We start from the raw sequence: 53,998 nt of genomic DNA, 5'->3' as shown, positions 1-53,998 counted from the left end.
ACGATCAGCAAGCCGCCTGACCTTCACCCAACGCCATCACATATAGCTCGCCGTGCCCGCGCGCACGCGACAATCAGGCGGCCTTCGTCGTAGGCGTACTTTGCTGCCGGTAAACCGAGCGGAGTGTCTCACATGACCGGCTCGCGCCGAACGTACCACCTCTTCCTTTCCTGCAAGTTCCGGCCCCAGCGTCAGATCTGCCCGTCTGACGTCAAGCTCTATTTGTCGCTTAAGTCTATTTCGGCGTTGGCATCGGTACGGCGCTCGCAGGCCGGTACCGTTCGCCGCTAACCATCAGTTTCCAAGCAATCCGCGCCAGCTTGTTTGCCAACGCTATCGCCACCAGCTTCGGCGGCTTGCGCGCGATCATGTCTCTCAGCCAAGGCCAAGGGCGACTCCCACGTCGTCGCATATCCGCGATCACTGCCGTCGCCCCAGCTACCAAGACGGTTCGCAACATTCCGTCGCCGGCGCGTGTAATCACGCCGAGCCTGTTCTTGCCGGCCGTCGAGTGATTTTTTGGGGTCAGGCCGAGCCACGCGGCAAAGTTTCTTGCCGACTTGAATCCGCGCGCATCCACGACCTTGATTGACAGCAGCGTCGCGCCGATCGGACCAACTCCTGGAATGGTCGCAAGTCTTCGGCTCATCTCGCTGCTTCGATGGAGTTGCATGAGCTTCTTGTCAAGCGTAACGATCTGATCATCGACACGCGCCATTTCTGCGGCCAACGCCTCTATCAACTCCATCGCCAAGTCCGGGACTGTCGCATCAGCCTTAAGATCGATCAGCAATTGCGGAAGCCTTGCAAGCCCCTTGGGCGCGGTGAAGCCGAACTCTGCGGCGTAGCCGCGGATCGAATTGGCGAGCTGGGTGCGCCTGCCAATGAACTGGTTGCGCACACGAGTCAGCATCTGTGCGCCCTGCTGCTCGGGACTTTTGATTGGCACAAAGTTCTTCTGCAATTTCGGTCGACTCGCGGCTTCGCAAATCGCCTCGGCGTCCGCCGCATCGGATTTCCCACGCTGCACGTACGGTTTGACATATTGCGGCGGAATCATCGCCACCTCATGCCCCAGCGAACGCAGCTCCCTCGCCCAATAGTGCGATGCTCCGCAAGCCTCCATCGCGACAAGCGTAGGCGGCAAACGGCCGAAGAACGCCAGAACCTGGCCCCGTCTCAACTTGCGTCGCAAGACCGGCTGCTCCATCCCGTCAACGCCGTGCAGCTGAAATACGCTCTTTGACGTGTCCAAACCGATACGAACAATCGTCTCCACGGGCGGCTCCTTCGTTTGAGGTCGTCGACGACCCCATTCTGCCACGCAGACCGGCGGAAGGGGGCCGTCCACCCCAACACGAGAGCCCGGCCCGCAAGGGCGGCGTCCAATCATAACAACAGATGCTGGACCTTTTGTTTCAGGACCGGGTCATCGACACAAACGGCCCACTCCAGCATCGTCTGTCGAACGGTTGTCGCCAACACGCCATGCTGTGCCAGCCGATCGAGTACCAGAGGCCGATCACCTTCGACACGCGCCAAGGCAATATCAGCGAGGAGCCGGATATCGTAGCCGAGCCTGACACCCTCGAGCGCAGCAACGAAGACCTCTTCCTCGAGCCATGCTCCGCCTAGGAAGACAATGCCGCGCCCCGCCGCCACAAGAGGCTCGGTGGATCGTGAATCGCGCCAAAAGGAAAGACCATCAATATCGACCACGGAGATCGAGCCGGCCAGTTCTTGAGGGATCCTAGCAGGATCATATTCGCCAATCGCGCTCGTGCCCACCTCGAAGATTTGCCGACAGGCTGGTAGTAAGGAAAGACTAGCCCGTCGGCGCGCGGCGACCTCGGACAAAACATCAGCCTGTTCGCCGCGCGCCAGATTAATCAGAACAATTCTGCTATGCCGTGGGTCTGCCAGCATTCGTCAAACTACGTTGCAAGATTTTGGTATCCGCCGGGTCCCAGCGACGACATCTCTTAGGCAACGGCGCGCGCCGGCAGCGGCGCGGCAAGAACAGGTCCCGAGACCTCCGCGAGCCGGTACATCGTGGTCAAGGCCTCATCAGAGGCGTGCAAATAGCCCGCCAATGCCATCGTCTCCCCGATACGTTTCGGAGTGCCGATCCGCTCGAGAGCCCAACCGGCTCGTCGCAGAATGCGCTCCATCCGAACATCGGTGACAGTTACGATGGTATCGGCCCGGGCCGACCGCATTCGTTCGATCATCGCCGCGAACAGCACGAAGGTCGCGCGGCTCAGACCATTTGTGGCAAGCTCGGTGGCGAGCTTGGTGTCGATGCAAAAGCGCGAGCTCTCCAGGATGGAGTCGCTTCGCGGCATCGCTTGTCCGTCGAGCAAGCTGGAGAACGTATCGGCAAGCATGGTCGGCCCCGTGGTCGGAAGGAACCTGACACATCCAACAACCTCTCCCTCATTCGAGGTCACAATCAGATAGGTCGGATTCAAGGCGTCGTAGACGTCAAGCTCAAGGTCGCCCGATACTGACACGGACCAATCCAGGCGGTCCTTGAAGACGCGCCGGCGCAATCGATACATCGCGGTCAGCAAATCGAGATGTTGGCCGAATTGGTGATTACCAAGTGCGATTGCCTGCATGATTGCGGCCTCCCTGTTGAATGGAAAGCCACAGAAACAAAAACCCGCGAAGCGCGCGCCTGTCGATACCTACAGGTTGCATTCCTACAGACGGAAGAGAGAGGTTGTGTCAGCAAGTTAGAATAAGCCCCCGCAGCTTGTGCGCAAGCTCAAGCCAATCACAGCTCAGGGAATTGATATTTGTGATTTCCAGACGCGTCGCGCCGGCTTAGGGTAACAATCCGCGACGCATAGCCTCGGCCACTGCATGTGCAATCGATGATGCATCAAGCTTGCGGCGAGCGTTTGCGAGGTGGAACGTGACCGTTCTCGGGCTGATCCCAATGAGGATGGCAATGTCAGCCATAGTCTTGCCCCGCGCGGCCCAGCTCAGACACTGACGCTCGCGTTGGCTCAGCACCGTTTGGTCGCCGGGCGAAACCGGTTTATCAGAGCGCCGCGTCGAGACATGCGTGTGGAAATACAAGCCGACAAGCTGGAGAACGTCCCTGGACTCGGCCATGAACCGTTCCCCGACAGGTTCTGCCTGATCCGTCGCCAGCGTGAAGGCCGCTGACTGTCCGAAGCCGGCCCGGATCGGTATAGTAATTCCAGATTTTATTCCAAATGTCATCGCCTCCTCAAAGAAGCGGCGCTGCTCACGCGTCCCCGCCGGCGCCGAGCCACCACGGCCCCAACCGAAAAGTCCGTGTTCGCGACTTGCTCTTCGCACCACGGGGTCGAGCTCCTGATACCGAAGGTCAAAATATCGGCTCGTCCATGACTTCGGATATGACGATATCAGCTTCGGCTGATTGGTCGTGATGCGCAGATAGGCAAACCATCTGAAGCCGAGACGCTGAGCCACGCGCGTTCCGACCCTTTCGAAGCCGATTTCATCATCGACGATCTGAAGGGCATCGATAAATTCCTGAAACGACCTGTTGATCGAGCTCATGTTCAGCTTGCTCTTAGCGCGTGAAACGCCGTCAGCCAGTTCTCAAGGTAGTGAATGACCAAGGAACCGGGCACAAAGTCGCCAAGTTCGTCCCTATCGCCACTGCTTCTCCTCATTGATCCATAGCGAACCGGGCAATGTCCCCGGCCTTATGAAGGCATCCACGATATTGGCCAACACGCGCGAACAGGCAAGAGCGCCGGGCGGCAATTGCTTCATTCGTCTCGGCGCTATCGCGACATCGTCTCTGACAAGGGTGCAGCCGCGATGGCAACTCGGAGCGATTGCGGCCGAGAGAGCCAAGGTCAGTGCGCATCATCATTCGACGCACCGGACTCAGCGCGTTGCGCCCTGTTTGAGGACGATTTCAACAGTGCGTGAGCCGTTGCCAGGGCCTCGGCGTCCGACGCGGCGACCAACATCGGATATCCCCAAAACTTCTCGGAAACGATCTGGAATGCTTTCATACCGAGGCGCTTTGCCTTCGATGGCTCGACAAAGATCATGGCTTTCACGAGAGCGCGCAACCGTGGCTTATGGTTCTTTGACCACAGAGCCAATCTTTTGCGCTCCTCCTGGTCGTGCTTATGTTGCACGGTGTGGGCATCCCCCTGCCCTATGATGACGAAAGGCGCCCCACGATCGAGGAGCGTTTCGAACGCTGCAAAAGCCTCGTCGTCCGTTTGGCCGGGCCCTTCGTCGTAGGTCAATCTTACGATCGGAAAAGAGACCACATTCATCAGCATCGAACACTCCTGCTGGTGCGGCCAACGCAGCAGGCCGTTCAACTTGCGCGGGCACCACGAAGGACGATAGTCGGGCTTAGCTTCCAGCTCATTCGTCTGGGTCGCCAAAACGTTGTCCAAAACGGACAAGTTGAAGGCGCATACAGCTTTTTGGATCGATTCTTCGCCGCTGGCCGAATTGAGTAATGGACTGGCCGGATTGCGCGATGCGCTCCGCCACTGGCCTGCTGTAGCCATTGTCCAAGTCACAATCAGTCCTAATTGTCGGAAATACGAATGGCAGCCGGTCCTCGTCAAACAAGCTCTCCCGAGCGAGGATCGGCAGCTTGGGAGAAGCTGTACTCTTCCTTTTCCTTGCCTCGCCCTATTGTCCACATTCGCGCCCAGCGTCTGAACGATAACCAGTTGCGCGACTTGCTCCATCGCAATCATGGAGATGCCGTTCGATGGATAAGGGCTGCGGCACAGGCCGGCATGGCGCCGGCCCAGGTTGTCTGGGGACAGTTGCTGTTGAATGGAAAGGGCATTGGCCGCGCCCCCAAGGCGGCCTTCGCCTGGTTCGAGCGGGCCGCCGCATCCGGCGATCCGGACGGACGGAACATGGTTGGCCGCTGCTACGAGCAGGGCTGGGGCGTCGAGCCCGATTCGCAGCTCGCCATGGAATCGTTCGCGCTAGCGGCGAAAGCTGGCCACGTTTGGGCACAAGTCAATTTGGCACAAATGCTGATGCGCGGCGGCAATCCAGCAGACCGGCCGCGAAGTTTCGTACTATTCCGAGCGGCCGCTGAAGGCGGCACATCAAGGGCGAATGTGAAGGCGATGAATTCGCTCGCCCGCTTCCTCGAAGAAGGCTGGGTTGGTCCAGCCGATCGAAAGACCGCCATGTGTTGGTACGCCCGTGCGGCAAGTCTCGGCGATCACTGGGCCCAGTACAACCTTGCAATGATCCTTCACGGTCAGGGCGTTATCGCCGAGGCCGATCTCTGGCTGCAACGCGCCGTTGCCGGGAGCGACAACGGCTTCCGCCGGCGCATCGCGCCGCTTTTGCTGGCACGAAGCGAGCCCGCCTTGCGGCGAAATGGCATCGAGGCGCTCAAGCGCATTGCGGATGCCGGAAACCCAGAGGACGTCTCCGCATATGCAACCGCGCTCTATCGGGAGACGGCGCACTTTCCCGGCATCGACCAAGCCAGAAGGCCATTCGAGACATCCGCAGCAAAGAGGCAACCGGATTCGACAATGCGCGCTCATGCCCCGATCAGCGGTCGGCTTCTCCGTTACCTCGCTGCCAAGTTCGAAATCATTTCGGGCCGCCTTGCGAGGCGGGCTGGTTCAACGTCGTTATTCTCAAAGGAGGCTTTGTGACCGTCATCGAAACCTTGCGACCTGCTCTTTCCGGCCTTGGTGCCGCAGCGAGCCTTGCCAATGGCTTTCTGTTTGTTGCCGCGGCTAAGGCGGAGGGCCAAACGGGCGAGCCTTCAACGGCACCCACCAGCGGTGCCACAGCACTTCCGGCAATCGAGGTAGAAGCACCCCGCGAAACTACCAGGACGCGGCACCGGGCGACCACCAACGCAGGATCAGGCCCCGCTCCGCGGCCGGTCCGAAATACCAGCGCAGCGAAGCCGACGGAGCAGCAGAAGCAGGCGTCGACGCAAACAAGCTCCTCGGCGAATTCGCTGCAACGCGGCACCGGGCTCAATCGTCTCCCCGATTCCCTGCAAAGCACACCGCAGACCATCACGGTCATACCGCAATTGGTGATCGAGCAGCAGCACGCTGCCACAATAAACCAGGTCCTGCAGTATGTGCCCGGCATTACGGTCGCGACGGGTGAAGGCAATGGCGGCATCAACGGTGACCAGTTTCGAATCCGCGGTTTTGATGCTTCCGGCGATGTGTATGTCGACGGCCTGCGCGACTTCGGTTCGTATGTGCGTGACAGCTTCGCAACCGAAAATGTCCTTGTGTTGAAAGGCCCCTCGTCACAGAGCTTCGGCAACGGCACAACCGGCGGCGTCATCGAGATCGACAGCAAGAAAGCGCATCTCGGCAACCAGTCCTCGTTTGAGGCAACAGCTGGATCGGGCCCCTATGGACGCGGTGTTCTCGACGTCAATCGTCAACTTAATGACACCGTCGCGTTGAGGATCATCGCCATGGGCCATGGTCAGGATGTCGTGGATCGTGACCACGTCTATTCGGATCGCGGTGGTTTCCTCGGCTCGCTTGGGCTCGGTCTGGGCACCGATCAGTCACTGATCTTGAACTATTTGCATCAGGATAGTGTACAGCGCCCCGATTTTGGCGTTCCGATCGTCAACACGCGAGGCGTGATTGGAAAGCCTGTCACGGAATACGGCGTCCCTCGATCGAATTATTTCGGGCGTGAGAGCGATCGCGATCGAGCAAGCGCTGACGTGGGCACCATGCTCTACAAGGGCGAGTTTGGCGATTGGCTGACGATCACAAACGACAGCCGTTTCGGATACTACACGCGCGACCTCAAGTTCACGCCCACGATGTGTACGTCTCCCGGGTTCTTCACGCCGAGCAATTGCGCAACTGATGTGCTCGCGGGCAATCTGGCCACGCCCTACACGATCTGGTCTGTCGGCGGTACACACCAGGTTAGCCATGGCGGGGAGAACGTCACCACGGCGACCATGCGTTTCGACACTGGTCCCTTTCGTCACCGAATGGTGGTAGGGATCGATGCCTATTCCCAACATGCGGCGACAAGCTTCTACCTCCCTTCTGGTACTGAGCCGGCAGGGACGCTGCTCAATCCGATCTTCCAGAACTCGCCCGGCTTCGCTTTGGTGATGTCGCCCAATAGTCGGCTTTCAGCCACGAGCTGGGACATTGGCCCGTTCCTCAGCGATCGGATGTGGCTGACGCCCACTTTGTCCGTGTTGGCAGGCGTTCGCTGGGACCATTACCAGGTCCAGGGCGATATCGGTGGAACGGCTCTTTCGACGACCACGCAATTCGCCAGTCCAAAGGCTTCCCTGATCTATGAACCGACACCGCAGCAGAGCTACTATTTTAGTTATGCGCGTTCCTTCACGCCGCCAGGCAACAACATCACGTCCTTGAGCTCTTCGCTCGGCCTAACCCAGGCGCCTAGTGCGTCGAATCTCAAACCGGAATCCGACACGACATTCGAGATTGGCGCAAAATGGAGCCTCTTCGAGGGTCATCTCGGAGCGACCGCCGCACTGTTTCGAGTGGAGAAGAACAATACCTCGTACACCGACCAGGCGTCGGGAATACAAACCACGACCGACGACAAGGTCCAGGTTCAAGGGGTTGAGCTCGGACTTACCGGCAAGCTCTCTGCCGGCTGGGATGTGCAAGCGTCCTATTCCTACATGGACAGCAAGATCATCGCGTCTTCAATCAGCGCGTTCACTCCAGTTTCTGCTGCCGGAAACAAAGTTCCTTTCGTGTCCGAACATGGCCTTGCAGTCTGGACCACCTACGACATCGCGCCGCTCCTGGCGGGAGTTTCCGGTCACATGCTTGTCGGCGGGGGGATCAATTACAGGTCGGACTACTACGTCAACAATCTCAACTCCATGCAGATTCCGGCTGCCACGACCGTCGATGCAATGCTGTCGTACGATCCCAATGACCGTCATCATGTCGAGCTCAAGGCTTCAAATCTCACTAACAAGCTGACCTACAGCTCGGCTTTCGGAAACGGCTACGCAACACCTGTTGCAGGCCGCACCATCACTCTTACTGCCGCAATCAAATTCTGAACCAAGATGCTGATCGAAATCAAAGAACTTCTCTCTTTAGAAGAAGTCAGGTCTGTGCGCGGCCTAGTCGAAGCCGCAGAGTGGATCGACGGCCGACTAACGGCAGGCGAAATCGCTGCGCGCGCCAAGCGCAACCTCCAGCTTTCTGAAGGCGGCCCGGAGGCACGCCAGGCTGGCGACATCATCCTTCGCGCACTTGGCCGCAACGCCTTGTTCAATACTGCCGCCCTGCCGCTACGCGTTCTCCCTCCCCTGTTCAATCGGTACGACGTGGGGATGCGCTTTGATCCTCATGTTGATGGGGCCGTTCGTTCCGTTCCTGAGATCGGCATCCGCATGCGCGCCGACCTGTCTTCGACGCTCTTCCTTACGCCACCTGAGGACTATGATGGTGGCGAGTTGGTCGTTGAGGACAGCTATGGTGTCCACACGATAAAATTGCCGGCGGGAAGCATGGTTCTTTATCCGGCGGGCAGCCTGCACAGAGTGAACGAGATCACCCGGGGGGCCCGCTGGTCATCCTTCTTCTGGACGCAGTCGATGATCAAGGATGAGGTGCTTCGCACCCTTCTTTACGACCTTGATAGAGGTATCATCGACGTCCGGAGATCTCTCCATGCCGATACTGAAGGGGTACTCGCGCTGACCGGCGTCTATCACAACCTTCTCAGGAGGTTCGCTGAGCTGTAAAGGCCAACGTTGAACCGGAATGGAGCTATGAAGAAGGCTCCATCCCATACAGCTATCTTCGCCTGGCAAATCTGCAAGGCAAACTCCTTTCACTTCCAAAAGGGACTAAAGACGATGACTCTTGTGATGAATGAGCCGGGCCGGCAAGAGGTCGCGTTGCTCTGGTTGACAACCGGCCTTGGCAGCACGGTTTATGGGGCGATCCAATCCTTTACCTTTGTAAATCGACAGATCGATGGCTTGGCTCCGGCGCCCGCATTCGATGCAGCCGCTCTTTGGTTTTTTGCTATCCTTAGCTCGCTGTGGATTGTGGTCAGTCTGTTCGCCCTCGTCGGGCGGCGTCGGGTAACGAAGTGGGGTTCGTTCATTCTCGGAGGCTTCCTGGTGGCTATCAGCACGGCGGGTGGAGTGTTCGATGGGATACGTGACGGCCTCCATATTGCGGCCACGGTCTTGCTCGCCGTCACCCTCCCCGGCTTCTTTGCGATCCGCGCCTCCTGGCGGCTGCTGCGCCTTCCGGGGCACGCCGAACGGCGTCCTAACGGCGTCAGTTCCTGAAGGGGAGACAAAGCGCTTTGTCGTAACCTGCGGATCGAAATGACCTTACAATCATTCAAAACATCCCAGGATCGAGGTGGTTTCCGGCAACATGATTAGCTACTGAACGCAGATTGGCGAAATCGGAAAGAGGCAAACGCGTATCAGTGACCAAATAGGACCTGAGCCCCTTCGTCTCCACGCGTTTGGTCACGTGTGGTTTTTACCGCCTGCTGACGCCGCGATCGCCAAATTCCTCGCCGGCCAATCAAGAAAACAGGACCATGCCAAACAGCGCGATGATTTATCCAGCTCTCGATCCCGAGATCGACCGAGTGCCTCGCGCCGTGGCGGCACGAAGCGGCACGACGTCGAAGCATTGGAGCTATGGTCGACACCAACACCGCAAAGCGCAGCTACTTTATTCTCAACGGGGTATTCTGTGCTGCGAGACGGCCAACACTGTCTGGCTCGTCCCGCCGGAATGTGCGCTATGGATACCTGGGCAATTGGCACACTCCGCTCACGGAGCGGGCGTCGTTGAGTGCCATTGCCTCTATATCGAGCCGAGTGTCATTCACGAGCTTCCCACGTCATGCTGCACGATATCGATATCACCCCTGGTTCGCGAATTGATCCTCCGAGTTGCCAAACTTCCGGATTGTTACCCGCTCGGAGGCCGGGAGGATCGCTTGGTGACGACGTTGCTGGACGAACTATCCGACGCTCCGATCGGCGATCTGAATTTGCCGATGCCACGAGACCGCCGCCTTCGGCGCCTTGCGGAGACGTTGATTGCGGAGCCGAATGCGAAAAGCTCCTTCGCGCGCTGGGCGGACTCGCTCGGCATGAGCGAGCGCTCCCTAAGCCGCCTGATGGTTCGCGAGATCGGGATGAGTTTCGGCCGGTGGCGGCACCAACTTCACATCATCCTGGCGCTACAAAGGCTCGCAAGCGGTGAAAGTGTTAAGACAATCGCGCTTGAGCTTGGCTACGAGAACGCCAGCAGCTTCGTCAATATGTTTCGAAAGATCTTGGGTCAGCCTCCTGTGCGCTATCTGGCTTCGCTTCGCTCGGGCGCCATAAGCAGTTGAGATTCTGGGTTATCGCGCCCATGACTGTAGGAGCGCGCCAATACTTGCGATAACGACGATGCGTCAACGTAGAGAACCAGCCACCTCGCGCGGTATCAGTAAGCTCAGGGTCACCGCGCAACCATTCGATCTTCCCCAAACATGAATAGCTCGTTTGGCCTCGACGATCGCGACCAACTCCTTGGCATCCGCATGCCCAGGCATAGAAGGCGGTTCAGATCGTCTACCTCTGGATCCCAAATCTCCAGATTCACGCCTAAACGACCGCCAAACCCCTGCATTTGGCGCTGACGGTCGAACATCTCCGACCGACGGTTCTAAGCTGGCGGTCTCTCCGCCCCCTCGACCGTCATCGGCCTCCGTAGCTCGGAAACGCGAAATCCTCTGCGACTTGCTTTTCTCGCTTCGCCGGGCTCGGTCTGAACAGCTTTTGCACGACGCTGCTCGCGAAGACCCTCTGAGTGAGATGCGTAAGTGAAATTCCGAACCAGGTTTTCACAAGCAGCATCCGAATAAGGCGGGGACTCAACTGGTTCTGTGACGCTTCGACATAGGGGCGGACCAACCTTTCATAGACGCCAAAGGCTTCGGTGTGGGTCTCGCATCGTCCGATCTCGCCGGCGAGCACATAGGCGCCAACCAAACCGAGAGCCGTACCTGCCCCGGTGAACGGCGTCGGACAGTGCGCCGCGTCGCCGATCAAGACGAACCGGCCTTTCGACCAGGTCGAGGCCTTTACCTGGCTCATCGGCCCAAAATAAAAGTCCTCGACCGTATCGAGCTGCACGGTGATGCGATCGGCGATCGTGCCTCGGCCTTTGAGCGCCTGGAGCAGCAATCGCCGTCTCGCCGCGACATTGTCCCCCTCGATGTCGAGATCCTTCCGCAGAAAGGTCATCAGGACGGTCGTCTCCGTCTCGTTCCCGGGTCGTAGGGTGATGAATGTGCCGCCCACGCCGTTGACCGAATAAGCCCAGTTGTCGTCCTCTGGGCGTCGAGGAATCTTGAAGAACGACATGTAGGCGCCGAGGTAGCGAAAGCGGGTTTCCTGGGCCAGGATCTTGGCTCTGGTTGCGGAGCTGGTGCCCTCGGCGCAGATCACCAATTCGAAGTCTTCTACTGAGCCGTCGTCGAAGGTGACCGACATGCAAGCGCCGGTGTCTTCGAGGTCGGTGACGAACCTCCCGAAGCGATATTCGCAATCGGCGTTCGTGGCTTCGAAGAGGACACGGGCGAAATCGCCTCGCAGAATCTCGAAATCGCTCGTCAGCGTGCCGATGGCTCCCTTCGGAAAGGTGGCGATCAGATTACCCGCGGCATCGAGATACTTCTGGCCCTGTTCCAGGGTGTCCTTGGCTTCGATCTCATCAACGAGGCCCATCATTTTGATGACCTGCTGCCCTGCACCCTTAATGTCGACGTTCTGACCGCCATCCCTGAGGGTCTGCGCCCTTTCCACGACGACGACGGCGTAGCCGTATTTGTGCAGCCAATAGGCGCATGCGGGGCCGGCAATGCCGGCCCCGCAGATCAAGATCTTCTTTCCGATTTTCATTCATCCTCACAAATGGCGGTCCGGCCGCTTCCGTGCGGAGACCGCATCGCGCCGGAGAGCGATCGAAGTTAGGGCCGTGCGCCGTTGCCCAGGAGGGCACCGATGGTTGGAGTATGCTCGAACAACAAACGGCACGCTTGCCGGTGAAAGCGCAACGGGTGGAATTCGCGTTTGAGGTCAACATATTCGACCACGCTGCACTCGATTTCCGGCAGGCGCGCGGGTCGCCCGCCCCAGCTGAACAGGTCGCGTTCGCCGCGGGCGCGTAGGACCACGGGATCGAGGTGCTGATATCCAAGGTGAAAATACCGGCTGGTCCACGGTTGCGGGTATGACGAAATCAGCACGGTATTGTCGCCGGTTAGGCGCAGATATGCAAATTGCTGGAAGCCTAACTTTTGCGCTAACCGTACGGCGACCCGTTCGAATGCATCCGCGTCGCCCACCGTCTGGATGGCGTCAACGAACTCCTGGAATGAATTCTCAACCAAATTCATTGATCTAAAAGCTCGTCCAAATCCTCGCGATGTGGCCATGTCCGGCGTCAGAAAGTCGAATTGAGTTCGCTAGTCGCGATGTTCGCACCAGGACCGTGACGCGCCGCTGCGCTTTCCTAATTGTCGCTTGTGACAGGACCCTAGCGACGCATGGCTAGCCTTCACGACAACATCCCGCACCGGCGATTCCTGTTCGGAAGATCCTGATCCAGACCCGTCGGCACTCGGCCTTTGGCTGCAGGATGCGCGGATTACACAGCTCGCTCAATCAAGAGCGCAGGGTTTTACCTGCGCCGGCAGCCGGTGTGCGCGTCATGGTGCGAGGACGATGCCGTACTTCCGCTCGGGGACTGGGCTGAAGCGGCTAAATAGCTGGTATTGGCGTGCGACATGGAACAGGTCTCTCCGTTGCAAATAACGTCAGCCGTAAGTATCTAGATTATACTTAGCGTCAATTAGGCACCCGAAGTCGCCTTGGTATATCGGAGGAAACCGCCTTGCTCGACCTAAAGCCGCAATGCTTCTCATCGGACTGTCCGAGCCGCGCATTGTTCGACGAGATCGCCGACAAGTGGTCGGCGATGGTTCTAGCCGTCCTGAACGACGGACCGCAGCGCTTCAACGCGATCAGGCGCCGGCTGGAAGGTGTCACCCAGAAAGCGCTTACCCAAAGCCTTCGCCGCCTCGAGCGCAACGGGCTAGTCTCCCGCCAGGTGATCTCATCGTCGCCGGTGGCCGTCCAGTATCAGATCACAGACCTTGGCCGTACTCTGCAGCAGCCGCTTAGAGAGCTTCACGCTTGGACACTCGCCATGCTGCCACAAGTCCAGGAGGCGCGGCAGGCGTTCGATCGGATGTCATCAGGGCTAAGTGCCGGATCCTTGCCCAGCCCATCTGCTGAGTCAGGCGCTAGCGAACAGAACGAACGAACTCAGGGCCGCGCGGCGTTGCCCAGGAGGGCACCCATGGTTGGACCATACTCGGACAAAAAAGCGGCACGCTTGCCGGTCAAAGCGTAACCGGGTCGCGTTTGAGGTCGATTGGCAACGTATACGACCATCTGCGAACGGGGTTGAGCATCTCTATGCCGCAATAGAGATGTCCCGCGATGCAAAGGCGTGTCCGGCAGTGATTCTGGAAAGACCTTGCCTCCTCCTGTGCCTCGTTAGAGACCTCTCGACTTTTGCTCTTCATGACACCAGGGGCGTCGCGCGAACATCAACTATAGACGTTCATCCCTAGGCTTGATCCGGTGCGGAAACCGAAACGCATTGTTCCGATTTTCCAGACCGGACCCAGTTCGTCAAACCTTTATGCGGCTTGCATTCGTGGTCGCTGGTTTGAAAGCCGAGTGGCCATGTTTATCAAGTCAGACCGTGCGCGTTAGGCCGCTTTGCGAGAGCCAACGATCGCCTTGGTTTCCAGGAACTCGCCGAACGCGACCTCGCCCCATTCGCGTCCATTGCCGGATTGCTTGTATCCGCCAAACGGCGCCGCAAAATCCATGTCGGCATAATTTAGCGTGACCTGTCCAGCCCGCAGCTTGCGCGCCACTGCCTCTGCGGCAGAGTGTTCGCCCTGAACATAGGCTGCGAGTCCGAACACCGTATCGTTCGCGATCGCCACTGCATCGGCTTCGTCCGCGTAGCCAATAATCGAGAGCACCGGGCCGAAAATCTCCTCCCGCGCGATGGTCATATTATTCGTCACGTCAGCAAAAACTGTCGGGCGCACATAGAAGCCTGTATCCAGTCCCTCTGGTCGGCCAAGGCCGCCGGTAACCAGCGTCGCGCCTTCGTCGATGCCAGTCCTGATAAGGCGTTGGATCTTGTTCCACTGCGCCTCTGACGCGACCGGACCCATCTTGGCGTTGCTTGCCGGATGTCCGACGACCCACTCCTCGGCTGCATCGCGGGCAAGCTGAGCGACTTCGGCCATCCGCTTGGCCGGTACGAGCATCCGAGATGGCGCATTGCACGACTGGCCGCTGTTGAGCATGACCTGGGCCACGCCCGCTTTCACCGCCGATGCCAGCTCGGCGCTGGGCAGGAGGATGTTCGGCGATTTGCCGCCGAGTTCCTGGTGCACGCGCTTCACTGTCAAAGCAGCGTTGCGCGCCACCTGGATGCCGGCGGGCGTCGAGCCGGTGAACGAGACGAGATCAACGTCGGGATGGCTCGTCAGGGCGTTGCCTACGCCTTGTCCGTCTCCATGGACCAGGTTGAACACGCCAGCAGGAACCTGCGCATCTTGCAGGATCTCCGTTAAGATCGTCGCGGAAAAAGGCGATACCTCGGACGGCTTCAGCACCATCGTGCAGCCGGTCGCCAATGCGGCGGCCACCTTGCAGGTCACTTGATTCACTGGCCAGTTCCACGGCGTGATGAGCGCGCACACGCCAATCGGCTCGCGCACGACCTCGGTGGTGCCGAGGCCCTGCTCGAAGCTGTAGTTCGCCAGCGCGGCGCGCGCGATCTGAAAGTGGACGAGACCCACCGGTGCCTGCAGCTGCTCTGCAAGCCACAGGGGCGCGCCCATTTCTTCCGACACCGCCAAGGCCAGGTCGCCGATCCGCCGTTGATAGGCGACGATGATCCGATCAAGCAGCGCAAGCCGTTCCTCGACCGACGTCAGCGAGAACGTCTCAAACGCCTTGCGCGCCGCGGCGACCGCCTTGTCGACGTCGTTGGCGTCCCCCAGCGCGACCTGGCCAGCCACGGATTCATCCGCCGGGTTGATGACGTCTATCACGGCGTGGCTGCCGGGCTGCACCCACGATCCGTCGATATAGAACTGAAGATTGCTTCGCATAGGGTCCTCATGAAACTCGAGTTGTCATTAGTAGGTTTGGCCGCCGCGGGTCGTCGCGTGCAGCATCAGCATCGAAGGCGACTAGCCGAGCAACAGGCGCTATCGGCCTGCGCCGATCAAGGGTCGAACTGCGTCGTCGGTACTCCAATCATCCTCGCTGGGGCATAGGTATACCGAGTAAACCCCACGTCAATCAGGCACTCGAAGTCGCGTTAGTAGGACAAAGCATACCGCAGCCAAGCGATCGATCGTCCGTCTCTCAGCTATCCAGACGGGTTCGCAGCGATGGCGGACCTCAAGCGCGATAGGGCGATTCTGGCGATCAGCGGACCGGACTGGGCCGAACGCACGAAGCGATTGGCAGCCCGCGTGCCCGACCTCGATATCTTCCCCCAAGGTCTCATCGAGCGGGTGAACGGCGGCTGGTGTATCACTGAAGGGACGCGCGGTTCTCGAGATCATGGAGGCGCGGCCCGCACCGGCCCAACAAGCAACGGAGCTGCCTGATGTCCGCGCGGTTGAGGAGCCGACGCCAGCCACGACTCTGTCACCGATGCCTTCAATAGCGCCCGTTCGACGCCTGCGAAAACGAAGGCGAGGCCAACAGAACACTGGGCTGCGAAGACAAGCGAACGCGTCACGAGAAACATCAGTTTAGGGTGCAAACGAGCAGCATCGCGCCTGCGGTAACTCGGAATATCTTCCATAATCGACCCCATCGTTCGTGGCGACAAGCGTGGTCAGACGGCCCATTGAGGTCCAGGCTTATGCGGCCCCCTACCGCGGCGCTAATCCGTGCTGCGGACGTCTCGCCCGGCTGCGTACTATTAGTGGCCGTGCTCTTCGCCATGTGTCGGTTGAAGTCTAGAGCGCCGTCCTTCCACCAAGCCGGGTCACGTTCGCCCAAGGCCCGCTTCGCCTTCGAGAGCCCGATGGGACGTCCGCAGGTCGTCGAAATGCTCGTGCACGGCTATCGAACGACTGAGCGTTTCTTCCCGCGTTGTGGTCGCAACGGATTCACAAATCTCGCGGCTGCGGTAGTACCGCAACCGAAACAAGCGAAGCCATGGAACGAACTGCCCGGTTTCCTAGGAGAACTCGGAGCGCGAGCGATACGCACAAATTCAAATCATCGAGCCCTGTCGAAACGTCCGACGACCAAAGTCGCCGTTACAACAAGCTCCATAACGACATTTTCGCTACTTACTTGTACATGCCTCGTGAAATGCTCTTTTACGCGCTGACTCTGTAGCGGATAGGCTGCGCTCTCGGCCCCGACACCTGACTGCTGATGACCCATTCGCACGCACCATCGATTTCGATATCATCGACCGAACAAGAAAGGCTTTGAGAAATGCCCGCAGCTCTGCTTGACCTAGGTTTCGACCCAGGCAAGCATGGGCGGCGAAGGCGAGATGCCGATTGGGCGTGCGATCGACGCGAAAGACGTGAGGATCGTTGAATCACCGGGCTGACACTTTTTTCCACTTGCTGCGGCCGGCCAATAGACGACAGCCGTGCGAAGCCGGGCACGATGAACTAGGAAGGTTCACGCTTCCCGATCCCTTTTTATATGGTATTCATCATTTAAATATCAGAACTACGGGGATCCCCTCATGGCTAACCAGACCCTCGCGATCGACACCGCTCGCCGCCCAGAAGTCTCCTCCACCTTTGCGCAGATCGCGGTGCTGGCCGGCCTTTCCGCTACCGGCACGCTCGCCACCAACATCCTGCTGCCGTCGCTGCCGCAGATGGCGGCATCGCTGAATGTCAGCAGCGCCGCGGTCACCTCAGCCATCACCATTTTCCTCGCGGTATTCGCGCTCGGCCAGCTCGTGGTCGGGCCGATCTCAGACCGCTACGGCCGCCGCTGGCCGGTACTGATCGGATTTGCCGTGTTCTTCGCCGGCAGCCTCTGGTGTGGCCTCGCCACCGACCTGCCGGGCTTGCTGACCGGCCGCGTAATCCAGGCGGCCGGCGCCTGCGCCACCTCGGTGCTGTCGCGCGCCATTGCGCGTGACATGTTCTCCGGCGCGGCGATGGCGCGCGCGATGGCGCTGATCATGATCGCGATGGCGGCCGCCCCCGGTTTCTCGCCGCTGCTCGGCGGCGCGTTAGATCATTATTTTGGCTGGCGTTCTGAATTCGCTTTTGTCGCGGCCTTTGCGGCTCTGGGGGCATTGGCCTACAGCGCGGTGTTCGGCGAAACCCATCACGCGACGCGGACCCCGCTCGATCCGCTAGCGATTGCAAGGAATTACGCCAGCTTGATCACCGATCGGCGCTTTATCGTCCCGGCCACGACCGTCAGCCTAATCATGGGCGGCCTGTTCGCGATGTTCTCGGCCGCCCCGCGCGTGCTGATCGAGGCGATGCAGTTCTCGCCCATTCAATTGGGACTGTTTTTCGCCGGCACCGTGATGGTCGTGTTCGCCGCCGGCATGCTGGCGACGAAGCTGGCGCCACGCTACGGCCTCGATCGCTCGATCCGGGGTGGATTGTGGGCCGCTGCCGCCGGCGGCATTGCGATCCTCTCGGTCGCGCTGTATGCGCCTTCGTTCCCGCCGTTCCTCGGCGCGATGTGCGTGTTCCTGCTCGGCATGGGCATCGTCAATCCGCTCGGCACCGCAAAGGCCCTCTCGCCGTTCGGCGACCGGGCCGGCGCGGCTTCCGCACTGATCGGTTTCTTCCAGATGATGTCGGCTGCGATCGGCGTCTGGCTGGTGGCGACGATTCCGTACCAGGCGCTGTTTTCACTCGGCGTCGTGCTGACGGCGTTTTCGCTGGTCGCGTTCGCGCTCTATGCGCTCAGGACCAAGGTTGAGGCGTAGGCCGGCCAGCCGCAAAAACAGAAAGCCGACACGAATTTCGTTGGTGTCCGGCAGATTTATCGGGAGCTTTTCAGTACATTTTACGTCCAAAAACACCCCGTCGACGCAGGTCCGAATCCAGCGCTCTGCCCACCGCTTTCATAGGATGATATCCTTGGCATTCCTTTGTGAATTGCATGATCGTGTTCGTCAGCCCATTCGCTCTCAACAATTCGTGAAAGCCTGCGTGCACCAATGTACGAGAATAGTCACGTTAGGGAACGTCCAGCGCAATCCGGTTTGAAACTCACAAACTCCTCCCCGCCTGACGCGCGATCCTAGGCAGCTTCATATTCTTGTAATGTTTGATCGACGATTTCCGCAACAGTCTGGACGGCCCGGACGCCTGACACGGAATGGCCAGCGCTCAAAATGCCGGTCCACCTGCGCGGTCCCTTTGAGCGCGAGCCATATCGCTGTTTCGCGTCGTCCGCCGAAACTGAGTCATCAAGCCTATCGGGGTCCAGTCCAGCCGCTACGATCGATGGGCGAAGGTAACTGCCCCAGAGGCCATTGAAGGCTTTCGTTAGCACTATGTCGTCGATCGATGACCTGACCAGCATCTCTCGGTATTCGGCGGTTGCCATGCTTTCGCGCGCAGCAATGAATCTTGTTCCCATGTAGGCGAGATCGCACCCCAAGATTTCGGCGGCACGCAGGGCAACCCCATCGCTTATACCGCCTGCAAGCACGAGGGGACCGTCGAATATCTCTCGGATGGCACGCGTGTAAGCAAATGGGTTGAGCCATCCGGTCTGTCCGCCAGCACCGGCGGTGAGCAGTACTAATCCGTCTACTCCAACGTCGAGCGCCTTGCGGGCATGTTCGACCGTGGCGACGTCGGCGAACACGAAGACGCCGGCTTCTTTGAGCCTTGCCATGATCGGCTTTGGGGAACCGACGCTAGTGATCACCATCTCGACGCCATGCCGAAGAATCGTATCTACATGATCATCGAGATCATCGGCTCTCATGATGAGATTGGGACACACCGGTCCGGATGCTCCGGGATTTTCGGCAAGTCGGCGCCTAATGTCGGACAACCATCCATCAAGTCCGCCGTCAGCGTGGAGAACCCTGGGATTCATAGTTGGGAAGGCGCCAATGACGCCAGCTTGGCACGCAGCAACGACGAGGTCGGGCCCGGATAAATGCAACATCGGAGCGGCGATGATAGGCAGGCGGAGGCGATCACGAAAACGCTCCGGGAGCCGCGAGGCTGAGAGCAGCGAAGACGATTGCATTTGGGGCGCTTTCACTTGATGCATTAGCTATTCTAGCGAACAACCAACCACGAAAATTCATTGTCCGCCAGCGTGTCGCGCGCTCGGACCGCGGCGCAGATAGTGTCTACGATGGGACCTCTCCACCAGCAAAAACCCTGTGGCAAGCTTTTTTCGCGGACGCATGCGTCTCAACGCGGGCGCGATCTAGCCGTTGTGGTTGGACGCAACCCGCATCAACCCTAACGTTCGTCAGACAGTGTCTGACGGCCATACTTGTCCTGCAGATGAGGTGTTGCTGCAAACGTTCTTCTTCCGTTTTTGGAAATTGCATTGGCGATTGGATTCGTCTTGACTCCGGGATCAACATGTCCGGCTTGGCCTATGCGCTTGAAAGAGCGGCGATAAATTGCAGGGCGCTTCGGTGAAAGCGGCAGCGCTCATCGGACAGTTCGTTGAGGACGTCGAAATGGTGGCCCGGAATAACATGGCGCGTGATCCTAGCGTTCGACGACCCGCAGGCTGCTGCGTACCGGTTGGACTGCCATTTGAACTCTTCAGTTTCATCCTCTCCGTATGCGATCAGTTGCGGAGCGTTGGTACCCGCCGCATGATTTATGGGACTTTGGCTGAATGCTTCCGCTTGATCCAGGTGAAGCTGATCATTGTTAGACGTCGAGAGCAGTGGCTCCAAGTCAAAGATGCCAGACACCAAAATGGCTCCCTTGAACATATCTCGCGGTAGCCCTTCTGCGAAGGAGGGCCAATCCGTCGTCATCATCATTCCTGAAATGTGCGCTCCGGCCGAGTGGCCAACGATGGACAACTTTTCCCGATCTCCGCCCAGGCCATCGATGTTGAGCCACAGCCAGGCCATGGCCTTACGAGCCTGATCGACAATCTGGGTGATGCGAACTCCAGGGCAACAATCGTAGTTGATCGCTGCGAAGGAAATACCGTTTTTTATGAACGATTCCGCAAGAAAGCTGTATGCGGATTTATCTCCTCTCTGCCAGTAGCCGCCGTGAATAAAGACCACCGTGGGCGAGGACTTCGGCTCAGCACTCGGGAAATAGTCCAACCGATCGCGTGGACCTGGTCCGTAAGCTAGATCCAGCCGGCACTTGCTGGATTGGCGAAATGCCAGACTTCGGCTATTCCAATCCGGAAGGAAATTCAGATCGGGTCGCAGATGCCCCAGCGCGTACTGCTTCTCTAGTCTGTCGTCTATCATGGCTGCCTGCCTGACGCTGATCATAAGTGAATACTTAGCCAAAGGCGCCGCCGGATAGGATGTTCGCCGCGGCATCTATCTCGGCATCGAAGATGCTGCCGCCGTTATACGAGGGCCGCGCTATTGCTCGGGACTAGGCCGAGCGTGAGGGCTTACCGCCGCCAAATTGTCGGGAAAGCCCGTCCCAGCAGCTCGGGTATGTACCGTCGAGCAAGTGTAACTGCGAAGCGTAAGCCGTGGCGCTCAGCGGATAACGGGTCTCGAACATGAAGGCCATCGTCCCCGACAAACGCTCAGGGGCCAAGGCCTTATGGCTTGCCTTCTCGAAAGCCTCCACATCGGGACCATGGGCGATCAGGCCATTGTGCAGGCTCATTCCGCCCGGAACGAAGCCATCCGGCTTCGCATCGTAGACGCCGTAGATGAGTCCCATGAATTCGCTCATCACGTTCATGTGGTACCACGGCGGCCGGAAAGATTCCTCCATTACGATCCAGCGCTCGGGAAATATCACGAAGTCCACGTTGGCCGTCCCGGCGACCTCCGAACTGGCGGTCAGCACAGTATAGATCGACGGATCAGGATGGTCGAACAGGACCGATCCGACCGGCGAGAACCGGCGCAGATCGTATTTCACGGGCGCGAAGTTGCCATGCCAGGCGACGACATCAAGAGGCGACTGCGGAAGGTCCGTGACGTACAGGCGGCCGAGCGACTTCACGAAAAGCTGGCAGGGTTTCTCCTTGTCCTCGAAGCCCGCGACGGGCACCAGGAAGTCGCGTGAATTGGCAAGACAGTTCGCGCCGATCGGGCCGCGTTCAGGCAGCGTGAAATAGTTGCCGTAGTTCTCGCAAACGTAACCGCGGGCCGGTCCGTTCGGCAGATCGATCTTGAATTTCATGCCTTTTGGAACGATGACGATCTCACCCGGGATGGCGTCGAGGACCCCGCATTCGGTGAATATTCGGATTGAGTTCTCCTGCGGCACGAGCAGCAGTTCACCGTCGGCATTGTAGAGGTAGCGGTCCTCCATGGAACGGTTTGCGACGTAGACATGGGCCGCCATGCCTAACTGCAGGTGCACGTCGCCTCCTGTAGCGATAGTCCGCAGGCCAGAGAGAAAGTCGCACGGCTCGTCCGGAATGGCGATCGGCGCCCACCGCATTTGCGCGATCGGCAGATTCGACTCATCGCGGCAAGGAGCGGTCCGGATCAGCCCGGCATCGACCTGACGAAAGCCGCGGCCATGCTGGACAGAGGGTCGGATGCGATAGAACCAGGTGCGCTTGTTACTGTGACGCGGCGCCGTAAACGCGCTGCCAGAAAGCTGCTCGGCATAAAGCCCGAGTGGCGCCTTTTGCGGCGAATTACGCGCCAAAGGCAATGCATTGGGCACCGCCTCGGTGGCGAAGGAGTTCTCAAATCCGGTCATATAGGCGGGTGAACCGTCGCGGGGCGAGAGGACGGCCTCACTGAACGCATTGGGATGGACTGTCATGATTCGAAGCGCCTGTCTGGACGTGAAGTCAGAACGTTGATCATGCCGAGCCACGCCGGCCTGGTCAGTCCCATGAGCGGGTGACACGAAACGGCTTATTTCAGCTCACGAGCGACGCCGTGATGCGGTCGGCGCATCGCCTGAAACTGATCGGCGCGAGGCCCTGCCACATAGCGCCCGATGATGACTATCTCTCGCTGCCCTCGGGAAGGATGCACTGCTCGCCAGTCGTGAGAGCGACAGAGGCTCCTGCCCGGCGAGTGTGCTATTCAAGCGGCAGTCCTTCCCGTTCCCAGGCAATTGCTGAAAGCTACGGTGGTGCTGACCAGGACGACCGTTGTTTGCCCCGGTTGGGCTCGATCCCACTAACAACCGTCGGCGGCACAGTTAAACCATTCCCCTGAGGTATTCACCCTCCCCTCCCCTGCCCTGCTGCTAAGGCTCCGCGCACACGGTCGATGAGCCTGAACGGCTCGCTGGGCAGCTCGTCACCGCGCCACGCTATATGCTGATCCGGTCGCGCTAACACGAGCTTTGTCGAATAAAGTGCAGATGCTTCTTTCGACACCACATCAAGCACCGCGAGCGGAACGCCTCGCTTCTGCGCGGCAGCAGCCAGCGGCCCAACATCGACCGACGGATCGAATCGCAACAAAGTATATTCCGGCCCAAGAGCGTCGTAGAGCGAGCGGCCATCGTCGAACCAAAGATGAGGAACGCGACACCCGGGCACTGTCGACGAGGTAAAGCTCCCAAGCGTGTAGGTCGGATGCGCGCTACCATCGTAAGCGATCAACGGCGAACTGTCGTAGAAGTAACCAAAGTTCAGGCCGGCGGCCGCGAATTGCTTGGTATTCGTTTCGCAAGCAACACGACCAGCTTCGGCGCGTGCCTGCTCCCCTTCGGGTCCTTCATCGAGGATATGAGCAGGAACAGATCCGCGGCGCCGCGTCTCTTCTTCAGCTTGCGACATCGCCAAACGCGATACCTGCTCAGTGATGGGCCATCGTTCCGCCTCATAAGCATCGAGTATTGCCGCAGGCGCCCAACCGTTGAGGTTCGCGGCGAGCAGCCACGACAGATTCATCGCATCGGCAATACCGGCATTCATGCCGTAGCCAGCATACGGCGCCCAGAGGTGGGCCGCATCGCCCGCGAGAAAGATGCGCCGGTCGCGAAATCTTTCAGCGATCAGGCGCCGTCCGATCCAGTCTTGCTTCGAGATGACCTCATACGTAAAGTCAGGGCCGACGCCGAGAATCGCGCGAATGCTGCCATCACGATCTACCACATCAAAATCGAATTGGTCGGGCCGCAAAAAATTGAAAATCATCCAAAGCTCGCGGCCGTCAATCGCGATCACATTGCCACTCAACTTCGGATTGAGAGAATATGTCATCCAGGCTCGTTCGTGCTGCTGTTGAGCGATGAGCTGAGGGGCGCGAATGAAGGTCGCCTGCACGCGCATGAATTCTCCGTCGCCCTCCAGCTTGATGCCGAGCCCCCGCCGAACTGTCGATCGTGCCCCGTCGCATCCAATGAAATACCGGGCGGAATAGGTCTGAAATTCTCCGGTATCAAGATCGCGCCCCACGGCGGTGACTTGATCCTCGTCCTGGGAGAAACTCTCGAGTTCTACGCGATTATAGATTTTGACGCGCGGCGTTGCCGCGACGTAGTCAAATAGGATCGGCTCGAGCATGAGCTGATTGACGCGATGCGGAAGCTCTGGCGTTGGCCAGTTCGAGTCTGCGCCAGTCCGATCGGTGAAGCGGTCGCGCCGGCACGGGATGTGGATGCGACCACACTCACGCCCGGTAAAAGCGGTGCGGTAAGCGATTGCGTGCGGGTAATCCGCGGGTAGACCGGCGTTACGCAGCTTTGCGGCAATGCCAAGCCGTCGAAAGACCTCCATTGACCGAGAGCTGACATGGTTACACTTCGGGTCCGGCGCATCGCCTTTGCGGCGCTGCTCAATGATCGCGACCTCGATGCCGCGCCGAGCGAGATCAAGTGCAAGCGTGAGGCCGACGGGTCCTGCACCGACAATCAGGACAGACGATACGCGCTCGCTGGACATGATAGACTTCCCTCGTTTAACGGCACGCCGAGTTCACCGCGCACCAGCACCCATCACTCATCTTGAAGATCTTTAGGCCCGCTGAACCCGCAAAATGCGATCTGATCATGCGGACCCAGGCGGCTCTGGTCAGTCCCATGAGCGGGTGACACGGGACAGCCCAGGTAAACCCGCGGGAGGCGCCGCCGTGATACGGCCCGCGCATCGATCGAAGCCGACGGGAAACCCTGCCATACACAGCGCCCGGTGATTTCTGGCGCCCTCCAGCAGTGTACACTGTTCGCCGCCTTCGAGCGACTGGGGCTCCTGTCCGGCGCGAGTGATTTCGGGCAGACGGCCTAGGCTTCGCAGCATGCCTGAGACTGTCACGGTTCCAAAGAGATCGCCTGCGATGTTGCGGGCGCTGCCGCCAGATGAGCGGGCATCTGCCCTACGGTCCGGGACAGTTCGTCCGTCGGCGCCTTGTCGAACACCGTGGAGGCAAGCAGTGACACGTTCTTCCGTTTGGTCGTTCGGCTTGGCCGCATTCCGGCTTTCAGCCCGGTGGGTTATCGGATTGGCTGCGTATGGACGTTCAACAAAGCGGGAATCCCTGAGCGCACCTTCTCCAACGCTCGCGCTAACGCACCGGGAAGCAAAGCTGGGTCGTCGACCGCCTCGGCCCAGCCTTGACAGCATTCCGCCACTCTCTCAAAGGCCGGAGATGGATCGAGGCCCTGGACAGGCATGACGTTCACCTTCGATGCTGCACCGTCTGGATAGACGGCAAGCGTAGATTGCTTCACCGCCAGCCATTGGTGATTGTTTGCGACAATCGTCAGAATCGGCAGATTCTGTGCCCGCTGTACGTAATGAAAAGGAACGGGATTTCCGAACATGTACGAGCCATCCCCTACGATTGCAATGACATCGCTATTAGGTGCGGCGAGCTTCGCACCGAGTGCGGTGCCGAGACCCGCACCTAGTCCGCCAGCCGGCGAACTTCCGATGTAGCGGTCCTGACCCGCAAACTCCAAGCGGCTCACTGCCGTACCTAGTTCATTGACAATGATTGTTCCTTCGGACTTCGCTTCATTTATGCAGTGCGCAAGCCACGCTGGGTGGATGGGAGATTCTTCGCGCGAGCGTTGCACGAGGTTCGCCCTAGCTTGCAACGCCTTCGCCCGCTCCGCGGCAACCCGATCGTGTCTCTTGCGTAGAACGTCATCTTCGAGCGGCCCCGCTAGTTCATTCAACATCCCAAGTGTCGTCGCGACGTCACCGGCTACCAGCAGATCGGCTTCAAATTCCCGAAAGGGATGACGGCTCACTAGGGGATCAGTGCCGATATGCACCACCTTAGTGGTAGGCCTGGGCCTGGAAAGGCGTGGCAACCACGGTACCGCGCATTCGATAACCAGAACGAGGTCTGCGTCCTGAAGATGATGCCCAGGATCTTGCGCGAAACCAAGGTTCATCAAGTGATCGCTAGGTAGGTTGGCGTCCGTTGCATTGATCTGGAGAACCGGAATCGCCTGAGAATTGGAGAGCCTTGACAGCGCGGCCGCTCCTTCCCGCGTTCGGCCCGCCGACGATGTTAAAATCAGGGGAGCCTGCGCCTCTGCTATCATCCGTGCGACTTGATCCACGACATGTCTCGATGGGGCGTTTGACGTGACACCAAGTGGTCGGACGTTGTCCCGTCGCATTGGTACTGTTGCGTCGGCAAGTACCTCGCGCGGTAACGCCAGGTAAACCGGTCCGCGGGGCTCACTCATAGCTATGTCGAGAGCGCGATCGACTAGCGCTTCGATAGGCTGACCAGCTCTGAGTTCGTAGTCCCATTTGACGTATTCGCGAAGCATACCTCCCTGATCGAACGATTCCTGCCCCCAATGGATGTAGACGTCTCGTGAGGCGACATGTCCCGTCTCTGTTGCCGGCGTACGACCCGCACACAACAGAACCGGAACGTTGTCACGCGCCATATTCATGATTTGGCAGATTGCGTTCGCTGTTCCAACTGTAACATGTAACATTACGGCAGCCGGCTTCCCTGTGACGCGGTAGTAACCGTTCGCCATAGCCATCGCCAGATTTTCATGTGGCACTGTCACGAATGTCGGGTATTTCCGTTCACCGTCGGCGGCCGACAAGACTTCGATGATCGGCGCAAAATCGGTGCCTGCATTGGCAAACACATATTCGACACCACGAGCTGCCAACCGTTGCAGGAAAGAGGACGCCGCGACCTGGGTCGGGCGCGATGAGATGCTTCTGATTTGAGTCATGCATGCCTCGCTGACTGTCGCGTTCTCGGGTGATTAAATTTCGCTTCCATCCGAATAATGCCTCCTTGTAAGCAGCGCGCTGTGCACCGCAAAATACGAACGGCTCAAAGCCTGGTGTCTGCCGCACTTTGGTATCGAACGTCTTGGTCACCGTTAGTCCACAGAGGTGACCGGGGATGACCGACTTCAACGCGCGGGCGACGCCGTGACACGGCCGGCGCATCGACCGAAACCGATGGGTGCGAAGCCCTTTCGTGCGCAGCGCCCGGTGATGACGATCTCGTCACCATCCTCAAGGAAGGTGCGCCGCTCGCCACCCGGTAGCGGCAGAGGCTCCTTTCCGGCGCGAGTGATCTCGAGAAGACTGCCCAGGGCGCCTGCCGCATCGCCTGAGACGGTGCCGCTTCCAAACAGGTCGCCCGCTTCGATGTTGCAGCCGTTGCTCGTCAGATGAGCGACCATCTGCCCTACGGACCAGTACAGTTCGCGCGTGGAAGCCTTGCCGAGCACCGTGGAGCCGGCGTTCTCCCGTAGCATCCGCGTCGTTACGAGCCGCGTCTCGAGCACCACATCGACCGCACCGCCGGCCCGGTCTTGGTCATCGGAGAGATACGGCAGCGGCGCAGGATCGCCCGTTGGCCGTTCGCGCAGCGGTACGCGGAATGGACGGAGAGCGTCCGCCGTCACTACCCAAGGTGAGATGGTGGTGGCGAAGCTCTTGCCCAGGAAGGGTCCGAGCGGCTGGTATTCCCACGCCTGGATATCGCGCGCCGACCAATCGTTGAGCAGACAGAAGCCGAATACGTGCCGCCAGGCCTCGCGCAGAGGCACCGGCCTGCCCCGCTCCGTATAGCCGCCGAGAAACACGCCGAGTTCAGTCTCGAAATCGAGCCGCTGGCTGGGCCCGAACGAGGGTGCTTCCTGACCATCTGCGCGCGTCTGCCCCGCCGGGCGGCTGACCGGACTGCCGCTGACGACGATGGTGGACGCGCGGCCGTTATAGGCCATGGGCACGTATTTGTAGTTCGGCAGCAGAGGGGCGGTCGGCCGGAAAATGCTCCCGGCATTGGTGGCGTGCTGAATCGAGGCGAAGAAATCTACGAAGCTCCCCGGCCGTACCGGCAAGAACATGTCCACCCCGTCGCTTGCATGAAGATGCCGCTCAATATGCTTGTGATCGCCATTCTCGGCACACAATAGGTCAGACAGCGCGAGGCGCAGCGCCGTCCATGCACGAGGAGCGAGCGACATCAGCGGCTGTAGATCGGGAGCGATCAGTGTGTCCGCGATGGGTTTGACCTCGCCCAGAAGTGACGACACGGCGGCGACGTCGAGGACGTGGTCACCGATCGCGACACCGCCACGGGGAGCCTTGCCCGAGCCCGTTGCACGGAAAACCCCGAAAGGCAGGTTCTGTACCGGGAAATCGGAGTTCGCCAGGTTCGCGCTCGCCACCCAACTGAGGCGCAACGGGTCGTGGCTACGATCGAGGTCTGTATTAGTCAACGAGTGCCTCCTTCATAGAAGGGGCAGTCTATCGCTTCGGCCGATTGTTCTATGTCCCACAATCAAGTGACATCCGAGTTCTCGGGCCGCTCGACCGCGGCGACCAAGCGGCTCAGACCCGTGAGCCGGCAACACTCAACGATGGCCTCTGGTTCAGAATTTCAGGATCGAAACCTGCTGCGATCTTGAAGCTTCGGGCGATGCTTTCAAGCTCATGGCGCGGAATGATCTCTTCTATGGACGTGAAGCCGTTGGGGGCTCTTTCCTCCGCCATCTGCATGACTATTTCAGGCCCGTACTCGCGATTGCGAAGCATCACTTCCGTGACGACCGGCAAGCGGTCCTTTTGGTAGTCGACCAACGCGCGGGCGGAATCGAGGGGTGACTCGGCGAGGGCCTTCGCAAGCACTCTGGCATCAATGATCGCCTGGGTACCCGCCTGCGAACCGATCGGGCGCATTGGATGCGCGGCATCGCCCAAAAGAGTCACGCGTCCGAAGCTCCATTTTGGTAGCGCATCGCGGTCGACCTTCGGATGCTCGTAAATATCTGTGGTCTGTTCGATCAGAACTGTGACATCGATCCAATCAAACTTCCAGTCCGCGAACGGTGCGAAAAACCGTTCCTTGGAAACTCGTCGGTCCCAGACCTCTTGCTTGTCGAGGCTCCACTGACCACCCAGCACTGTCAACCAGTTGATCAGGGACTTACCGGTGGCGGCGATCTTTTTGCTCATGGGGTATATCACGGCGCGCTGCTCGCGATGGCCAATCATCACCTGGGTGCGACCATCCAGAAATGGATCAGCGATAGCCGAACCGCGCCACTGGACGCGGCCGCTATCCACTGGCGGCCCTTCATTGGGGTATAAAATCCGGCGCAGCCGGGAGTTGATGCCGTCAGCTCCAATCAGGATATCGCCCTTGAAGGTGCCGGCCGACCTCTGGTTTTGCCGGTCAATGAAATGCGCGCGAACTTCCTTCTCGTCCTGGTCGAAGGATTCGAAATGAAAACCGACATGAAGACTGTCCTCGCCGGCCCGTTCGCGCAGCGCAGCGAGCAGGACGGCCTGCAGGTCGCCGCGGTGAATTGAATATTGCGGCCATTTGTAGCCGGCACGCAGACCGCGTGGTTCGCTCCAGATCAATTGGCCGAGCTTGTTGTAGTAGGATAGCGTGGAGGTCTCGATCGCGGCGGCCGCGAGACCTTCGCCCAGCCCAAGTTCGGTGAATTCACGCACCCCATTCGGTTGCAGGTTGATACCCTGGCCGAGCGGCTTGATGTCGCGGACCGTTTCGAAAACCTCAACATCAATGCCGGCTGCGTGCAGACTTAAGGCGGCAGTGAGCCCCCCGATCCCGGCTCCAATGATAATGGCCTTCATCAAGATCTCCACCCTGGTTGGATTAGTGAGCAGCGTCTACCGTCGGCCGGCCGCCATCATTACATCCAGGTCGGACACGTCACCTGTGCGGATGAACGTGTTTTCGACCTTCGGAAAGATCGGCCTGGATGGCATCGGTACTCAATAATCTCTTGGCATCGCAGGCGCGTCTCATATGACCTCTATCCCGCGTATTTCACTTCCGATGTGATCGTCGCCGGCCAGTTTCGCTTTAGCTGCCAAAACACGGTGATCAGACTTAGCCCACCGACCGCGGCAAGAGTGCCACCGGCGGTCGCTAGGGCGTATACCAGCGCGTCAGACCCGCCGCCGAACCACTTGTCGGCCAGCACAGCAACGAAAGTGGGAGCGAGCGCATAACCAGTAATACCGACCCAAGAAAAATGAATTCCGGAGATTTTCCCAATTGTTGTGCTGGGCGACACATGCACCATAGTCGCCGTGCCAACCGTGAATAAGGCTGACGCAAGCAGATTGAAGAGAGCCAGCATCGTCCAGGTCAAAATAATCGAATTGCTAAAGGGCGCGACGACGGCGGGAATTGCAATGAGGACGCATCCGATCGCGCCGACCAGTGGCACCCCAGGCTTACCTAAGCGTTTCAAGGCGAAATCAATGACAAAGCCTGAGAGAAATTGGCCAGCCGTACTCAGGAACAGAATGATCAAGCCGAGTGCGAAGCCAATCTGACTAGGCGGAATATGCCATGTCCGCCCGAGAAACGCCGGGACCCATGACGAGTATCCGACCAACAACATGATCGTTGCGCCGTTGGCGATAAAAAGCGGAACGAAGATCATCCAGCGTGAGCGCAGGTCATCGAATGCTTGCCGCACGGTCGCTTCCTGACCGGTGGCCGAGGGACGACGCTTGGGTTCGGGAAAGGTGTAGACCAGCGCGGCGATCGGCAGAGATAAGAGCCCGCAACTGATCAACACCACCTGCCAGCCGTGGAACGATCCCACGGAATCGCCGACGAGGAGAAGGATCATGCCTCCTCCAAGCAGAGCCAGGCCACCGCCCACGCTCGCGCCCATCGACCAAACTCCAATCGCCCTCCCTCTGAATTCCGCATCGAAGACGTCCCTGATCAAAGACAACGCGGCCGGGCCAGAAACGGTCTCGCCAGTCGCGACCCCCAAGCGTCCGACGAAAAGCGTCGTATAGTTGACAAACGCACCGCAAAACATCGTCGCGGCACCCCAAAAAGTTATCCCGGTCGCCAGGATCTTACGCCGGGAGATCTTGTCGACCAGTGAACCGACCAATGGTGTTATGAAGAAGTATGGCAGAACGAACGCGGCGCCGATGAGAAAGCTCATCTCGGTATCGGTAATACTGAGATCGCGCTTGATGGGCTGCACCAGCAGCGGCAAGACGTTTCGATCGATGAAAGCGACCGCATTGACGAGGCACAGGATCAGCACCATCCTCCATTGAACCGCCGTCGGTACAGCTGACGTGACGCTCGACTGCATTTTGTTACTCCCCCTGATTGTCTCTGTTTTAGGTTGATATGGTTTTCAATCGCACTTCTCGAGGCCGCCAATGAATTACGATTTGCCCGTTCGAACGCATTGACCGTCACCGCGCCCTTGAAGCAAGCGGCGTCGCGGCCATCAGGATGACGAGCTGCCGTTGAAAAAAGCCGTTGAGATGCTCGCACAGTTTCGCAAAACATCGTTGCCGCAATTCAAGCGGTATCGTCGCATCGGTACCCCGCGTCGGGAGACGAACCTCGCTGATCACATAGAGCGTCTGTCCTCCAATGATTTTTACGCCGGGCCGGCCGTCCAGGTTCAATCGTCGTTGCGACGGTTGCCCATTTCAGCGCGCTTGGCGCTCGCCGTGAGCAGTCCGTCTCTGTTCCGGATTTCCCTTCGCCGTCCCCTTACAGATCAGCCGCTTGTGGCGTCCCGTGAACTTGCCCTTTTTCACCGGCGTAGCCGAGGCGTCGGGACAGGCTTTGGCCTGCAACACATAACGCCTTTGCGAGCGGACTATCGAGACTTGGCTCGAACTGCCTCGTGTCACCGACTGCCGTGATTGTAAGGACCGCATGTCCGCTAGCGTCAAGCACGGGCACGCTCAGGGCGGAGTCTCCGCCGCCGAGGCGGTTGATAGTGATAGCTAGACCATGCGCGCGTGCAGCATGTAAATCCGCGCTCCAACGTTCGATCGCTGAAGACGCCAGCTCTGCTTCGACGAACGGTTCGATCACGCTCTTCGGCAAATGCGCGGCAAACGCGATCCCCGGTGCCGTCAGTGTGACCGGAAGCACGAGTCCGACAGGCAGGGTCTTCCTCGGCGAAGTCAGTGACGGCGCCCAGTTTATCACAGTCGGTCCGTGGCTACCCCAGACGGCGAGAGCAAACGAATGGTCGAACTCCGCAGCCAACCGCGCTATAGCGCGGCCGCCGAGACGCATTGCGTGAAACGGACCGTCGTCAGGCGATTTCCCGCCAGGTAGCGGATCCAGGTCATGAGTATCCGCGACCAGGTATTTGCCGCCACCAAACACCAACGGCTTCCGGGCCGTTCTCCGGATCTGCTCTACCTCCCCGAAGAATATCGTGTGATCGCCGCCGGGAATTGCCGAAACAAACCTACAAGCCAACCACGCGCTGGTGTCCTTGAGGATGGGAAGGCCGTGGATTCCAGCCTCTATTTCCAGATTCGAGAACTTGTCCGGACCCGAGCGGGCGAACCTGTTCGAAACGTCGATCTGATCTTCAGCCAAGATATTGATGACGAAGCGGCCGCTCTTCGAGAAGATCGGGTGGCTCGGCGACGAATTGGACTGGCTCCAGAGCACCAACGGAGGATCAAGAGAAACCGAGCTGAACGAATTCACCGTCAGCCCGTGATAGCGCCCCGTCGCATCTACCGTCGTAACTACGGTCACCCCCGTGACGAAGGAACCCAATACATCGCGAAGTTCTCGATGGTCGAATTGGTAGGTCATCAGCTTACCTGGCTCTAGCAGGAGACTTGGCGACCTAAGCCGCCACCGATTCGACAGCCTCAAGCGCTGGCATCACCTCTTTCGAGAACAGCCGGATCGAGGCAGAGGCATCGGCAAAGGGCATGCTGCCGAAAACGAAGCTCCCCATGAAGTAATTGAACCCACCCCGATTAATCTGATCAGCCAGCGCGGACGTCACGCTCGTCGGAGAGCCCGCTACAGCCTGGCCGCTCTCGACAAGACTGTCGAAATCAGGAGGAAGCTTCATCCTGATCGGTTGGACGTTGTTCTTCACCCACAGCTTCATGAAGCTGCTGTAGAATGTCGGCCATGCTTTGCGCCCGATCTCGCGAGCTCTGTCGTCAGTATCCGCGACGACCACGTAACGGTTGATTCCGATCAGCGGCTCGGGACGGCCGTCAACATCCGCTTTCTTCCATTCGGCACGGTAGGCGTCGGAAATTTCCCGCAAACGCGGCGCCGGTCCGCCGCACACAACGTTGAAGTTATTCTGTGCTGGCCACGCCACCGAGTCCGGCGATCCGACGGCGTACCAAATCTGGGGATGCGGTTGCTGGAAGGGCTTCATCTCGACGGCGAGGTCCTTGACCTTCCAGAATTCCCCCTCATGCGTCAGCGAATCCGACTTGAAATACGCTCTTACCATCGCGAGGGCCTCGGCGTACATCTTCGCCGCCTGCTCGGGCTCGACCCCGAGCGCTGCGAGCTCAAAGGGCGAAGCACCGCGGCCAACCCCGAACTCGAATCGACCCTTGCTCAGATGGTCCAGCATGCAGATCTCTTCCGCAAGGCGGACAGGATGGTAGAGAGGCAGCAGATACACCAGCGGACACAAACGCAGATTTCGCGTACGCTGCGTCAGCGCGGACATTAACACGCTCGGAGAGGGCGCCGTGCTCAGCGAGGTCCCGTGGTGCTCGCTCATGTGATAGCAGTAGAAACCGCTCACATCGTAAAGCTCCGCCAGCTTCAGACGCTCTTCGTATTGCTGAGCCAGCGGCAAGCCGCCGCAATCGTTCTGGTCGAATATGCCGAACTTCATCACAGGATGCCTTCTAGGTCAGAACGTCGCCCGCAGTTTGCTATTCACATCCGCCGGTCTTTAATACGGTTCCGTGCTCTCTAATGCTCGGTATCTCAATTTTCGGTAGTCGACGCGAGCACCCCCCGGTTAAGCACAATTCACGCAAGTTAGATGTCACATTCCGATGTGACATCTGAATGCGACCGGCGCCGGTCGCTCATACCGCTGCGCGGACATTGCCTATGCGGTAGCGACTCCGTTGCTTGTCGCATTTGGATTTCCGCATCGCATTCAGATACGAGGGACGCGCGCATCGAATATGCCAGAATTCAAAAGATGCGCGAGTAACGCCGCGCCTGGTTCGCCGCTTCGCGCGATGAGTCGCGCTACTTTCCGCTCGGAATGAGAATTTGAAACTCGTTCCCATCCGGATCGGCGAACGCCACGACCGTGCCGTGGGGTCCTACGTCACGCAGGGTGAGGAAACCGGTTTGCCCGCTTTTGCCATTCCGAACCTTGTGCCGAGATCGCGTCTGCAGCGACACCTCGAGTTCGCGCTGATCAGACGTTCGAGGCCTATTAGCATAGTACAACGCCATGCGTTGGACAGCGATTTCAGATGGCCGTATCACGGCATCGCTCGCGGCTCGAAAGTCGGCTCTGTGTCACCCGTCTATGGGACTGACTAATCGGCGCGGGCCGGTATGATCAAATCGTCCCCGACAACCTTCGTGGATTTTGACCGCTGTTCCGTTGATCGGCCGGCGCATCTGTCATGATGACAATCGCGCACAGCTGAGCTGCCGGATTTCCTTCGTCTGGCAGGCAGTCCCGTATTGTGGAATGAGCCAATTCGCCTTGGAGTTTCGCCTTGACCGAGAACGCCTCCGCGACGCGTGCATCTTCATCGAAGCGGCTGGAACCCCTTCGTAACATCGACGCTGGTCCGCTCAACATTGCCTATTACGAGGCGGGGCCGGTCGACGGGCCCGCCGTAATGTTGATGCATGGCTTCCCTTACGACATTCACAGCTATGTCGATGTCGCGCCGATCCTCGCCGCACAGGGCTGCCGCGTCGTCGTTCCCTATCTGCGCGGCTACGGCCCGACCCGGTTTCGCGAAGAAGCCACACCACGCTCGGGCGAGCAAGCGGCCATGGGCGCCGACATGATGGCGCTGATGGACGCGCTCGGGATCCAACGCGCGGTGTTCGCGGGCTACGACTGGGGCGGCCGCGCTGCCTGCGTCGGCGCAGCGTTATGGCCGGAGCGCTGCATCGGCCTCGTATGCGTCAATAGCTATTTGATCCAGGATATCGCCGGAGCGATGCTGCCGGCGCGGCCGGATCGCGAGGTGCCGCTGTGGTATCAATATTACTTCCAGCTCGAGCGCGGCCGGGCTGGCCTTGCCGCCAACCGGCGCGACATCGCCAGAATATTATGGTCGCAATGGTCGCCGAACTGGCAATTCGATGAAGCGTGTTTCGAGCGGACGGCAATCGCCCACGATAATCCTGACTATGTCGATGTGGTGATCCACAGCTACCGCCACCGCTTCGGTCTTTCCGACGGCGATCCGCAATATGCTGACATCGAGCGCAAACTGGCGGCACAGCCTGCGATATCGGTGCCGTCGATCACGCTGGATGGGGACGGCGATGGCGTCAGCCCAGCAACTGACGGCAGCCGGAGCGCATCGAAATTTACGCGTTCCCGCGTCCATCGCGTGGTGCCGCGCGCCGGACATAATCTGCCGCAGGAAGAGCCCGAGGCGTTTGCCGCTTCTGTCATGGACCTGATAAAGGCGTAAGCGATTTCATTTCCGTTGACCGCCAACGCGGCCTGCTTGTCGACGCGGCCCTGCCGGGGGTTGCGACCCGGGCGTTCGCGCAAGGGAGCGCGCCCGCGGCGCGCGCGCGTGCACCGTCGTCGTCGTCGTCGTCGTCGTCGTCGTCGTCGTCGAAGAAGCGGATGGAGCCGTTGCGCCATGTCAATGCCGGCGTGCTCAACATTGCCTATTATGAAGACAGCCCGAAGGACGGACCGGTTGCGATCCTGCTGCACGGTTCTCCCAACGACATTCACAGCTATGTCGACGTCGCCCCGATGCTCGCGGGACGGGGTTGCCGCGTCATGGTCCCCTATCTGCGCGGCTTCCGCGCGGCGCGAGCCGACCCCGACATATTCTGCCGGGCCGGCCAAGAGTGACGCTGAGAGGCCTCCCAGTGGATCGAGCTTCCACTGCAATACCGGAACACGTAAGAGAAGACTTGGCGCGATCGCCAGCACACCGATAGCACCGCTGCGAAAACTGAGATCTGATTTGTGCGCTTTGCGCGGTAGCCAACAGCGATCCTCCAATCGCGCGGTTTTATTCAAGGAAGGCAGCCCGCAGCCAACCGTTGGTTCATTAACTGACTGCCGGCCGTTTAGTCGGTACACTTGCGCTACTCCATGTCCTTGCGCTCCGACGCAATCACGGAGTTGATCAATTCCCAATCGACGATCTTCTCCCGAAGTCGACCGAGCGCAATTCCCGAAGCTTTCTCAAGTATCGAGCCGACGCCAATCGTCTCACGTATCTTGGCGCTGAGGCTACGGAGGGAGCCGTCGCCGTTCACTCCGGTCTCGGGTATCCTGCCTTACGAAAGCGGGAGCCCCAGATGCCGGACTTTCCCGGAGCGATGATGCCGTTGGGGTCGAGGGCATTCTTGATCGTCTCGTTGAACCGGCGCTGAGCGTGATCATTGAAGCCGAACTGGTCGGCGGCAGGGTCCATGAACGACAGGTGAGCCCGGTACGCGCCATATCCCAGCTTTCCCGCGGCGACGACCATCCGTTTGGCGTGTGCGTAGGCTCTCTGCACCTGCCCCTCGTCGGTGGTGTCGAACGGAATGATGTTCACAGACGCGGCGGATCGAGCGTTGATCGGTACGATTCCGACGAGATAGTCAAATCCCGCTTCAGCGCTCATCTTCGTGAACAGGTCTTGAGCGGCCCTGGCGTGCTCCCCGGTGAGCGGGATAACCGGTGAGAAGTCGACGTGCCCGCCAGCGTCACCTCCCGACCACCCTGACATCTTGTTGAGGTCAGTACTTGGCACGCCGATCATCACGCGCTCCACCGCGCTCGGCAGGGACTCGAACTCGTCGGCACCGTGCTTCTTCCCAGTGACTCTGACACTCGGAATGGACTCGAACCGCTTCTTCAGCTTCGCGAAGTTGTAGTCAACGATTGGCTCGTCCCCATAAAGCGCGAAGCGCATCATCCATCGACCGACGTCGAGCGCTTTCGCGATCTTGTCGATTATTTCTTCTGGCACCGGCCCAATGCCGTCGTACCAGTCGGTTCGGGCGCTCTTTTTCGATGCGATACAGAGCGTGTTATTCATGGAGGGACGCATGTTGATGGTGCCTGCGAGCATCAGTTCTCGCAGCGCATCGACCACGGCCGGCATCTGCCCGTCATCCCACACCTGCAGCCACAGCGGCATGTAGACCTCGGGCTTCGGCATGAGCCAGTAACCCATCTTCGTCACGACGCCGAAATTCGATTGCATAAACAGCTCAGTGGATGTCGGTCCGAAGCCGCGCTTGTACAGAGGCCACGTCGGATTGTTTTCCATCGCACCCGAACCTGTGCGCAGGAGGTCGCCGTTTGGGAGAACGACTTCGAACCCACAGTGCGACGCTTGGTCGATGCTGTAGGGCATGTAGGTCTGTCCGTGTTCGAGCGTGTTCGACACAACACCACCCCAGCCGATCTCGACTATAGACGCGGCGAGGTTGTGTCCACCTGCCTCGATAGCCTCGTAGAGGTCAAACCAACTCACGCCAGGCTCGACGATCGCGTATCCGAGCTTCTCATTGATCTCGAGCACCTTGTTCATGTTGCGAAACGACAACATCAGCGCGCCCCGAACCTGCGGAGCGGCGCCGCCATACCCGTTGTTCTTACCGCGCCCGAGCGGCCAGAGGGGCACGCCGTGTTCGTTTGCGATTCGCATGATCGCCTGAACGTCTTCGACGCTGGTGGGGCTGACTACACCGGATGGCACATTCACTGCAGACCCGGGGAACTGGAACGGATCCTGAAAGTCCGCCAGGTCGTCGGTGTCCAGCTTCTCGGACCCGATCGCTGAAGCAATGGCGGCAAGGGCCACACGGAGCGACTCGCCCGTCAAGCCGAGTGGAATCGGTCTGTTCGCATCACTGATGTCGCCGGTCATCGTTGACGGATCTCCCTTACACGAGGTTGTCTGAGGCACAGGGTCAGCACCGTCCGCCGTTGAACCTCCGGGGCCCGAAGCCTGGCCAGGATCGCGGAATCAAATGGTCAGTCGCGTGACTTTGCACTCGGGATGAGAACCTGGAAATCGTTCCCGTCGGGGTCGGTGAAGGTTGCGATCGTGCCGTGGGATCCCATGTCTCGCAGAGCGCGGAAAGTGCCACCCGCATCTTCGACTTGCTGCCGGATGCCCGCCAGTTGTCCCGTCTTGAAGACAACTACGACGCTTTGGGCTCTCCCACCGGCTTCCTCGGGCGAACTAAGCGAAAACGACACGTTTCCAGTGTCGAACTGGCACCAGGAGGATCGGTCGCGGAATTTCGTGACCAAGCCAAGCGCACTTTCATAAAATCGCTGAGCCCGATCCATGTCCTCGACGACCACGTAGACACCGCCGATACCTGTCGTCTGCATCGTTCTTCCTCCTCGCCTATTTGTGCACTTTTTCCGGATGGCCGCATTCTCATCAAGTTCATGATCGAACAAACCTGACGTAGCGGTTCGCGCAGACGGCTGAACTGGATTTCGGCCCGGCTAAGGCCGTTCGAGCAGCGCCTCGTTCATCACAGGAATCAGACGGCTCGGGTCGGTGATGACACTGCCGTGAGCGGGGCATATCATCTTGGTCAAGTACCTATCGAGCATCTGCCTAAGCTCAAACACGACCGTGGTGTTATCCGCAAATCGTGACCAGTAAAGTGCCAAGTCCAGTATCTGACGCGCGTCACGCACCGTCGGCTTTTGCGAGAGCTCTTCGCTCAGGAGAACGCACTCACTGGGATCGGCGTGAGAGAACGCGAATCCATCAGAGACAAACAGCGCCTGATCGCAATCATCATAGGCCCAATATGACGCCTTGAGATCCCGGATCACCGCAGGCAACACCGTTATGAGACGTCCGCCCAAATCGATTACATCGCCAGTCTTATTCTGCTGAAATCGCTCTCGCTTATACTGGTCGGGAAAATAGAGGTGTAGGTTCCGAGTTTCGCCAACGACTGTGGCGCGAGGGAACGCTTCCAATAAGAGCCCGAGGTTTCCCGAGTGTGGATACTCTTCATGGGTCGGAAAAATATAGGTTAGATCCTCGCCTACAACAGACCGGATGTATGAGGCGATCTTCCTGAAATCCTTTGGATGCCCCGTATCGATGAGCATGCTACCGCTTTCACCAACAACAAGGTAAGCAGAAAGATGCGTGTGAAACGCATTTCCGTCGACCGCCAGGTGAAAACATCCCGTCATCAAATGAATGCTTTCCGTAAGCTTTCGCGCCCCGAAGCCAACATATTTCATATCATCCTGCATAGCCTGCTCCCGTGACATTCGAGCCGAATTAGACGATCAGCGCGACAATGCAGACGACGCATCAAGCGGCAGATCGCGCGCATTCAGCATCTTCATTGCCTCGATCAACGCACGCAATCGCAAGTCCACGGCCTTTGCTCCCAGGATGACCTGCCCCCGAGTAGGCGCCAGAATCTCGATATCTCTCTTTGCAAAATAGTCTTCCAAGGTTTCAATGATGCCGCTCAAGCGTCCCCGAGAGAGCCACTCGAATTTTATGGCGAGCTCACGCAGCATCAAAGCTATCATCTCATCCTTGCCGAGGACGTCCGAGTTCGTGCGGATCTCAGGCCTCTCAGATACCGATGCACAGAAAATATCGGAACAGAACAGCGTTCGCGTGTGTGAATCGTGCAACCAGAGCGACGGCAGCACACGAAGCGGCGTTTTAAACGGCTCAAGGCGGACTTGTCCGTTAATCGAGATGCTCTCGCCTTCGTCCGCGGCAATACATTGCACTCCAAACTCGAGCATCAGCAATTCGGTACTGCGCTTGTCGAAGCTCTCGGACCGGGATTCAGCAGAATCACTTGGAAAGAACTGCAAAGCGCTCATCTGCGGCGCCGAATGAACAGCCTCGATCCCGAAGTCTTTAACCAGGTTCGGGATATTGCACACGCATTCCGGCTCATTGCGAGTGACCGCGATCCTCTTGAAAATATCTCCATCACGCAGCTGGCTCCGCAGTTGCTCGCGAATGATCACATGATGAGCAGCCGCGCCGGATTCCACCAAGAGGCAGTCGTTTCCGCTCCTCAACAGATACGAGTTGTACGCAACGAATTTCCCACGGTCTTCCGCTGGATACCAGCTTATCCGCTCGTCGATTTGCTCGACGCCGCCCAGCAGAAAAAGCTCGCCTCGAACGAGTTCAGTTGTCTGGTCTCGCATCCCAAAACCTTTCGTATAAACAAGAATCGACGCATTCGGCTGCGGGTTCATGGCACTATTCGCGGTGAAGAGTGCTTAGCTACGAAGACGACACACACTCGATAAGAACACTTTTGCGCGTAACGCATTGAATGCGCAGCACCACGAGTGCCGTAACGAGCTCGAGCGGCACTGACGGAGCGCGAAAGCAGCGTGCCCGCGAGTATCGTGCCGGTGATCGCGCCGATCCGATTCATTCGATCGCCTGCTAAGTGATTTCACCCGTCGACTACTGAACTCGAACGAATTCGCCTCGCCACGAACTTCCTATACCGGAACTGCACCTACCCCTAAGCCTTCCCTCAGCATCAAGGCTGCGTCCGGAGAAAGCTGGCTATTTCCGCGTAAAGCTCATCCGCACGAGGAACTGCGCCGGACGACCAAAGTGCTCCATGAATGAGGCCATCCATTCTGGTAATGCGAACGTCGACGCCTGCCGCAGCCAACTTGGCACCGTATGCTTCGCCTTCATCGCGGCTGGGATCGTACTCCATGCTGACGATCAACGTGCGTGGAAGGTTTGCAAGATTCCCATCGATCGGACTCGCATAGGGATTATTTCGGTCGGTCGCGGCCGAAAGGTAATGATCCCAGAACCAGGACAATGCTGCGGTGTGCAGGAAGTATCCTTCAGCATGCTCACGCATCGAAGGATAGTCGGCCTTTGCGTCCACCACGGGATACAGCAGGATCTGACCGGACAGCTCCGGACCACCCCGATCACGCACCATCAGAGTTGTCGCTGCAGCAAGATTACCTCCGGCACTGTCGCCCGCAACGAAAAGCTTGTCTATATTTCCGCCAAACGAAGCGATTCGCTCGCCTGCCCATTTCATGGCTGCATAGGCATCCTCTACAGCAGATGGAAACTTGTTCTCGGGAGCTAGCCGGTAGCTAGCAGCAACAACGATCGCACTTGCCCTGTTGGCCAAAGCGCGGCATGGCTCATCGACCACCTCAAGACCGCCACCTACCCATCCACCGCCGTGAAAATAGACTACTACCGGAAATGGCGCCTGCCCCTTCGGTACGTAGATCCGCGCGGGCAGCGCTACAGCAGGCCCAGGGATGTCGACAGAGTGCACCTTGGCTACTTCTTGCGGCGGCTTCTGCATTCCGACGGTGCTCCCAACAGCCCCTCGAAACTCCTGAATGTCCATTAACTCAAATGATTTGGCTCCCGCCTGCTTCAAAAACGCGAGTAGCTGACTCACGTGTTGATCAAGTGCCATAACCTTCCTCCGCTTGCAATTACGCCATTTCCGCGAGCACAGCCCCACTGCAGATCCAAAAGTGGGCGCCCGCATTCGTCGGCCATCCGCACCACTCTTGTTCGATCGCTTGATCGTGGCTCTAGCTTTAGAGCCAAAAGCGAAAGTCAGCGGCAACGATCGCGTTCGTCCTCTGATAGAACTCCGCCGCGGTGAACGGATAGTTTTGACCGACTCGTCCGCCTGCATCCTTGTACCAGCTGTTAACTTTCGAATAGCCCCAAGCCCTGGCCCTGTTTGCTTCGTCCACCCGCCTGTCGTAATCCACGAATACTTCTTCCCGAACGTCCATGGTGCGCGCGCCCTTCTCCAGCATTACGCGTATCGCATCGACGATGTACTTCGCCGTCAGCTCGGAAAACATCACGATGCTTGCGCCGTGCACCACCAGATTCGTATTGGGGCCGTACATGCAAAACATGTTGGGGAATTGCGGGATCGTCATGCCGAGATAGGCACGCGCGCCGTCCTTCCAGGCATCCTGCAGAGACCTTCCATTGGTCCCCCGAACCTTGATTGGGAACAGAAACTTGGAGGCGTGAAACCCTGTCCCGTAGACAATGACATCGAAATCATGATTGGTCCCGTCGACACACCAGATCCCACCTGGGGTGATTTCCGAGATCTTTTCCTTAACCACAGCCACATTGTCGCGCTTCAACGTTTTTGCCCACGTACCGTTGTCGCGGATAATGCGCTTCGATCCTACCGGTGAGTTCGGAATAATTGCGCCGCGCAGATCTGGCCGGTCCGCGATCTGGGCTTCGAGCCATTGCAGCAATTGCTGCCGAACGAAATTGTTACTCTCGGAAACCGCTTGCTCACTGGCTGCATAATTCGGATCAACGACGACATGCTCCAAAATCCCGGGTATCTGCAGCATCAGGAGACTTCCCCGATACCATTGTGCATAACCCGGAAGATTCTCCAGAAGCCATCGCTCACTTCCCTCGACCCGCTCATGTAAACTCGGCGTCGGCAGGAGCCAGGTTGCAGTTCGCGCGAACACCGTAACCGTCGCGGCGACATTCGCGATCTGAGGGATGAATTGGCACGCACTCGCGCCAGTACCAATCACTCCGACACGCTTACCTTCAAATTTGACGTCATGATTCCATCGCGCCGAATGAAATGCTTGCCCCTTGAAGCTATCGATGCCGACGATCTCAGGCATTTTCGGGCGGTTGAGCTGACCGACCGCGAAGACGATCATATTCGGTGAGACGGTTTCCGTCGTGCCAGCGGACTTGACCGTCAACTTCCAAATTTTCTCCTCGTCGCTCCACACCGCGTCCGCGACTTCCGATCCAAATTTGATATGCTCGTAGAGACCATTGTCCTTGGCAACTTGCTGGAGGTAGGGCAACGTTTCGTTGCGTAGACCGAAATAGTCGTTCCAGACACGGGGCGACGAGGCGTAACTGTAGACAAAGCTATTGATGTCAACCCGGCAGCCCGGATAGTGGTTTTCAAGCCAGGTGCCTCCCACATCATCATTCTTCTCATAGATCGTGAAGGGTATTCCGGCTTGCTTTAGCCTGACTGCCGCGATTATACCGCTCTCGCCGGCGCCAATAATAACGACATTAAACGGACGATCCGGCGCGATTGTCTGCTTGTTCCATTGCGGCTGACGCAAATCATCCCCATCGAAGATCAATTCTTCAGCGAGCAACGGAATGAGAGGCTCGATGGAGCTGCCGAGAAACCACTCGCCAATGCCACGGAGGAGATCATAGGTTGGGCGGACCGGGGGTCCCCCTCCTCGCTTTTTATGGTCAGCCAGACGCCGATAGCACTCTTCGCGAATAATGGCTTTCTCTTCGTCAGAAACATTACACTGGGCTACGCCGAGCACATCAACAGGGCGCCATTCACTGCGAAGCACCGAAAGGTCGCCGGTCGTGTGGGCGGTTGTCATAAGAAGCGTAGGCAGGTCCGCGCCGACTCGAATATGACGCTCCAGGTCAGCTCCGTCGGATACTCCTTGAAAAAGACCCGCGGCCGGAAGTGTTTTCAATTCTTGCGCAGTCACAGTTTCCTCCCCGACGGGATACTCGCTTGCTCTGCGCCGCGCGGACCCATCTGCAAGCTGACGTTTAGACCGCAAACCCGCCCCTTGCTTGACCTCCAAGGCGAAACTGCTTTGCTCGCAGAGCACTGTGCGCGAACGACGACGCGTCATTCTTCGCATGGATGGATACACCTCATCGTGACTCTCAGCTTTCGGGGTTCCGGGCCCGGCGACGCCGAGCGACGCATGCACGAACCTTGCTGCATCGAAATTGCTTTGGTCATTCGCACACAACCGAAATGCGTCGTGCCAGAATGCGAGTTTGCCGTCGGCGCCCTTTGTGACCAACAATGGAGGGATGGCGAGGCGGTATGATGATTTCCGGCCACATATGGCCGCGAACCGGCTTCCGCAGACGATCGCCCGCATCAACGACGCTCGTATCCAGCGGCGTTGATGAGAGGCGTCGAGACAAACTACTCCGACGCGCGGATTGGATCCGCGATCCAAGCCACGCCGACGGAGCCCGGTGTCCGCCGCTTAGCTCAGCTCTAGGTATCGGCCAATTTCTACGAGGTTGCTGTCAGGATCCCGAAAGTAGAGCGAGACCATCTTGCCCTCGGCACCGTCGCGCTCTATCGGTCCGAGCTCGATCGCGACGCCACAGCTTTCTAGATGGGCGCGCATCTCTTCTACCGGCATCCGGGTGATGAGACAGAAATCGGCAGCGCCGGGCGTTGGCGCCAAGGCTTTCGGATCAAAGGTACGGCCGACTTCATGAACGTTGATCTTTTGCTTTCCGAAAGTCATAGCGGTGGGGCCCGCGGAATCGATGCGCTTAAACCCTAGCACCCGCTCGTAGAATGCACACGTCGTCTCAAGCGAACGGACGGTGATAACGAAATGGTCAATGCGCTCGATCATCGTCCGACTCCGAAATGGTGCTGGGAACGCGAACTTACCATGCGCCCTTCGCCTGTCTGATTCTGTGGTGCAAGCAGACCAGCGCCATAGTTTAGGCGAATACGCGCGCAGCGCTTTACATCCGAGGCGAAACAGCTTTGCTTGCAGAGCACTCTCGGGCAATGACAATGGTCATGCGCGAGCAAGGCGCGTCAAACCAACGATTCCAGGATCGGACTTTCCTGGCGAAACGGTTGCGCGCGGTGGCCGAACGGGCCCCTTGACAGCTTCAGCCACTTCTTATGCAACGGAACCCTAGCAATCAGACGGCCCCTTCTAGCAAGCGAATGGCGCGGCCGGGCGTCAATTCCTGTTTGTCGGCATAACGTCTCGGGGGGATAGCCCAAAGGCTTCACGAAACGCCCTGTTGAAGCTGGGAATATTGCTGAAGCCGTATTGAAAGGCGATGCTGGTAACTACGCCGGGGGTCCATGGCTGACGCGTCAAAGCCATCCTGGACGACTCCAAACGGCGAAGCATTACCCACCCCATTGGAGATTGTCCTTCAGAGGCAAACAACTCGCTCAGATATCGGGTACTAATCCCGATCGCGATCGCAATTTTGGCCGGTGACAGGTTCTCATCGCCAAGATTGCGTTCAATGTAGTCGCAGGCCCGCTCCCATGTCTTTCGGCTTGCCTTGACCCGGGGGAATGAGTGTGATCTGCATCGTTCCGACGCTGCCGCCGAGATGAGATCGATCGCTGCTAGATTGATTTGGGACGAGCAAGAATTGGCCAAGCTATCGGCTTCGGCTCCGATGGATCGTAAGAACTTGGACGCAACAAGTCCAACTCCGGTCGATCCGCTTATTCGCCGCCCAACATTATCGGAAAGGCCTCTTAACCGCGCCTCGACTTGCGTAGGCGAGAAACTGAGCCAGAGAATGTCGGACCCTTCCGAAATGTCGATCGCGTACTCGTCGCGTGAATCGAGCAGTCCGATGTCACCTTCCGAAACATCTGACCGCCGCCCGTGTTGTTGAATGGTCACTTCGCCAATGAGCGGCAAACATACAAAGACCGCCTGCGATGACGCCTGTCGAATGTGTCGGGCGCTTCGGAGCACCTGATACCGGCCACCGCGCGTCGTTCCACGAACGACGCGCATGCCCTCGAGTTGTGAGATAGTATACTGACCGAAGACTTCAGATGCGTTGAACATGTCGATCTCGACAAAGACAGATGACATGACATTCGGCAGCAAGCCCTGCATACGCAGGACGCGACTTGAGTCCTTCCAACTCATGACGAACCTCCCTGTCGGTCAAGTTGTTATGCTGTCCTGGTAAGGACTGTGACGTCCCTAATCGTTTAGGCTATTTTTGATCTTGTATCGGGTCAAGCTATCGCGTTGGTTGCTATTGACTGAAGTGAAAGCGCTCCGACGTGCCGCGGGCTTCGCCCTACGTCAGACCGACCATAAGCGTTGCACGCTGATTTGGAAGGAAGACCGAACGTGAGCTATATCACCTACGGCGGCGGACCTCATCGCGCGGTGCTTCTGCATGGATGGTTCGGGGGCGCCCAATGCTTCAAGCCCATGCTTCACGGGATTGATCCGGATCGCTTCACTTTTGCAATCATGGATTTTAGAGGGTACGGCAGCGCTAAGGGCTCTGTAGGTCCTTTCAACATGGCAACCGTCGCTACAGACGCGATCGCTATCTGTGACAGTCTGGGCTGGGCACAGTTTTCGGTCGTCGGTCATTCGATGGGGGGTAAGGCAGCGCTTCGCACCGCGACACTTGCAGCGGAACGCGTGCAACGCATCTGCGCCATCACACCGGTGTGGGCTGGCAAAGCACCGCTTGACCAGGACACATTTCGGTTCTTTCGCTCTGCTGCCGCGCAGTTCGACGCGCGGCAAGCGATCATTGATACATCGACAGGGGGGCGCCTGCCCTCTTACTGGTCGAAAAGCGTTGCAACCCTCTCCATGAAGATCTGTTCTGCGCGCGCTTTTGCGGAATACTTCGAATCCTGGGCGCTGGACGATTTCGATCGCGAAGCGGCTGAGCTTGCTAACGAAACGCTCGTCGTGGCCGGCGGGCACGATCTTGGTGTTCCTGAGCAATTCATTCGAGAAACATGGCTCCGGCGACTTTCAAATGCACGGCTGACCGTTTTGCCGGAATCGGGTCACTATCCGATGGATGAGTGTCCACTGATTTTGGCAGCGGCGGTTTCGGCTTTCCTCGATCCTTCATAGGACTAATCGTCCGTCGGCCGCCGATTTCGCATCGAGCCATGCAATCACTTCCTGTGCGCGATCACGAAGCAGCAGATCCGCAAGATAAGTCATCTCCGAATCGGACGGCCCCGGAGCACATTCACCGCGTGGCACGCGAATGAAGCAATACGTTCCCAACTAATTAAGTGGATGCCCCGTTGGTTCATGCCAACCCAAATCCCTCATAGTCTTTGCTGGCCACATCCTCGATAACTTTCTTATAGACGTGCGCTCCCGCAAGATAAGGCATAAACACTCGCGGTTTCCCAGGTATGTTCGCGCCCACATACCAGGAGTTGCCCCTCGGCATGAGAGTGGCGTTTGCCACGTCATTGACGTGTGACACCCATTTCTCTTCCGCCTCGGGCAGCGCCTCAATGGACGACACACCCTTGCGCTTGAGATGCGCAATGCAGTCGGCGATCCAATCGACATGCTGTTCGATTGACGCAACCATGTTCGTAAAGACCGACGGACTTCCGGGCCCTGTAACCATAAACATATTTGGAAACCCTGAGACTGCCATTCCGATATAATTTTTCGGCCCCTCGGCCCAGCGGTCTCGCAGCTTCAAACCGTCGCGACCGGTGATATCGATCTTGAGCAATGCGCCAGTAATCGCATCAAATCCGATTGCGAGAATGACCGTATCTAGCTCGAACGATCGAGATTGCGTAGACAGGCCGTTCGGCTTGAAGGATCTAATCGGATCGCTCTTGACGTCGATCAATGTGACGTTATTTCGATTGAACGTCTCGAAATATGCGGTGTCGACGCAGATGCGCTTGCCTCCGATACCGTAGTCGCTTGGCATGAGTTTTTTCGCCACTTCTGGATCAGGAACCAATGCCGCGATCTTTTTCTTGACGAATTCGGAGGCGTGAGCATTCACGATCGGGTCGGTCATTATGTCGGTGTAACCATGCACGAATCCGAATCCGCCGACTTTGGTCCAGCGGCGCTCGAACTCGCGTTCACGCTCCTCGTAACTGACCGAACTGCCCGGGACGGTACCAAAGTCGCTCAGCGCGTTAATGCGAGTGGCCAAAGCTGCTTTCCGCCGCTCAGGATAGTTTTGCTTCCACGCCTGCTCGTACTCCTCGTCCATTGGACGATTCAGTGCAGGGATGGAGTAGTTCGGCGTGCGCTGAAACACATAAAGATGCTCTGCTTGCTCGGCCAACACCGGCGTCACCTGTATCCCTGACGAGCCCGTTCCAATGAGCCCTACCCGTTTGCCTTTGAGTTGAATGCCCTCGTGGGGCCAATCCGACGTGCGGTAGACCTCGCCCTCGAACTTTTCCTTTCCAGGAAACGTGGGAACGATCGGAACCGACAAACAGCCGGTCGCCATCACGCAAAATGGAGCCTCGAACGCCTCACCCGCTTCGGTGCGGACTTTCCATGTCCGGGACTGTTCGTCGAAAGTGGCAGCGACCACGCGGGTTTCGAGTTGAATATCGCGTCGAAGGTCAAGTTTGTCGGCAACGAAGTTAATATAGCTTAGAATCTCCGGTTGAGGCGCATACAGCTGCGACCACTTCCATTCGCGCTGAATTTCGTCCGAGAAGGAGTATGAATATTGCATGCTTTCGATGTCGCAGCGCGCGCCGGGATACCGGTTCCAATACCAGGTGCCCCCAATCGATTTGCCGGCCTCTAGAACGCGGACGGAATATCCATCTTTCCGGAGTCTATGCAGCGCGTACAAGCCGGCGAAGCCGGCGCCAATGACGATCACATCCAAAGGCTTCGCGCTTTTCCTTTCAGGCATTTCTCGACCTCCCGTGTAACCTTTTTATGCTGGCTGGTTCTTCCGTCGCGTTCTTGCAGTGGCCTGCCCTAGGGGGCTTCGAATGCCGAAGCCCAACGCCGCCAAATCAGGCAGTTCTTAAGTGGTGCACCGCGGACGCTTGTTGCGGAGCGGTCCAACTGGACATCAAACCAGGGCTTCGAGCTTCCCGTCGGCCGCCATTTCTTTCAACGCGACCTTTCGGATTTTTCCGCTTGGCGTGAGCGGAAAAGCGTCGGTTCGGAAGTATCTGGTTGGCATTTTGTATTTCGCGATTCGACTCGCACAGTGATCGGAAAGCTCGGCTGCAGTGACGTTTCCGCACCTAACCGCGGCAGCGACTATTTCGCCGAAGTGTTCGTCCTTGATTCCGAACACTGCAACTTCGGTTACTGCCGGATGTGAAAAGAGAATTCGCTCGACTTCCGCGGGGTAGATGTTTTCGCCTCCACGAATGATCATATCCTTCAAGCGTCCACCGGCGAGCACCAACTTTCCGTCGAGGCGGATTTGCCCAAGATCGCCGGTTTTTAGCCACCCGTCTGCGTCAATTGCCTTTCGCGTTTCCTCGTCGTTTGCGAAGTAGCCGCGCATGATCAGATGACTCTTGACCTGGACTTCCCCTATCGCGTCATGTCCCAGGATTGCACCGTTCTCCGGGTCTGCGACCCGAATGCTGTATCCCGGCAAGGGCAGACCTGCGGCTTCGGAACGGCTCGGATCGTCGACCTCAGGACAACAGGCGAGCCCCGAGGACTCGGTCAGCCCATATCCCTGAACCATGGATGGAATCGGGAATTCGGCTTCGCATCGGCGCAGCATGTCAGGCTCGACATCCGCTCCTCCGCAAGTGCCAACTCTGAGCGACGATAGATCGAACTCTCTCCGGCGCGGGTGCTCAAGCATCATCCGCAATGAAGTAGGAACAGCGATGTGAACGGTGGCTCGATGACGTTGGATGATCTCGAACATTTCAACAGGGTCGAACGCTTCGATCCCAAGGAATGTCGCACCAACCGTTAGGCATCCAGAGATGCCGACGCAGAAGGATGCCGCATGGAACATCGGAACAATGGAAGTTACACGGTCATCAAAGCCAATTTTCAGCCTCGAAAAAATGCTCCGGCCATTAGCCATAACGCCCTCATGCATCAGCATCGCTCCCTTCGGGAAGCCTGTGGTACCTGAGGTGTATATGATCGCGGCGTTGTCAGTGCCTTCTACAGGTGGAAGAGCCGCACTTGAGGTAGCCCCCTGTGCGATCAGATCGTCAATGGACAGACATTGCTCGGCGCGTCCGCCAATGATGACTTTGGTCGGATTGTTCTTGCTTTGCTTGGTCGATTCTCGAACCAATTCGAGATATTTGTTCGTCCTGAAGGCGGGGGTGAAAAAGATCGCGCGAGCCTGCGAATGCGACAAGGCGTAAGTCAGATCTTCGACCTTGTAATAGGTATTCAGTGGGACCAGCACCATTCCAGCTTTGGCGACCGCCAACTGAACAATCAGCCAATGGATCGAATTCTGGGCAAGTAGCGCGATATTTTCTTTAGGCTTGAAGCCGAGATCCAGCAGCGCCTTGGCTAAGGCAGTGGATTTGTCGTTCAAATCCCGGAAAGAGATTGCTTCGGCGGGAAACGCGAAGGCGTCCTTGTTGGGGTGAGACTCGGCGATAGCGGCCAAGGCTTTCACCGAGGTGTCGAACGCAGCTTTCTTTTCGGGCTGGGACATTGTTTTCACCGGCATGATGGAAATCAGCTGTCGATCTTGTGTCGGCAGCGGCCGGAGGACGCCGGCCGATCTTTGCCTGATCATCCTAGCACCGCGGCCGTTACGGACAGTACTAGCCTAGACCGCACCAGACATGAGCAGCGCCTGGTCATAAGTCAGCACTGTTTCGCCCTTTTGGTTTTGGACCGTGATGGTCATGGAAACCACACCCCGATCGTTTTTCTTGGCACTTGGCCGCACTTCGGTGATCTTGGCCGTGGTCAACACGGTGTCTCCAAATCTTACTGGATTGGAGAAACGAACCTTGTCCATGCCGAGAAAGCCGATCGTTGTTCCCTCGAACAGACCTGTGCCATTCATCTGGCCAGAGGTAACTGCAAGCGTGAGAAGCCCGTGCGCGATGCGCGTGCCAAACTGCGTCTTCTTGGCGTGTACTTCGTTGATGTGGGCGGGATTGAAGTCGCCGGACAGTCCCGCGAACAAGTTGACGTCGCCGCTCTCAATGGTCCGACCAGCGGTTTCGATTACTTCGCCGACTTTGAATTCATTCCAATATTTCGCGTTCCGACCTTTGAACATTTGCCGTTCCTTGTTTGCTTTTCCCTGGCTTCAGACGCGAAAACTTGGGCTCGATCTTTCTGCCAGCCTCAACAAGGGGGAAAATAGCCGCGCCCTATCATTTGTCAATAGACCTATTTGTATATTGGTTTGACCTAATAGTATTTCCGGCGCACCCCGCGGGCACCATTGAGCCGCACTGGCCTCGACAGTTTGCGGAAAACGACGTTCAGGGCGACCGGTATAGGGTTCAAGCAAGTCGATGCGGAGATCGCCGCAGGCCGCGTATTAGAACGGTCAAACCGTCAAGCTGGAAAGCTTCGAACCATACACTTCTCAAATGGGTTCTGAACGGGAGATAACAGGTCAGCCAGTGCTCGGGTCGAGTTCACTGAAGCCGTGGTCAGCGGCGTCTATCTTCAAGTTCCGGCCGTTTCGCTTCGAGACCTTTAAAGAGCACCTCTACGAGCGAGTCACTGAATGACGAGAGATACTCTTCACGTGTTATGTCGACCTCGTAAACCTCATCCATCAAGACGCTCAGGCTAGAGGTCATGGTACAAGCGGAAACGATGATGTTCGTTACGTTCATTATCGGGAGCGAGCGTATCACTCCCGCCTCGACCGCTTCTTCGATCGCCTGGTCAAAAAGTCTGTAACCGGCGATCATATATCGACGAGCCAGCCAGCGCATCCGGGCGCTGCGTACCATGCCCTCGTGCATCAGAATGCGATTGAGATTGGGATCTGCTGCATTAGCTGCGAGGAATTTCCTGATCATGACCTTTAGACGCGAAAGCGGATCGAGATCCTGAAGATCAAGGCGGCCGATGGGGAAAACGAGGCCGCGCTCATACATGAGGCGCTCAATGGCGGCCTTCCATATCTTGGACTTTTTGCCGAAGTGGTAGTGAACCATTGATTGCGTAAGGCCTGCAGCCGCCGCGATCTGCCCCGTGGATACCGGCTCGTATCCATGCCTGGAGAACAGCTCGATGGCTGCCTTAAGCAACTTCTCCCGAGGATCTTGACGGTCCGTTTTGCGGCCGGCACGTGCCCGCGGCGGCGTCAGCTTCGCCATCATCTTCCTCAATTCCAAATTTTGGACGCTAACACCCTTTACCCTATTAAGGGACTACACAGACAGGAAACGATCAGGGCAGCCGATAGATTTATCGGGAAAAGCGATTGATCAATTTGGGAGGTTGAGCCAAGCTGTAGCACAGAAACGGGACGTCGCTTGGTTGCGCCAGCCGCTGTTGAGGCAGTTGGGCCGCGAGATAGACTTATGCGCGTCGTCAGCAGAACGCTGCTCGCCGAGCTGCTTCCGGCCTGATCGCGACCATCGACGATACACTCATTCGCCGGCTCCGAGCTACCTGTACGCCTCAAGAGCGTGGCGTGCGCGACACACTTTTCAGATGAACCTGAATCGCCCCGACGAGACCGAGGGATCTCCGTCACGCAACATCTGGAGGACCGGCGACATCCTTGCCGGTCAGCCGCCAGAAGACGGCGAACGTTCGCTTGATGTGAGCCCGCATCGCTCGTTCCGCAGCTTCGCCGTCGCGTTGAGAGATCGCCGATAAGATGAGCTGATGATCCGCATTGCCCAGCGCCAATTCATCACCCGTCGCCGCCCGTGCGATCGGCGCGTTGAAATAGAACTGGCCCGAGTGATAGATTGCGTTCGTCAACCTTCCGTTTCCTGAGGCGGCCATAATCGCGTCGTGAAATTCGCGATTGGTCCTTACCCGCATCTCCTCATCGCTGGAGTGAAGCGCGAGCCTCCGGTCGTGGATGGCCTTTAGCTCCGCAATCTGTGCTGCCGACGCGCGGGTCGCGGCGAGACCGGCCGCGTAACCTTCGAGAGCCATCCGAACTTCCGCATTTTGTCGGATCTCCTCCGTCGTGAACTCGCGAACCGCCCAACCGCGTTTGCGAGGGACAACCAGTCCGGCGGTGGCGAGCCGCTGCAGGCTCTCGCGCACTGGTGTCCGGCTCACCTCAAAACGCTGGGCCAAATCGAGCTCGATGAGAGGTGAGTTCGGGCGGAGCTCTCCGGCGACGATCTCACGGCGCAGGGTCTCGAACACGCTGGTCAGGCGTGGGGAAGGCTCGAGAGCATACATAAGCGGGTCGCGCCTCGTTTTGGTGAGCAATATTGCATACAAGATCGCATACCTCTATAACGGCGCAAACAACATCGCAAGGTCGAGGAAAACAAGGAGCTTGTATGCGAGCCCATCGCCTCATCCGACCGGCGGCCGGCACCGGTGACATTCCGGCTATGACGAGCCTTATTGAGGAACTCGGCACGCCAGCTTTTCCAGCTTCGCTCTTCCGAGCAGCCTCCGCTTGGGTGATGCCTGAGCACATGGCGGCCTTCGTCTTTGATTCAGACATGAAGCCGCGGACAATTTTTGCTGAAAACGCGGGGCCCGCAAAGGTGTCGCAGGACGTCGCCGTACGGTACTGTCGCGAATACTACCTATACGACCTGGCCAACCGCCAATTGCGCGAGGCGGGATATCAGGGAAGCTGGATCCTGAAAACGAGCGCGTCCGAGGTGATCCATTCGGAATACCGACATCATTGCTACACCGCAGTGAAACTGGACGATCGCATTAGTCTGTCAGACACCCGAGACGGCCGCACGCTTCGCATCAACCTCTACCGGCCCAAAGGCAATGACTTCACTGAGGACGAAATACATAGCATCGGAGACAAGGCTCCCTTGATGCTAGCGCTGGTGCGTCGTCATGCCGATATGCAAGCGGCGAGCCGCCCAAATTCGCACGCATACTATCGCGAACGTCTCACGGCGGTCGCTCCCACCCTGACTTCACGCGAGGCCGACGTTTGTGCCGCCATTATTCGCGGCGTCACATCGGAGGGGATAGCGCTCGAACTCGGTGTTGGGCTGAACACCGTCCTGACCTACAAGAAGCGGGCTTACGCCAGGCTCAACATCTCGTCGCAGAACCAGTTAATGCGTCTCGTTCTCAACTGACTCGGCACCCGATGATGCCGGCATTTTCGAACGTGGGTTGTCCCGTGTTCGGGTGACAGAGCTTCGCGAATTGCTTTGATAGAGATCAATGCAAACAACGGGAAGCATCCGATGAGTGAAAACGACCTCCTGGCCGGCCGCCTCGCAGTCATCACGGGGGGTAGTAGCGGGATCGGCGCCGCGACCGTCCAACGCCTCGCCGACGCCGGCGCAGACGTCATCATCGGTTATCATCACAGCAAGGAGCGCGCCGACGCTCTCGTTGGCAGCCTGCCCCGCGGATCGCACGAAGTCGCAAGGTTGTCGCTGAACGATCCCGAGAGCTTCGTAGCGCTATCGGCGCACATCGCCTCGAGGCACGGAAAGCTCGACATCCTTGTTAATTCTGCCGGCTTCACTCGCGCCATCAATCATGCTGATCTAGTCACTCTCACGGACGCGTTGTTCGAGGAGATTCTCATCGCGAACGTTCGTGGGCCGTATTCCGCGATCCGCGCGCTGCTCCC

43 protein-coding genes and 4 pseudogenes (1 of these 47 cut by a window edge) are annotated in these 53,998 nt (G+C 58.4%); 14 read left to right on the top strand and 33 right to left on the bottom strand.

Going from position 1 to position 53,998, the window contains the following annotated elements:
- Positions 1 to 235: 235 nt before the first annotated feature.
- The 5 genes from IVB46_RS42630 to IVB46_RS42610 all read right to left on the bottom strand — a co-directional run bounded on the left by IVB46_RS42630 (position 236) and on the right by IVB46_RS42610 (position 4,541).
- Positions 236 to 1,279 (bottom strand): IS110 family transposase, encoded by a 1,044-nt coding sequence (locus tag IVB46_RS42630; protein WP_085404917.1) that lies wholly within the window; start codon positions 1,277 to 1,279, stop codon positions 236 to 238.
- Positions 1,280 to 1,389: 110 nt separating this feature from the next.
- Positions 1,390 to 1,926 carry a hypothetical protein gene (locus IVB46_RS42625; RefSeq protein ID WP_247345958.1) on the bottom strand — a complete coding sequence of 179 codons (537 nt, stop codon included), beginning with the start codon at positions 1,924 to 1,926 and terminating at the stop codon, positions 1,390 to 1,392.
- A 56-nt stretch (positions 1,927 to 1,982) separates the two neighbouring features.
- Positions 1,983 to 2,621, bottom strand: a complete 639-nt coding sequence (locus IVB46_RS42620; RefSeq protein WP_247345955.1) for an acyl-homoserine-lactone synthase — start codon at positions 2,619 to 2,621, stop codon at positions 1,983 to 1,985.
- Positions 2,622 to 2,829: 208 nt separating this feature from the next.
- The gene (locus tag IVB46_RS42615; protein WP_247345952.1) at positions 2,830 to 3,558 is read right to left on the bottom strand and encodes an autoinducer binding domain-containing protein; all 729 of its coding nucleotides are present in this window, start codon (positions 3,556 to 3,558) and stop codon (positions 2,830 to 2,832) included.
- 305 nt (positions 3,559 to 3,863) lie between these two features.
- Positions 3,864 to 4,541, bottom strand: a complete 678-nt coding sequence (locus IVB46_RS42610; protein WP_247345949.1) for a hypothetical protein — start codon at positions 4,539 to 4,541, stop codon at positions 3,864 to 3,866.
- A gap of 39 nt (positions 4,542 to 4,580) precedes the next feature.
- Here IVB46_RS42610 and IVB46_RS42605 point away from each other — a divergent pair, with 39 nt between their 5' ends.
- The 6 genes and pseudogenes from IVB46_RS42605 to IVB46_RS42585 all read left to right on the top strand — a co-directional run bounded on the left by IVB46_RS42605 (position 4,581) and on the right by IVB46_RS42585 (position 10,392).
- On the top strand, positions 4,581 to 5,669 hold the full coding sequence (locus IVB46_RS42605) for a tetratricopeptide repeat protein (RefSeq protein ID WP_247345945.1): 1,089 nt from the start codon (positions 4,581 to 4,583) through the stop codon (positions 5,667 to 5,669).
- Entirely contained in the window at positions 5,666 to 8,071 is a 2,406-nt protein-coding gene (locus tag IVB46_RS42600; protein WP_247345942.1) for a TonB-dependent siderophore receptor, read from the top strand. Before IVB46_RS42605 ends, IVB46_RS42600 begins: the two co-directional genes overlap by 4 nt.
- A 6-nt stretch (positions 8,072 to 8,077) precedes the next feature.
- Positions 8,078 to 8,761 carry a Fe2+-dependent dioxygenase gene (locus IVB46_RS42595; RefSeq protein ID WP_247345939.1) on the top strand — a complete coding sequence of 228 codons (684 nt, stop codon included), beginning with the start codon at positions 8,078 to 8,080 and terminating at the stop codon, positions 8,759 to 8,761.
- Positions 8,762 to 8,788: 27 nt separating this feature from the next.
- Positions 8,789 to 9,319, top strand: coding sequence for a hypothetical protein (locus IVB46_RS42590; protein ID WP_247345936.1), 531 nt, complete (start codon positions 8,789 to 8,791; stop codon positions 9,317 to 9,319).
- Positions 9,320 to 9,582: 263 nt separating this feature from the next.
- Positions 9,583 to 9,876: pseudogene (locus IVB46_RS45180) on the top strand (AraC family ligand binding domain-containing protein); the annotation flags it as partial.
- Positions 9,877 to 9,993: 117 nt separating this feature from the next.
- Positions 9,994 to 10,392: a helix-turn-helix domain-containing protein gene (locus tag IVB46_RS42585; protein ID WP_247345933.1), complete on the top strand. Its 399-nt coding sequence runs from the start codon at positions 9,994 to 9,996 to the stop codon at positions 10,390 to 10,392.
- Positions 10,393 to 10,741: 349 nt separating this feature from the next.
- Here IVB46_RS42585 and IVB46_RS42580 read toward each other — a convergent pair whose 3' ends face one another.
- Complete coding sequence (locus IVB46_RS42580; protein ID WP_247345930.1) at positions 10,742 to 11,947, bottom strand: FAD-dependent monooxygenase; 1,206 nt, start codon at positions 11,945 to 11,947, stop codon at positions 10,742 to 10,744.
- Positions 11,948 to 12,015: 68 nt separating this feature from the next.
- On the bottom strand, positions 12,016 to 12,444 hold the full coding sequence (locus tag IVB46_RS42575) for an autoinducer binding domain-containing protein (RefSeq protein ID WP_247345925.1): 429 nt from the start codon (positions 12,442 to 12,444) through the stop codon (positions 12,016 to 12,018).
- 497 nt (positions 12,445 to 12,941) lie between these two features.
- Here IVB46_RS42575 and IVB46_RS42570 point away from each other — a divergent pair.
- Positions 12,942 to 13,298, top strand: a pseudogene (locus IVB46_RS42570) (helix-turn-helix domain-containing protein); the annotation flags it as partial.
- A 529-nt stretch (positions 13,299 to 13,827) separates the two neighbouring features.
- Here the strand turns inward: IVB46_RS42570 and IVB46_RS42565 are convergent.
- Positions 13,828 to 15,255, bottom strand: a complete 1,428-nt coding sequence (locus IVB46_RS42565; RefSeq protein ID WP_247345922.1) for an aldehyde dehydrogenase family protein — start codon at positions 15,253 to 15,255, stop codon at positions 13,828 to 13,830.
- A gap of 285 nt (positions 15,256 to 15,540) precedes the next feature.
- On the opposite strand from IVB46_RS42565, the pseudogene IVB46_RS42560 reads away from it, so the two are divergent.
- Together IVB46_RS42560 and IVB46_RS42555 are read left to right on the top strand one after the other, a co-directional pair.
- Positions 15,541 to 15,913, top strand: a pseudogene (locus IVB46_RS42560) (hypothetical protein).
- A gap of 958 nt (positions 15,914 to 16,871) precedes the next feature.
- Complete coding sequence (locus tag IVB46_RS42555; RefSeq protein ID WP_247345919.1) at positions 16,872 to 18,089, top strand: multidrug effflux MFS transporter; 1,218 nt, start codon at positions 16,872 to 16,874, stop codon at positions 18,087 to 18,089.
- Between the two features lie 317 nt (positions 18,090 to 18,406).
- On the opposite strand, the gene IVB46_RS42550 is transcribed toward IVB46_RS42555, so the two are convergent.
- The 11 genes from IVB46_RS42550 to IVB46_RS42500 form a co-directional block, all read right to left on the bottom strand.
- Positions 18,407 to 19,102: a nitronate monooxygenase gene (locus tag IVB46_RS42550; protein WP_346016166.1), complete on the bottom strand. Its 696-nt coding sequence runs from the start codon at positions 19,100 to 19,102 to the stop codon at positions 18,407 to 18,409.
- A 631-nt stretch (positions 19,103 to 19,733) separates the two neighbouring features.
- Complete coding sequence (locus IVB46_RS42545; RefSeq protein WP_247345916.1) at positions 19,734 to 20,585, bottom strand: alpha/beta hydrolase; 852 nt, start codon at positions 20,583 to 20,585, stop codon at positions 19,734 to 19,736.
- Between the two features lie 133 nt (positions 20,586 to 20,718).
- Entirely contained in the window at positions 20,719 to 22,083 is a 1,365-nt protein-coding gene (gene hmgA / locus IVB46_RS42540) for a homogentisate 1,2-dioxygenase (protein WP_247345913.1), read from the bottom strand.
- A 409-nt stretch (positions 22,084 to 22,492) separates the two neighbouring features.
- Positions 22,493 to 24,163 carry an FAD-dependent oxidoreductase gene (locus tag IVB46_RS42535; RefSeq protein ID WP_247345903.1) on the bottom strand — a complete coding sequence of 557 codons (1,671 nt, stop codon included), beginning with the start codon at positions 24,161 to 24,163 and terminating at the stop codon, positions 22,493 to 22,495.
- 548 nt (positions 24,164 to 24,711) lie between these two features.
- Positions 24,712 to 26,433: a thiamine pyrophosphate-requiring protein gene (locus IVB46_RS42530; RefSeq protein WP_247345900.1), complete on the bottom strand. Its 1,722-nt coding sequence runs from the start codon at positions 26,431 to 26,433 to the stop codon at positions 24,712 to 24,714.
- Between the two features lie 186 nt (positions 26,434 to 26,619).
- The gene (gene fahA, locus IVB46_RS42525) at positions 26,620 to 27,939 is read right to left on the bottom strand and encodes a fumarylacetoacetase (protein WP_247345895.1); all 1,320 of its coding nucleotides are present in this window, start codon (positions 27,937 to 27,939) and stop codon (positions 26,620 to 26,622) included.
- Positions 27,940 to 28,051: 112 nt separating this feature from the next.
- Positions 28,052 to 29,323: a flavin-dependent oxidoreductase gene (locus IVB46_RS42520; RefSeq protein WP_247345892.1), complete on the bottom strand. Its 1,272-nt coding sequence runs from the start codon at positions 29,321 to 29,323 to the stop codon at positions 28,052 to 28,054.
- Between the two features lie 182 nt (positions 29,324 to 29,505).
- On the bottom strand, positions 29,506 to 30,822 hold the full coding sequence (locus IVB46_RS42515) for an MFS transporter (protein ID WP_247345890.1): 1,317 nt from the start codon (positions 30,820 to 30,822) through the stop codon (positions 29,506 to 29,508).
- Between the two features lie 106 nt (positions 30,823 to 30,928).
- Positions 30,929 to 31,147, bottom strand: a complete 219-nt coding sequence (locus IVB46_RS42510) for a hypothetical protein (RefSeq protein ID WP_247345887.1) — start codon at positions 31,145 to 31,147, stop codon at positions 30,929 to 30,931.
- An 88-nt stretch (positions 31,148 to 31,235) separates the two neighbouring features.
- On the bottom strand, positions 31,236 to 32,309 hold the full coding sequence (locus IVB46_RS42505; RefSeq protein WP_247345884.1) for a flavin reductase: 1,074 nt from the start codon (positions 32,307 to 32,309) through the stop codon (positions 31,236 to 31,238).
- Between the two features lie 34 nt (positions 32,310 to 32,343).
- Positions 32,344 to 33,372 (bottom strand): LLM class flavin-dependent oxidoreductase, encoded by a 1,029-nt coding sequence (locus tag IVB46_RS42500; protein ID WP_247345977.1) that lies wholly within the window; start codon positions 33,370 to 33,372, stop codon positions 32,344 to 32,346.
- An 853-nt stretch (positions 33,373 to 34,225) separates the two neighbouring features.
- Here IVB46_RS42500 and IVB46_RS42495 point away from each other — a divergent pair.
- Positions 34,226 to 35,164 carry an alpha/beta hydrolase gene (locus IVB46_RS42495; RefSeq protein WP_247345881.1) on the top strand — a complete coding sequence of 313 codons (939 nt, stop codon included), beginning with the start codon at positions 34,226 to 34,228 and terminating at the stop codon, positions 35,162 to 35,164.
- A gap of 161 nt (positions 35,165 to 35,325) precedes the next feature.
- Positions 35,326 to 35,511: pseudogene (locus IVB46_RS42490) on the top strand (alpha/beta hydrolase); the annotation flags it as partial.
- Positions 35,512 to 35,801: 290 nt separating this feature from the next.
- Here the strand turns inward: IVB46_RS42490 and IVB46_RS42485 are convergent.
- The 9 genes from IVB46_RS42485 to IVB46_RS42445 all read right to left on the bottom strand — a co-directional run bounded on the left by IVB46_RS42485 (position 35,802) and on the right by IVB46_RS42445 (position 45,414).
- A complete protein-coding gene (locus IVB46_RS42485; RefSeq protein ID WP_247345877.1) occupies positions 35,802 to 35,975 on the bottom strand; it encodes a hypothetical protein in 174 nt (57 codons plus the stop codon).
- Positions 35,972 to 37,582 (bottom strand): FAD-binding oxidoreductase, encoded by a 1,611-nt coding sequence (locus tag IVB46_RS42480; protein WP_247345872.1) that lies wholly within the window; start codon positions 37,580 to 37,582, stop codon positions 35,972 to 35,974. Before IVB46_RS42480 ends, IVB46_RS42485 begins: the two co-directional genes overlap by 4 nt.
- Positions 37,583 to 37,689: 107 nt before the next feature.
- Positions 37,690 to 38,055, bottom strand: coding sequence for a VOC family protein (locus IVB46_RS42475; RefSeq protein ID WP_247345869.1), 366 nt, complete (start codon positions 38,053 to 38,055; stop codon positions 37,690 to 37,692).
- A 120-nt stretch (positions 38,056 to 38,175) separates the two neighbouring features.
- Positions 38,176 to 38,949: an MBL fold metallo-hydrolase gene (locus IVB46_RS42470; protein ID WP_247345866.1), complete on the bottom strand. Its 774-nt coding sequence runs from the start codon at positions 38,947 to 38,949 to the stop codon at positions 38,176 to 38,178.
- 36 nt (positions 38,950 to 38,985) lie between these two features.
- Positions 38,986 to 39,930 (bottom strand): hypothetical protein, encoded by a 945-nt coding sequence (locus tag IVB46_RS42465; protein WP_247345863.1) that lies wholly within the window; start codon positions 39,928 to 39,930, stop codon positions 38,986 to 38,988.
- Positions 39,931 to 40,226: 296 nt separating this feature from the next.
- Positions 40,227 to 41,150 carry an alpha/beta hydrolase gene (locus IVB46_RS42460; protein WP_247345860.1) on the bottom strand — a complete coding sequence of 308 codons (924 nt, stop codon included), beginning with the start codon at positions 41,148 to 41,150 and terminating at the stop codon, positions 40,227 to 40,229.
- 127 nt (positions 41,151 to 41,277) lie between these two features.
- Positions 41,278 to 43,224, bottom strand: a complete 1,947-nt coding sequence (locus IVB46_RS42455; RefSeq protein WP_247345857.1) for an NAD(P)/FAD-dependent oxidoreductase — start codon at positions 43,222 to 43,224, stop codon at positions 41,278 to 41,280.
- 519 nt (positions 43,225 to 43,743) lie between these two features.
- Positions 43,744 to 44,127 (bottom strand): VOC family protein, encoded by a 384-nt coding sequence (locus IVB46_RS42450; protein WP_247345854.1) that lies wholly within the window; start codon positions 44,125 to 44,127, stop codon positions 43,744 to 43,746.
- Positions 44,128 to 44,469: 342 nt separating this feature from the next.
- The gene (locus IVB46_RS42445) at positions 44,470 to 45,414 is read right to left on the bottom strand and encodes a helix-turn-helix domain-containing protein (protein ID WP_247345849.1); all 945 of its coding nucleotides are present in this window, start codon (positions 45,412 to 45,414) and stop codon (positions 44,470 to 44,472) included.
- A 210-nt stretch (positions 45,415 to 45,624) separates the two neighbouring features.
- Here IVB46_RS42445 and IVB46_RS42440 point away from each other — a divergent pair, with 210 nt between their 5' ends.
- Positions 45,625 to 46,377, top strand: coding sequence for an alpha/beta hydrolase (locus IVB46_RS42440; RefSeq protein WP_247345846.1), 753 nt, complete (start codon positions 45,625 to 45,627; stop codon positions 46,375 to 46,377).
- 184 nt (positions 46,378 to 46,561) lie between these two features.
- Here the strand turns inward: IVB46_RS42440 and IVB46_RS42435 are convergent, their stop codons facing one another.
- From IVB46_RS42435 to IVB46_RS42415, 5 genes are all read right to left on the bottom strand, one after another.
- Positions 46,562 to 48,172 carry an NAD(P)/FAD-dependent oxidoreductase gene (locus tag IVB46_RS42435; RefSeq protein WP_247345843.1) on the bottom strand — a complete coding sequence of 537 codons (1,611 nt, stop codon included), beginning with the start codon at positions 48,170 to 48,172 and terminating at the stop codon, positions 46,562 to 46,564.
- Positions 48,173 to 48,337: 165 nt separating this feature from the next.
- A complete protein-coding gene (locus IVB46_RS42430) occupies positions 48,338 to 49,921 on the bottom strand; it encodes a class I adenylate-forming enzyme family protein (RefSeq protein ID WP_247345840.1) in 1,584 nt (527 codons plus the stop codon).
- Positions 49,922 to 50,038: 117 nt separating this feature from the next.
- Positions 50,039 to 50,500 carry a MaoC/PaaZ C-terminal domain-containing protein gene (locus IVB46_RS42425; RefSeq protein WP_247345834.1) on the bottom strand — a complete coding sequence of 154 codons (462 nt, stop codon included), beginning with the start codon at positions 50,498 to 50,500 and terminating at the stop codon, positions 50,039 to 50,041.
- Positions 50,501 to 50,882: 382 nt separating this feature from the next.
- Complete coding sequence (locus IVB46_RS42420) at positions 50,883 to 51,563, bottom strand: TetR family transcriptional regulator (protein ID WP_247345830.1); 681 nt, start codon at positions 51,561 to 51,563, stop codon at positions 50,883 to 50,885.
- Positions 51,564 to 51,939: 376 nt separating this feature from the next.
- Entirely contained in the window at positions 51,940 to 52,611 is a 672-nt protein-coding gene (locus IVB46_RS42415; RefSeq protein ID WP_247345827.1) for a GntR family transcriptional regulator, read from the bottom strand.
- Between the two features lie 104 nt (positions 52,612 to 52,715).
- On the opposite strand from IVB46_RS42415, the gene IVB46_RS42410 reads away from it, so the two are divergent.
- Both IVB46_RS42410 and IVB46_RS42405 read left to right on the top strand, forming a co-directional pair.
- Positions 52,716 to 53,492 (top strand): helix-turn-helix transcriptional regulator, encoded by a 777-nt coding sequence (locus IVB46_RS42410; RefSeq protein WP_247345824.1) that lies wholly within the window; start codon positions 52,716 to 52,718, stop codon positions 53,490 to 53,492.
- A gap of 111 nt (positions 53,493 to 53,603) precedes the next feature.
- Positions 53,604 to 53,998 carry the 5' portion of an SDR family oxidoreductase gene (locus tag IVB46_RS42405; protein ID WP_247345822.1) on the top strand. It continues 358 nt past the right edge of the window, so 395 of the gene's 753 nt are visible here — the first part of the coding sequence; it begins with the start codon at positions 53,604 to 53,606; its stop codon lies off the right edge, out of view.

Source organism: Bradyrhizobium sp. 61, from assembly GCF_023073075.1.
In the GTDB taxonomy this organism is placed as follows: Bacteria; Pseudomonadota; Alphaproteobacteria; order Rhizobiales; family Xanthobacteraceae; genus Bradyrhizobium; species Bradyrhizobium barranii.
Note: the sequence above shows the minus strand (reverse complement) of the source record. Positions and strands in the feature narration are given on the sequence as shown.

Coding starts and splice junctions, on each gene's coding strand:
- IVB46_RS42625 (WP_247345958.1), bottom strand. CDS start 1,926: ATGCTGGCAGACCCACGGCATAGCAGAATTGTTCTGATTAATCTGGCG.
- IVB46_RS42620 (WP_247345955.1), bottom strand. CDS start 2,621: ATGCAGGCAATCGCACTTGGTAATCACCAATTCGGCCAACATCTCGAT.
- IVB46_RS42615 (WP_247345952.1), bottom strand. CDS start 3,558: ATGAGCTCGATCAACAGGTCGTTTCAGGAATTTATCGATGCCCTTCAG.
- IVB46_RS42610 (WP_247345949.1), bottom strand. CDS start 4,541: ATGGCTACAGCAGGCCAGTGGCGGAGCGCATCGCGCAATCCGGCCAGT.
- IVB46_RS42605 (WP_247345945.1), top strand. CDS start 4,581: ATGGCAGCCGGTCCTCGTCAAACAAGCTCTCCCGAGCGAGGATCGGCA.
- IVB46_RS42595 (WP_247345939.1), top strand. CDS start 8,078: ATGCTGATCGAAATCAAAGAACTTCTCTCTTTAGAAGAAGTCAGGTCT.
- IVB46_RS42590 (WP_247345936.1), top strand. CDS start 8,789: ATGAAGAAGGCTCCATCCCATACAGCTATCTTCGCCTGGCAAATCTGC.
- IVB46_RS42580 (WP_247345930.1), bottom strand. CDS start 11,947: ATGAAAATCGGAAAGAAGATCTTGATCTGCGGGGCCGGCATTGCCGGC.
- IVB46_RS42575 (WP_247345925.1), bottom strand. CDS start 12,444: ATGAATTTGGTTGAGAATTCATTCCAGGAGTTCGTTGACGCCATCCAG.
- IVB46_RS42565 (WP_247345922.1), bottom strand. CDS start 15,255: ATGCGAAGCAATCTTCAGTTCTATATCGACGGATCGTGGGTGCAGCCC.
- IVB46_RS42555 (WP_247345919.1), top strand. CDS start 16,872: ATGGCTAACCAGACCCTCGCGATCGACACCGCTCGCCGCCCAGAAGTC.
- IVB46_RS42550 (WP_346016166.1), bottom strand. CDS start 19,102: ATGAGAGCCGATGATCTCGATGATCATGTAGATACGATTCTTCGGCAT.
- IVB46_RS42545 (WP_247345916.1), bottom strand. CDS start 20,585: ATGATAGACGACAGACTAGAGAAGCAGTACGCGCTGGGGCATCTGCGA.
- hmgA (WP_247345913.1), bottom strand. CDS start 22,083: ATGACAGTCCATCCCAATGCGTTCAGTGAGGCCGTCCTCTCGCCCCGC.
- IVB46_RS42535 (WP_247345903.1), bottom strand. CDS start 24,163: ATGTCCAGCGAGCGCGTATCGTCTGTCCTGATTGTCGGTGCAGGACCC.
- IVB46_RS42530 (WP_247345900.1), bottom strand. CDS start 26,433: ATGACTCAAATCAGAAGCATCTCATCGCGCCCGACCCAGGTCGCGGCG.
- IVB46_RS42520 (WP_247345892.1), bottom strand. CDS start 29,323: ATGAAGGCCATTATCATTGGAGCCGGGATCGGGGGGCTCACTGCCGCC.
- IVB46_RS42515 (WP_247345890.1), bottom strand. CDS start 30,822: ATGCAGTCGAGCGTCACGTCAGCTGTACCGACGGCGGTTCAATGGAGG.
- IVB46_RS42505 (WP_247345884.1), bottom strand. CDS start 32,309: ATGACCTACCAATTCGACCATCGAGAACTTCGCGATGTATTGGGTTCC.
- IVB46_RS42500 (WP_247345977.1), bottom strand. CDS start 33,372: ATGAAGTTCGGCATATTCGACCAGAACGATTGCGGCGGCTTGCCGCTG.
- IVB46_RS42480 (WP_247345872.1), bottom strand. CDS start 37,582: ATGACCGGCGACATCAGTGATGCGAACAGACCGATTCCACTCGGCTTG.
- IVB46_RS42475 (WP_247345869.1), bottom strand. CDS start 38,055: ATGCAGACGACAGGTATCGGCGGTGTCTACGTGGTCGTCGAGGACATG.
- IVB46_RS42470 (WP_247345866.1), bottom strand. CDS start 38,949: ATGCAGGATGATATGAAATATGTTGGCTTCGGGGCGCGAAAGCTTACG.
- IVB46_RS42465 (WP_247345863.1), bottom strand. CDS start 39,930: ATGAACCCGCAGCCGAATGCGTCGATTCTTGTTTATACGAAAGGTTTT.
- IVB46_RS42460 (WP_247345860.1), bottom strand. CDS start 41,150: ATGGCACTTGATCAACACGTGAGTCAGCTACTCGCGTTTTTGAAGCAG.
- IVB46_RS42450 (WP_247345854.1), bottom strand. CDS start 44,127: ATGATCGAGCGCATTGACCATTTCGTTATCACCGTCCGTTCGCTTGAG.
- IVB46_RS42445 (WP_247345849.1), bottom strand. CDS start 45,414: ATGAGTTGGAAGGACTCAAGTCGCGTCCTGCGTATGCAGGGCTTGCTG.
- IVB46_RS42435 (WP_247345843.1), bottom strand. CDS start 48,172: ATGCCTGAAAGGAAAAGCGCGAAGCCTTTGGATGTGATCGTCATTGGC.
- IVB46_RS42430 (WP_247345840.1), bottom strand. CDS start 49,921: ATGTCCCAGCCCGAAAAGAAAGCTGCGTTCGACACCTCGGTGAAAGCC.
- IVB46_RS42425 (WP_247345834.1), bottom strand. CDS start 50,500: ATGTTCAAAGGTCGGAACGCGAAATATTGGAATGAATTCAAAGTCGGC.
- IVB46_RS42420 (WP_247345830.1), bottom strand. CDS start 51,563: ATGATGGCGAAGCTGACGCCGCCGCGGGCACGTGCCGGCCGCAAAACG.
- IVB46_RS42415 (WP_247345827.1), bottom strand. CDS start 52,611: ATGTATGCTCTCGAGCCTTCCCCACGCCTGACCAGCGTGTTCGAGACC.
- IVB46_RS42410 (WP_247345824.1), top strand. CDS start 52,716: ATGCGAGCCCATCGCCTCATCCGACCGGCGGCCGGCACCGGTGACATT.